The sequence below is a fragment of the Streptomyces sp. NPDC048248 genome, from assembly GCF_043201875.1.
Lineage (GTDB): Bacteria > Actinomycetota > Actinomycetes > Streptomycetales > Streptomycetaceae > Streptomyces.
In genome coordinates, this window is record NZ_JBICZL010000032.1 from 1 (window position 1) to 52,385 (window position 52,385).

42 protein-coding genes and 5 CRISPR repeat arrays are annotated in these 52,385 nt (G+C 68.0%); of the genes, 24 read left to right on the forward strand and 18 right to left on the reverse strand.

Features of this window, described 5'->3' with window-relative positions:
- Positions 1-229: 229 nt before the first annotated feature.
- The 4 genes from ACGFZW_RS36875 to ACGFZW_RS36890 all read left to right on the forward strand — a co-directional run bounded on the left by ACGFZW_RS36875 (position 230) and on the right by ACGFZW_RS36890 (position 4,140).
- A complete protein-coding gene (locus ACGFZW_RS36875; protein WP_393897699.1) occupies positions 230-1,012 on the forward strand; it encodes a hypothetical protein in 783 nt (260 codons plus the stop codon).
- 156 nt (positions 1,013-1,168) lie between these two features.
- On the forward strand, positions 1,169-1,519 hold the full coding sequence (locus tag ACGFZW_RS36880) for a hypothetical protein (protein WP_393897700.1): 351 nt from the start codon (positions 1,169-1,171) through the stop codon (positions 1,517-1,519).
- A gap of 108 nt (positions 1,520-1,627) precedes the next feature.
- A complete protein-coding gene (locus tag ACGFZW_RS36885) occupies positions 1,628-2,449 on the forward strand; it encodes an HNH endonuclease signature motif containing protein (protein ID WP_393897701.1) in 822 nt (273 codons plus the stop codon).
- Positions 2,450-3,387: 938 nt separating this feature from the next.
- The gene (locus ACGFZW_RS36890) at positions 3,388-4,140 is read left to right on the forward strand and encodes a tetratricopeptide repeat protein (RefSeq protein WP_393897702.1); all 753 of its coding nucleotides are present in this window, start codon (positions 3,388-3,390) and stop codon (positions 4,138-4,140) included.
- Positions 4,141-4,259: 119 nt separating this feature from the next.
- On the opposite strand, the gene ACGFZW_RS36895 is transcribed toward ACGFZW_RS36890, so the two are convergent.
- Together ACGFZW_RS36895 and ACGFZW_RS36900 are read right to left on the reverse strand one after the other, a co-directional pair.
- Entirely contained in the window at positions 4,260-4,922 is a 663-nt protein-coding gene (locus ACGFZW_RS36895) for a recombinase family protein (protein WP_393897703.1), read from the reverse strand.
- Complete coding sequence (locus ACGFZW_RS36900) at positions 4,919-5,383, reverse strand: hypothetical protein (RefSeq protein WP_393897704.1); 465 nt, start codon at positions 5,381-5,383, stop codon at positions 4,919-4,921. The genes ACGFZW_RS36895 and ACGFZW_RS36900 overlap by 4 nt, the downstream gene beginning before the upstream one ends.
- 923 nt (positions 5,384-6,306) lie before the next feature.
- Here ACGFZW_RS36900 and ACGFZW_RS36905 point away from each other — a divergent pair.
- The 5 genes from ACGFZW_RS36905 to ACGFZW_RS36925 all read left to right on the forward strand — a co-directional run bounded on the left by ACGFZW_RS36905 (position 6,307) and on the right by ACGFZW_RS36925 (position 10,829).
- Complete coding sequence (locus ACGFZW_RS36905) at positions 6,307-6,645, forward strand: PadR family transcriptional regulator (RefSeq protein WP_393897705.1); 339 nt, start codon at positions 6,307-6,309, stop codon at positions 6,643-6,645.
- A 3-nt stretch (positions 6,646-6,648) separates the two neighbouring features.
- On the forward strand, positions 6,649-7,266 hold the full coding sequence (locus tag ACGFZW_RS36910) for a hypothetical protein (protein ID WP_393897706.1): 618 nt from the start codon (positions 6,649-6,651) through the stop codon (positions 7,264-7,266).
- A gap of 389 nt (positions 7,267-7,655) precedes the next feature.
- Complete coding sequence (locus ACGFZW_RS36915; protein WP_393897707.1) at positions 7,656-8,201, forward strand: recombinase family protein; 546 nt, start codon at positions 7,656-7,658, stop codon at positions 8,199-8,201.
- A gap of 547 nt (positions 8,202-8,748) precedes the next feature.
- Complete coding sequence (locus ACGFZW_RS36920; protein WP_393897708.1) at positions 8,749-9,360, forward strand: hypothetical protein; 612 nt, start codon at positions 8,749-8,751, stop codon at positions 9,358-9,360.
- A 68-nt stretch (positions 9,361-9,428) separates the two neighbouring features.
- Positions 9,429-10,829 carry a pentapeptide repeat-containing protein gene (locus ACGFZW_RS36925; protein ID WP_393897709.1) on the forward strand — a complete coding sequence of 467 codons (1,401 nt, stop codon included), beginning with the start codon at positions 9,429-9,431 and terminating at the stop codon, positions 10,827-10,829.
- Positions 10,830-10,845: 16 nt separating this feature from the next.
- Here the strand turns inward: ACGFZW_RS36925 and ACGFZW_RS36930 are convergent, their stop codons facing one another.
- From ACGFZW_RS36930 to ACGFZW_RS36990, 13 genes are all read right to left on the reverse strand, one after another.
- Entirely contained in the window at positions 10,846-11,514 is a 669-nt protein-coding gene (locus ACGFZW_RS36930) for a hypothetical protein (protein WP_393897710.1), read from the reverse strand.
- 615 nt (positions 11,515-12,129) lie between these two features.
- Positions 12,130-14,463 carry a hypothetical protein gene (locus ACGFZW_RS36935; RefSeq protein ID WP_393897711.1) on the reverse strand — a complete coding sequence of 778 codons (2,334 nt, stop codon included), beginning with the start codon at positions 14,461-14,463 and terminating at the stop codon, positions 12,130-12,132.
- A gap of 100 nt (positions 14,464-14,563) precedes the next feature.
- Positions 14,564-14,944: a hypothetical protein gene (locus ACGFZW_RS36940; protein WP_393897712.1), complete on the reverse strand. Its 381-nt coding sequence runs from the start codon at positions 14,942-14,944 to the stop codon at positions 14,564-14,566.
- Positions 14,945-14,968: 24 nt separating this feature from the next.
- Positions 14,969-16,780 (reverse strand): hypothetical protein, encoded by a 1,812-nt coding sequence (locus ACGFZW_RS36945; RefSeq protein ID WP_393897713.1) that lies wholly within the window; start codon positions 16,778-16,780, stop codon positions 14,969-14,971.
- Between the two features lie 3 nt (positions 16,781-16,783).
- Positions 16,784-17,329, reverse strand: a complete 546-nt coding sequence (locus ACGFZW_RS36950) for a GIY-YIG nuclease family protein (RefSeq protein ID WP_393897714.1) — start codon at positions 17,327-17,329, stop codon at positions 16,784-16,786.
- A 147-nt stretch (positions 17,330-17,476) separates the two neighbouring features.
- Complete coding sequence (locus tag ACGFZW_RS36955) at positions 17,477-18,112, reverse strand: hypothetical protein (protein WP_393897715.1); 636 nt, start codon at positions 18,110-18,112, stop codon at positions 17,477-17,479.
- Between the two features lies 1 nt (position 18,113).
- A complete protein-coding gene (locus tag ACGFZW_RS36960) occupies positions 18,114-18,614 on the reverse strand; it encodes a hypothetical protein (protein ID WP_393897716.1) in 501 nt (166 codons plus the stop codon).
- Positions 18,615-18,758: 144 nt separating this feature from the next.
- Positions 18,759-20,015 (reverse strand): hypothetical protein, encoded by a 1,257-nt coding sequence (locus ACGFZW_RS36965; RefSeq protein WP_393897717.1) that lies wholly within the window; start codon positions 20,013-20,015, stop codon positions 18,759-18,761.
- Positions 20,016-20,128: 113 nt separating this feature from the next.
- Complete coding sequence (locus tag ACGFZW_RS36970; protein ID WP_393897718.1) at positions 20,129-20,278, reverse strand: hypothetical protein; 150 nt, start codon at positions 20,276-20,278, stop codon at positions 20,129-20,131.
- Between the two features lie 94 nt (positions 20,279-20,372).
- A complete protein-coding gene (locus ACGFZW_RS36975; protein ID WP_393897719.1) occupies positions 20,373-20,924 on the reverse strand; it encodes a hypothetical protein in 552 nt (183 codons plus the stop codon).
- 103 nt (positions 20,925-21,027) lie between these two features.
- The gene (locus ACGFZW_RS36980) at positions 21,028-21,567 is read right to left on the reverse strand and encodes a hypothetical protein (RefSeq protein ID WP_393897720.1); all 540 of its coding nucleotides are present in this window, start codon (positions 21,565-21,567) and stop codon (positions 21,028-21,030) included.
- Between the two features lie 281 nt (positions 21,568-21,848).
- A complete protein-coding gene (locus tag ACGFZW_RS36985) occupies positions 21,849-22,097 on the reverse strand; it encodes a hypothetical protein (RefSeq protein ID WP_393897721.1) in 249 nt (82 codons plus the stop codon).
- Between the two features lie 129 nt (positions 22,098-22,226).
- On the reverse strand, positions 22,227-22,907 hold the full coding sequence (locus ACGFZW_RS36990) for a hypothetical protein (RefSeq protein ID WP_393897722.1): 681 nt from the start codon (positions 22,905-22,907) through the stop codon (positions 22,227-22,229).
- Positions 22,908-23,623: 716 nt separating this feature from the next.
- On the opposite strand from ACGFZW_RS36990, the gene ACGFZW_RS36995 reads away from it, so the two are divergent.
- The 4 genes from ACGFZW_RS36995 to ACGFZW_RS37010 all read left to right on the forward strand — a co-directional run bounded on the left by ACGFZW_RS36995 (position 23,624) and on the right by ACGFZW_RS37010 (position 28,938).
- The gene (locus ACGFZW_RS36995) at positions 23,624-23,932 is read left to right on the forward strand and encodes a hypothetical protein (protein ID WP_393897723.1); all 309 of its coding nucleotides are present in this window, start codon (positions 23,624-23,626) and stop codon (positions 23,930-23,932) included.
- Between the two features lie 505 nt (positions 23,933-24,437).
- Positions 24,438-24,734: a hypothetical protein gene (locus tag ACGFZW_RS37000; protein ID WP_393897724.1), complete on the forward strand. Its 297-nt coding sequence runs from the start codon at positions 24,438-24,440 to the stop codon at positions 24,732-24,734.
- 525 nt (positions 24,735-25,259) lie between these two features.
- Positions 25,260-26,987, forward strand: coding sequence for a hypothetical protein (locus ACGFZW_RS37005; RefSeq protein ID WP_393897725.1), 1,728 nt, complete (start codon positions 25,260-25,262; stop codon positions 26,985-26,987).
- A 300-nt stretch (positions 26,988-27,287) separates the two neighbouring features.
- Positions 27,288-28,092: direct repeats of the CRISPR family, unit length 29 nt; unit sequence CGGTTCACCTCCGCCTGCGCGGAGAGGAC.
- Positions 28,093-28,410: 318 nt separating this feature from the next.
- The gene (locus tag ACGFZW_RS37010; RefSeq protein WP_393897726.1) at positions 28,411-28,938 is read left to right on the forward strand and encodes a GNAT family N-acetyltransferase; all 528 of its coding nucleotides are present in this window, start codon (positions 28,411-28,413) and stop codon (positions 28,936-28,938) included.
- Positions 28,939-29,811: 873 nt separating this feature from the next.
- Positions 29,812-30,898: a CRISPR direct-repeat array (repeat unit 25 nt; unit sequence CGGTTCACCTCCGCTCGCGCGGAGA).
- A 290-nt stretch (positions 30,899-31,188) separates the two neighbouring features.
- Here the strand turns inward: ACGFZW_RS37010 and ACGFZW_RS37015 are convergent.
- On the reverse strand, positions 31,189-31,734 hold the full coding sequence (locus tag ACGFZW_RS37015) for a hypothetical protein (protein ID WP_393897727.1): 546 nt from the start codon (positions 31,732-31,734) through the stop codon (positions 31,189-31,191).
- Positions 31,735-31,765: 31 nt separating this feature from the next.
- Positions 31,766-32,585: a CRISPR direct-repeat array (repeat unit 31 nt; unit sequence CGGTTCACCTCCGCCTGCGCGGAGAGACCGG).
- A 107-nt stretch (positions 32,586-32,692) separates the two neighbouring features.
- Positions 32,693-33,269: a CRISPR direct-repeat array (repeat unit 29 nt; unit sequence CGGCTCACCTCCGCCTGCGCGGAGAGCAC).
- Between the two features lie 70 nt (positions 33,270-33,339).
- On the opposite strand from ACGFZW_RS37015, the gene cas3 reads away from it, so the two are divergent.
- From cas3 to cas6e, 6 genes are all read left to right on the forward strand, one after another.
- Complete coding sequence (cas3, locus tag ACGFZW_RS37020) at positions 33,340-36,255, forward strand: CRISPR-associated helicase Cas3' (RefSeq protein ID WP_393897728.1); 2,916 nt, start codon at positions 33,340-33,342, stop codon at positions 36,253-36,255.
- A gap of 232 nt (positions 36,256-36,487) precedes the next feature.
- Positions 36,488-38,035, forward strand: a complete 1,548-nt coding sequence (casA, locus tag ACGFZW_RS37025; RefSeq protein ID WP_393897729.1) for a type I-E CRISPR-associated protein Cse1/CasA — start codon at positions 36,488-36,490, stop codon at positions 38,033-38,035.
- Positions 38,032-38,799: a type I-E CRISPR-associated protein Cse2/CasB gene (gene casB / locus ACGFZW_RS37030; RefSeq protein ID WP_393897730.1), complete on the forward strand. Its 768-nt coding sequence runs from the start codon at positions 38,032-38,034 to the stop codon at positions 38,797-38,799. The genes casA and casB overlap by 4 nt, the downstream gene beginning before the upstream one ends.
- A gap of 70 nt (positions 38,800-38,869) precedes the next feature.
- The gene (gene cas7e / locus ACGFZW_RS37035; RefSeq protein WP_393897731.1) at positions 38,870-40,036 is read left to right on the forward strand and encodes a type I-E CRISPR-associated protein Cas7/Cse4/CasC; all 1,167 of its coding nucleotides are present in this window, start codon (positions 38,870-38,872) and stop codon (positions 40,034-40,036) included.
- Complete coding sequence (gene cas5e, locus ACGFZW_RS37040; protein ID WP_393897732.1) at positions 40,033-40,851, forward strand: type I-E CRISPR-associated protein Cas5/CasD; 819 nt, start codon at positions 40,033-40,035, stop codon at positions 40,849-40,851. The genes cas7e and cas5e overlap by 4 nt, the downstream gene beginning before the upstream one ends.
- Positions 40,848-41,507 carry a type I-E CRISPR-associated protein Cas6/Cse3/CasE gene (cas6e, locus tag ACGFZW_RS37045; protein ID WP_393897733.1) on the forward strand — a complete coding sequence of 220 codons (660 nt, stop codon included), beginning with the start codon at positions 40,848-40,850 and terminating at the stop codon, positions 41,505-41,507. Before cas5e ends, cas6e begins: the two co-directional genes overlap by 4 nt.
- A gap of 78 nt (positions 41,508-41,585) precedes the next feature.
- A CRISPR array of direct repeats spans positions 41,586-42,407; the repeat unit is 28 nt; unit sequence GTGGTCTCCGCGCGAGCGGAGGTGAACC.
- Positions 42,408-43,486: 1,079 nt separating this feature from the next.
- On the opposite strand, the gene ACGFZW_RS37050 is transcribed toward cas6e, so the two are convergent.
- Positions 43,487-43,876 carry a hypothetical protein gene (locus tag ACGFZW_RS37050; RefSeq protein WP_393897734.1) on the reverse strand — a complete coding sequence of 130 codons (390 nt, stop codon included), beginning with the start codon at positions 43,874-43,876 and terminating at the stop codon, positions 43,487-43,489.
- Here ACGFZW_RS37050 and ACGFZW_RS37055 point away from each other — a divergent pair.
- From ACGFZW_RS37055 to ACGFZW_RS37075, 5 genes are all read left to right on the forward strand, one after another.
- Positions 43,760-44,821, forward strand: a complete 1,062-nt coding sequence (locus ACGFZW_RS37055; RefSeq protein WP_393897739.1) for a hypothetical protein — start codon at positions 43,760-43,762, stop codon at positions 44,819-44,821. The genes ACGFZW_RS37050 and ACGFZW_RS37055 overlap by 117 nt on opposite strands.
- 528 nt (positions 44,822-45,349) lie before the next feature.
- Positions 45,350-49,762: a hypothetical protein gene (locus tag ACGFZW_RS37060; RefSeq protein WP_393897735.1), complete on the forward strand. Its 4,413-nt coding sequence runs from the start codon at positions 45,350-45,352 to the stop codon at positions 49,760-49,762.
- Complete coding sequence (locus tag ACGFZW_RS37065) at positions 49,759-50,625, forward strand: serine peptidase (protein ID WP_393897736.1); 867 nt, start codon at positions 49,759-49,761, stop codon at positions 50,623-50,625. Before ACGFZW_RS37060 ends, ACGFZW_RS37065 begins: the two co-directional genes overlap by 4 nt.
- A gap of 55 nt (positions 50,626-50,680) precedes the next feature.
- Positions 50,681-50,938: a hypothetical protein gene (locus ACGFZW_RS37070; RefSeq protein ID WP_393897737.1), complete on the forward strand. Its 258-nt coding sequence runs from the start codon at positions 50,681-50,683 to the stop codon at positions 50,936-50,938.
- Between the two features lie 8 nt (positions 50,939-50,946).
- Positions 50,947-51,321: a hypothetical protein gene (locus ACGFZW_RS37075; protein ID WP_393897740.1), complete on the forward strand. Its 375-nt coding sequence runs from the start codon at positions 50,947-50,949 to the stop codon at positions 51,319-51,321.
- Positions 51,322-51,559: 238 nt separating this feature from the next.
- On the opposite strand, the gene ACGFZW_RS37080 is transcribed toward ACGFZW_RS37075, so the two are convergent.
- Positions 51,560-52,075 (reverse strand): DUF1877 family protein, encoded by a 516-nt coding sequence (locus tag ACGFZW_RS37080; RefSeq protein ID WP_393897738.1) that lies wholly within the window; start codon positions 52,073-52,075, stop codon positions 51,560-51,562.
- Positions 52,076-52,385: the final 310 nt, after the last annotated feature.

Below are 52,385 nucleotides of genomic sequence, written 5' to 3' on the forward strand. Positions count from 1 at the left end.
CGATCAGGAAGTAACGGCTCAATTCGCGCCCACTGCGCGTCAGTCAACGGCACACCCGGACCAACGATCCGATGATCCGAACGAAACGCCCTAGCCGTCGCGTTCGGCCTAGCGCTGGGGAGCTGCCGTAGGCAAGAATTCTTACGTCCGCGAGGGGGCGTGGGCTGCAGCATTCCTGCGGCGCCGGTAGCCCGATCCGGCTCCCGAGTGGGTCGCCAACCGTAAGGGGATGCACATCGAACTGTGGGTCAGTCTCATCTCTGCGACGGTGGCGCTGGTCAGCGTCGCGGTAAGTTCCCGCAGCGCCGCCCGCACCGCGCGCCTCCAGCATGGCCTGGAGATGCAGCGCTACGACAGGGGCAGAGAGGATGAAGTCGCGGAGATCGCTAGCCGCTACCGCGAGCCTCTGCTGCACGCAGCCTTCGACCTGCAGTCCCGCCTGTACAACATCGTCGCCCTCGGCTTCTTCGACAGGCACAGTGAGAGTGGTGACCCGGATGAGTGGCAGTACGCACAAAACAGCACACTGTTCAGGCTGGGGCAGTTTTTCGGTTGGGCAGAGATCCTTCGCCGCGACATCCAGTACCTAGATCTCGGCAGCGGTGAGCGCACCCGGCAACTGAGCACGCGGTTGGACACCGTCAGCCACGCCTTCGCCAACACCGACTGGTACGCGCGTACGAGCATCCTGCGCCTCTTCCGCGACGAGCAGCGCGCGATCGGGGAGTGTCTCGTGGACACGGCCGCCGCCGAGGACGCGCTTGGCCAACGATGCCTCGGCTACGTCCAGTTCGTGGAGCGCCTGGAGAATGACGCGTTATTCAGCCGCTGGTTCGCCCGCCTCGGCCGGGAAATCGACTCGCTGTCGTCCCCATCAGCACAGCGCCTCGACCGGCTCATACGCGTTCAGCACGAGCTGGTGGCCGTCATCGATTTTCTGGACCCGGACGCTACACGCTTCCCGGCAGCACACCGCGCGCGGATCCTGAAGCCAAATGCTCCGCCCTCATGACGCGACATCATCGGCCGCACCCAATCACAGCAGATCAGGGCACCTCCGCCTCTATCGGACGGAGGCGCCGCGCCCGTCGGAACAGTACGGGCTGTGGCCGTTCAACACACCAGGTAGAGAGCTCATGTTGTAGGCCAGGGAGTCGGTGGAACCCGTTTGTTCGGCCCCACCATCGCCGCACCAGGCCCGCGGCTGCCGCGTCCCCCCGCCGGAACCCCCGCTCCTCGCCGGGTCGCCTCGACCGTCTCCCGACCTCAGTACGTGTCGGCGGAGTCGACGACGCACGTCCGCGGGCACTACCGCAACGGGCGCTATGTCCAACCCCATTCCCGGCGTCTCGGCGCTCCGGCCGTGGCGGCGGCAGCAGGCGGGGGCACGGGTCTGCTGCTGCTGATACTCGTCCTGGCCTCACTGGGCGGGGGCGGCACAGCCCCCAAGACCGCTCCCGGAAAGCACCCGACGCCCGGCACCTCTCACGCGGTCACCACCAGCTCCGAAAAGCGGTAGCCCCGGCGAGGCTTGGTGCACCTGGTGGCCTCGATCGAGAGGCCACCAGCCCTTGTCAGTGCTCGCCGCTACCGTCCACGCGAGTATCCGTCGCCCAAGGAGAGCCCAGTGGACAAGAAATCACGCCGCTACTACAGCAACGCCACGATCGCCGCACTGATGACTCTGGCCCGCGGCGGGTGTTACTGGCCAGACTGCAACGTCCCCACCATCCGCATGATCAATGGCGCGCCCCGGCTCAACCTGGAGATCGCCCACATCCGGGCCTTCGAGGAAGGAGGCAAGCGATTCGACGCGGCGTGGTCGGTGAAAGAGCGCAACAGCTTCGACAACCTCCTTCTGCTATGCGGTCCCCATCACGAGGAAGTCGACGGACCCGGCAGTGACCAGTACCCCGTGAAGGTACTGCTGGCCTGGAAGCACGCCCGTGAGGCCGATGGTTTAGACGCCCTCGCGGGACTGGGCGAGCTCACCCGGAACGAGCTCAGCGAAATGATCACTAGCGCTCAGAGCGAGATCGTCGACCGTCTCGGTCCGGCGCTGGATGAGTTCGCCAAGACAGCCCCGGAACTGGCGGACCTGCTCAGGGTGGCCACCAAGGAACTGGCGGACCCAAGGGTCCACGGTTTCGGGATCTCCGAGGACGGGATCAGGAAGCTGCACAGATCGGCAGACGTCTTCGCCAACCTGGAGGACAGCGCCTACATGCTGGCCCGGGCCGCCGACAGCCTGAAGAACCTGGAGGACAACGCCAGCACGCTGGCCAGGGCGGCCAGCACCCTCAGGAACCTGGAAGACAACGCCGCGGTCCTCGCCGATGCTGCCGACTCCCTCATCAACCTCCCGGACAACGCGAGGATCCTTTCGAAAGCCGCGGACAAGGCGATGAGGGCCGCCGACGCAGTGAGTCACACGCGCTTTGCCCGATAGCACCTCCGGGTGCACGCCGGGCCGTGGTGGGCGTGAGATCAACGCTCCTCTGTCGTCGTGGACAGCCGACCTCGGGGGGCCCGGCCATCAGGCCGGGCCCTTCGCCTTTCTGTTGGGCCCGCCACCCGTACGGCGGGGCGCCGTAGGCGTGTCTGCCGGGTCCTGAGGCGAGACTCCCAGTGGCCGCCCCGGTGCGTGCAAACGCCACCGTGCGGTCAAAGACTTTCCTGCCACAACGCCCCCTGCTGCATCGCGCAGCGGGCTACTCGACTAGGGCGAGGGGAGTCGACAGCGCGCAGATCAGCCTCAGTCCATGCCGGCGTCAATCAGCAGGGCACGGCGCGTTCTCGGTTTCTCCACCAGGCTCTGGCCGCTGCGCCCCGTGGGCGCCAACCTCTGGCTTCCGCCAACGACGAGTCACCCGCACGCCAAGAGCAGTGGCAAGGGCTGTAATCACGCTGGCAGGCAACTGGGTTAACAGGCCCTCGGCCAGCAGGTCCAAGGCTGTGTCGAGCATCTGTCCTCCTGGGTTCTGTCTTCGTTCTCAACCCATGCTCGGACAGCAGAAGTGGCTGTTTACGTGCGCTGACGGGTCCATCACTAATCCACACGTAAAGCGCACTGCAGCGGACGCTGTACTTTGTCGGCTGGACAGCGTTGGACAGTTCTGGACAGCTACTTCGGGGACGCTCATGGCCAAACTCACCGCACCGTTATTCGCCCCAGGCCCGCGCAAGCGGCTGAGCGACGAATTGCACACTTTGCATCGACGCGCCCGCGGGTGGCCTTCGGTCCGCGAGATGTCCAGCGCGCTCGGTCAAGGAGTGGCCAGCCCTAGCGGTATCCACGACGTTTTCACGAAGCCGCGCCTGCCCGGGTGGGGGCTGTTGGAGCTGCTCGTGCGTGAGCTGGCCAGCCGTGTACCAGGTGGTCCGCCGGTGGAGCACGAAGTCAAGCGATTCTACGTACTGTGGGACGCGGCGGCGGCTGCTGAAGACTGCCCCGAGCCCGCCTCCGACCTGGACGCGGCCATCAGAGCCACGATTGACGGCAGCGAGCACCCGGAAGCCATCGAGCTGGGCAGCCAGTTGCCGGCTGCCTCCCCCTTGGCCAATGACTACCCCCAGAACCTCGAACGCCGACGCTCGATCGCCGATCGGAGCGGGGAGGGGGACGAAGATGAGGCTACAACCGCCGCACTCACGCACCGCGCCGCAGAACTGGCCCGCGTCCACGGCCCCGACCACCCCAAGACCCTCGACGCCCGAGAGGATCTCGCGCACTGGCTCGGGGATGGTGACGACATGGCAGAAGCCGCAGCCGCCGCCGACGTCGTCGTACGAGACCGGATACGCGTCCACGGCCCCGACCACCCCAAGACCCTCGACGCCCGAGAGAATCTCGCGCACCGGCTCGGGGATGCTGGTGACGCCGCACAGGCCGCAGCCACCTTCGCCGACATCGTGCGAGCCCGGACACGCACCGACGGCCCGGACCGCCCCAAGACCCTGTTCGCCCGACACCAGGCTGCCGACTATCTCGGGGATGCTGGTGATGCAGAAGGGGCTGCAGCCGGCCTCGCCGACCTCGTGCGAGACCTAGACCGACTCTACGGCCCCGACTCCCCCAAATCCGAGGACGCCCGGAAGGATCTCGCCAAATGGCGCGGGAGGGCCGCCGGCGACCCCTGACCGCGATGTCCTCCTAGCCATGCCCAAGGTATGAAGGGGATCGGGGCAGTCCGCTCTGACTGTTACCGGGTCTCAGCTGCGAGAGTTTCAAGGATCGGGTTGCAGATGAGGGCCGCGCATCAGTGGGTTGCGGGCTCGATCTGGCGCGGGGCGCGGCTGGTCCGCAGTTCCTGAAGGTCCGGGATGTGGTTGTAGAGGGTGCCGACGGAGACGCCGAGGATGCGGGCGATGCTGGCGACGCTGTTCTCGGGGTTGGGGAGCATGTCGCGGGCGGCGCGGATCAGCTCGGCGTTGACTACGGTCGGGCGGCCGCCGGTCTTGCCGCGGGCCCGTGCGGCGGCCAGGCCCTCGTGGGTGCCGGCGACGATGAGTTCGCGGATGAACTCCGCTAGGGCGGCGAATACGTGGAAGATCAGGCGGCCGCCGGGGGTGGTGGTGTCGAGGGCCTCGTGCAGGCTCTGGAAGCCGATGCCGCGGGCACGGAGCTCGGCGACCATGTTCACCAGGTCCTGCAGGGACCGGCCGTAGCGGTTGAGGTACGGCACGACGAGCGTGTCACCCTCCGCGAGGAAATCGTGGCAGGCTTTGAGTTCGGGGCGCTCGGCGTTCTTCCCCGACTTCTTGTCGGCGAAGATCCGGCGGCACCCGGCGGCGCTAAGACTGTCGATCTGGCGGTCGAGCAGCTGACCCTTGGTCGAGACGCGGGCGTACCCGATCCGGATGTTCGTCGGGACGGCGGGCGCGGCCGCGAGCAGATCGTCGATTTCGTGGGTCGTCGTCACCCGTCGATCGTCTCAGAAAAGGGTCTTCGAGAGGTTGTTGAAGCCTCGGGTTTTTGAAGGGGTTTTTGACGGCGCGTCGGGGTGGTTCGGGTCCTCGACCGGCAACCGTCAACAAACGATTCGATCCCGCGGGCCAGATCAGCGAGGTGCGTCGGCCCTTCGAGGCGGACGGCTGCGGCGGCGAAGACAAGAGCTTCATTGTCCTCGCCGGCGAGAGTGCCGCTCCGATGGCGCTGCCTGGGGTCGATGGTGCCGAGGTACACCCGGAACATGTGGCTCTCGAACTTGGCGGTCTCAGCGACGAGGGCGGCGTATGCCTCGCGCTGGTGTTGCCGGCGGACGGCGTCCACGGGGCCGCGATGGGCTGCTCGCGCTTGTGCGCGGCCGGCGGCGTAGGCGGCCGCGGCGGCGAGGACAGCCGTAGGCGTGGTGATGAGCGCGGCTATGACGGCGGAGTCCATGGCGAAGATCCTGCCGCAAGGACGGGCCGGCGGTTCACCGCGCTCTCGGCGGGGGAGGGAGCAAGGGCGCCGGAGGGACCGGCGGGGATCGTCCAGCCCCTTCTCCGCGCGCAGAACCGGCCGGCCACCAGTCAGGCAGCTTGTCCCGGCTTCTGCCGTTTCTGGCGGACGTCTGCCAGACACAGGACGCACAGCGGGTTTCCACCAAATCCGTATCTATGGCACGGCTGCTGACACCGCGCACACCTGCCGACCTGCTCAAAGGGGCAAGTCAAGGGGGCGGAGCGTGGCGCGGGTGTCGCTGAGCAGGGCGGGGTGCGACTTCGAAACTGCCGACGATGCACGGTGGTCCACTTCGTCCGCGACCGACAGCACCCCGGGTAGGTGACCCGAGCGTACGACCGGCTTCGGGCACACCTCCAGCGCTTCGGCGCATCCGGCCTGCGGCCGCCCGAGCGATGCGCAACGCTCCTCGGCTATGTCCAGCGCGGACAGCGCAGCAGGCAGACTTCTCCCGTTCGGCACCTGTTAGCCCGGTGAGTCCTGAGTTACACAGGTAAAGCCAGATTGTCCGTTGCGATCGATATGGGAGGACTCGATGCCGATCTTGACAAAGGTCGCTATGACCTCGCGGGCGCTTGCCACCCTCCACCCCTCGCCGCCATCGACCTGGGCCGACCCGGGAGCCGCGAGAAGTTCCGGCCGGTCCACCTACTGCGCTCGACCCCTGCGCTGGCCGCCGGCGGATGTCGAACTTGCCGCATTCAGGCCGCACGAATGCCTGAACGGCGACAAGCCCGGCGGATGGCCGAGGAGGCCGCACACTACCCCTATGCCGGCAAGCAACCATGCCTATGCCGAATCACGACTATGCAGCTCAGACCCTATGTCGCGATGCGATAGAGGTCTGGTATACTGGAGGTATGACTATGCAGGTGACACCCACCGTTGCCCGGCTGCTGCGGGTCTTTCTCGAAGACCCGCAGGCGGAGCACTACGGCATGCAACTGATGAAGCAGGCCAGCCTGTCGAGTGGATCTCTCTACCCGATCCTGGCGCGCTTGGAGAAGGCCGAATGGATCGCCGGCAAGACCGAGGACATCGACCCGCAGAAGGAAGGCCGACCGGCTCGTCGCTACTACACGATCACGGGCGAAGGCGTCCGTGCGGCCCGCCAGGAACTCGCTGAGCTCAGCGAACAGTTCCGCCTACCCAAAGCCACCCCTGGCCCTATGCCAGGGGTGCAACCGAAAGGAACCTAAGAAATGAGTACCAACGACACAACCGAAGTCTTGTCCGCCATGACTGGAGCGATGGACTCGGGGTCACATCTTCTCGGTGTGACCCCGCCCGAATGGGTGGCCGCCGTGGTGGCGGCCATCGTCATTGCGATTGTGTGGGACCTGTTCATGGCGGCGACCCGTCGCATCACCAAAAGGGTCCCGTTCCTGGTGCTGCGGCTGGCTCGGCTCGGTATGTCCCGCGACGAGTGGAAGCAGCTGTACGAGGGAGAGTGGAAGCCGGAGCTGCACGCCTGTCTCACGGACCCGGGATGCGGCCCCGCGAGCCGCTTCCTGCAAGCCATGGCCTTCGCCATTCCCCTGGCCGTCGGTGGCGCACGGATGACCGCCGTTGCCAAGCGGCAGCCCCGGAGGCGCTTCAGGGACTGGGTGAAAAGTATTCAATCCTGGACCCTCCTCCGTATCACCGCATACATGATGACCATCGCGGCGACCTTCGAAGCGGCAGCAGCCAGTCTTGGCCTCTCCGAAACAACTCGTCTTATCACTTTTGCAGTTGCTTTCCTTGTCCTCCCTTTGCTGTTGCGTGTCATCTACCTCGTTCGGGCCGAGCGGCGCAGGAGGGCCGCTAGCAAGAAGTAAGTAGAGCCCCCCTGGCATATCACTCGGCGGTGTCGAAGAAGCTTTCGGCGCCGCCTCGTTTCGTGCGCTGTGGCCGTGCTGGCGTGGCCGCTGCTTATGGCGGACCGGCCGTAAGCAGCGACGAGCCACCCGTCGGTCAGGCGGCTTGTCCCGGCTTCTGCTCCTTCTGGCGGACGTCTGCCAGGCACAGGACGCACAGCGGGTTCCCACCAAATCCGTACCTGTGACACGGCTGCTGGCACCGCGCACACCTGCCGACCTGCTCAGAGGGGCAAGTCAAGGGGACGGAGCGTGGCGCGGGCGGGGCGGTGGTCATGGGGCGATCCTCTCGTCAGCACTGTGCAATCCCGGTGAGGCGAGTCATTCCTCCGTACGGAAGGGGCCCCACGGTGGCGAACCTGGTCTACAAGCGGGTCTCGACCGACCAGCAGTCGACCGCCCGGCAGAATTTCGTCCTGGACGAGGCCGGGATCGACGACCCGGTCGTCTTCGAGGAGGACCCGGGTACCTCCAGCCGCCTCCATCCCCTTCAGCGGCCGAAGTTCCGCGCGCTCCTCGACTGCGCGCGGCCGGGCGACACCGTGCACATCTCCGAGATGTTCCGCCTCGTGCGCGGCACCGGGCACATCCTGGACATGCTCGACGTCCTGCACCGCGACCGCCTCGCCCTGCGCATCCACGACGGCGCCTTTTCCGCGATGGACCTCACCGCCCGCCACCCGCGCACCGGCGAGTTGCTGTCCACCGTGAAGTTCATGGTGCAGACCCTCGCCGCCGCCGGCGAACTCCAGCGCGACCTTCAGCGCGAGCCGGCGTATGCGAGGCACGACGATGGCCATCCAACCGGAAGCGGAACGCTCTCTACCGTTACTAGCTGTACCGAGCGAGCAAGCCAACACAGTCATGCAGTCCGAACCGTGACGCACAAGTGCTGAGGCACGCGAAGCACGAGGGGCGTCGACCGTAGTCGGCGCCCCTCTCAGTCAGTGCTATCTCCCCCTGCAGACGCGCGTCCAGTCGACGAGCTTCTGCAGCACCTCGATCAGAACCCGCTGTTTCGCCTCACTCACGAACAACCAGCACAACCAAGCCGGTGTCGAGAGCAAAACGAACAGGCACAACGGGAGGATCAGGAGAAACGAGAGCAGAGACCGCAGGTTGGGTGGCAACACGTTGATCGTTTCCTTCGTGTTTGAGGAGGAAACGAGGGGTTGTTGTTGCCGACAAAACCCCCCGCCCCGGAGACCCCATGCCCACACAATCCCGCCTCGCAGGGTACGGGCGAGCGGATACCCGGCGCCATGGCCCGTACGGCCTAGAAATCCGGATATGGGGAGCTTATCCGGGGTCCATGACTATGGGAGCGCGGTTTCGTCGACCGGCCACCACTCCGGCGCGGATCCGGGCATTACGTAAAGGATCCTTGACACAGGGGGCCGTGCGTAAAGGACTCTTGACGCATCGACGTAAAGGGGGCTTGACATGGGTTGGGTTCACGACGAGCCGGATGACGACCTGTACGACCACGAGGGCTACCCGGTGGCGGTCCTCGCCGACGGGAGCGAACCGGAGCCGGTCCAGCAGACGTTCTCTCTGCCCGGCGGTGGCACCGGCTCAAGCCCGAACAGCGCCTGGTGGCTCTACAACGGACAGGATGACCGGCCTCTCGCGGTCGCGGTGCGGGCTGCGTGCGCGTGCGGCTGGCGCTCTGCTGACACCTTCCCCGTGGACTTCGCCGACCATGAGGGAACGGACGGGTGGGAGGCCGACACCGGCCCGTTCGCGGCGTGGCGGTACGAGCACATCGACGCCCTGCGCGGGGTGGCGATGCCGCGCGCGCTGCACGAGGCGCTCCGCAACGTGGAACAGCTCCTGCAGGAGCTGTCGGCTGAGCGCCCGATGGCAGTGCTCGCCGCGGTCGGACGCCTGGAGAAGCTCGTCGGCGACGTGGCGCCCTCGGCCGGCGCGGCCGCACGCCTGGACAGCCAGACCTGGAAGGCGATCGGGCGGGCCCTGGGTACGACCCGTCAGGCCGCATATCAACGCTTCGCCCGCTTCCTCGACCCCGAGCTGGTGTCGAACTCCAAGGACTGAAGTCCCGCTCAGCCCCTCCTGCAACCAGCAGGAGGGGCTGAGCGGTCTCGGTGGGTGTGAATCTTCATTTGCCCCGGTCCGGTGCCGACCAGCGCAGCCTGCGCCTGTGGCACGTCTGGATCGTCCTGCCCGCGGCCTTCGCCACGGCGATCGCCGTGGCCGTCGGCGCGTTCTTCGCCGGCTGGGACCTGCTCGGCGCTCAAAGCCTGAAGCCCGAGCACCAGCTCACCTCCAGCACGCTGTTCGAGCTGGTGAAGCTGTCCCTCGGGGTGGTCGCCGGAGCGGGCGCTCTGGTGGCTCTGGTCGTGGCCTACCGGCGCCAGCGGGTCGACGAGGACGGCGCCCTGCGGGAAGCCACCCGGCTGCACACCGAGCGGTTCACCACCTCCGTCTCCCAGCTCGGCGAGGAGTCCGCCGCGGTCCGCCTCGGTGGCGTGCACGCCCTGGCCGGCCTCGCCGACGACGCCCCCACCCGCGCCCTGCGACAGACCTGTATCGACGTCCTGTGCGCCTACCTCCGCCTGCCCTACACCGCTCAGGACGACCTACCCACAGACGACGCGGCCGCCCGGCACGCGTACTTGGCCCTGCGGGAGGTCCGGCACACAGTCATCCGCCTCCTCCGTGACCACCTCCGCCTCCCCGCCGGCCACCCACACTCCTGGCAAGGACACGACCTGGACTTCACCAACGTGGTCTTCGACGGTGGCGACTTCTCGCGTGCCATGTTCTCCGGCGGCTCGGTCACCTTCGACGGGGCGGAGTTCTCCGGCGGCTGGGTCGCCTTCAACCACGCGGTGTTCTCCGACGGCACCGTCACCTTCAACCACGCGGTGTTCTCCGACGGCACGGTCACCTTCGACAACGCCGAGTTCTGCGGCGGCACGGTCAGCTTCGGCGACGCAGAAGTCTCCGACGGCACGGTCACCTTCTGCGATGCGAAGTTTTCCGGCGGCGCGGTCGCTTTTTTCGGCGCGGGGTTCTTAGGCGGAACGGTCGCCTTCGCCCGCTCGGTGTTCTCCGGCGGCACGGTCACCTTTGTGGCCACGAGGTTCTTCGGCGGAGCGGTCTCCTTCGCCGACACCGAGTTCTCCGGCAGCAGGGTCTCCTTCGCCCACGCCGAGTTCTCCGGCGGCACGGTCAGCTTCGACAACGCCGAGTTCTCCGGCGGCAGGGTCAGTTTCGACGACGCGGAGGTCTGTGACGGCATGGTCAGCTTTTTCTCTGCGAGGTTCTCGGGCGGCAGGGTCACCTTCGCCCAGGCCTTGTTCCGCGGCGGCACGGTCAGCTTCGACGACGCGGACGTCTCGCAGGGCACGGTCACCTTCAACCACCCGGGGTTCTCCGGCGGCACCGTGCGCTTCTCCGATGCGCACGGTGCGGCTCCTTCCGGCCTTGTGCCGCCCCCGGGACAGGCCCCGCCACCGGGACTGAGCCTGCCTGCGGCGTGGCTCCCGAACACCCCCTGACACAAACATCTGGGGGCTATACGGGCTGCCCGTCGCAGTCGACGTACTCGCCCTTGCTGTCGCGGTGAGGCTCGGTGCAGTCGCCATGGGTGGCGCTGGGGTCGTAGGCGTGCCGCTGGAGGAAGGCGCCGGCGTGGGCGGCGGCTTCGGCGATGCTGCCGTACGGTTCCTGGCCGTGCTCTGTGACGCCGTTCTCGGCGGTGGCCTCCCACACGTATCCGTCGTCGTCGGAGAGCTGGGTGACGGTGGCGCGGCCGCCGGCGATGTCCAGCTCTACGGGGCGGGCGCCGGGCTTCCGCGCGGCGTCCGGCCACTTCAGGCGGGCGGACTGGCGGGTGATGCCCCAGGCTGCGCCGAGCTTGGTGTAGCTGGCGCCGGTGTGTCCGGCGTTCTTCGCCGAGGTGGCTGCGAAGGTCTCGATGACGCCCTCGGCCTGGCGCAGGGCGTGCAGCGTGGCGAGCTGGTAGTCGGGGGAGGCGACCACGGCGGCGGGAGCGGGGCGAACCCCGGCGGCGCGGTAGTCCTGGTCGCGCAGGGAGATCGCGGAAGCCATGCGTTGCACGGCCTCGAAGATGTCGTCCTGCAGGGCGAGCACGTCGTCCTCGGTGGGCTCGCTGTAGGCGGGCTCCCGAAGGGTCATGATCTGGGTCCAGAAGTCGGGGTCGTTCTCCATCGGCAGCGTCATACGACAAGTTTCCCTGTCGCATGACGCTTTGACAAGTGTTGCTGTCAGTACGGCATATGACAGTTAATGCTGTCGCCTGCGCTGGTCGGGCGCCGGGTTGCGCGGCCAACCCCCGGGTCCTGCAGGGCGCGCGAGGAGGGGAATTGCGCGGCTAACCCCAGGCGGGTGCACCCCTCGCATGAGGGGCCGTTCGCCATCCTGGGCGTCGTCGTCAGCGGTGGGCTCTACCGCTGTGGCACGGCGCTAGGCAGGTCAGGCAACCGGCGCTGGTGGTGGGGGCGCGGGTGCTGCGAGCGGGACCGGCCGATCCGGCGGCACGGGCGGGGGATGAGCACGAGCGGTTCCTCCTGGTGTCGGTGGACAGCAAGCGCCGCGCCCCACCGACGTCGTGCTGGTGTCGGCGGGGCGCGGCACGAGGTGGCCGGTCGGCCTGTCCGGTCCGGAGCGACCGAGGTCAGTCCCGGAACGGGCAAGCCGCTGTGCGGTGACGGTCGCTACAGCGCGTGGGTATAGGCCATGGTCGGCGCGGTGGTGGCCGCCGAGTCTGGGGCGGGGTTCAGTGCGAACTGGAACGGCGCGCCCCCGTATGGGAAGCGCGCCGTTGTGTGGCAGCGGCTATGCGGCCTCGTCGATGGCATTCTCCGTGCGGCCGCCCAGGGCCACCTTCGAGACTTTCCCTTCCTTGATCCGGTGGATCTTTCCTGCCTTCTCCAGCTTGTTCAGCACGTTCGCGAAGGTCGACTCCGCCACTCCGCAGGCGGCCAGCAGCTGGCCCCGCTCCACGTAATCGATGTCGTCGGGGTCGATCTCGTCGCCCTCGTCGACCATGTCCACGTACATGGGGTCGGACTCGTCGCGGAGGGCGGCCAGGACCTTCTCCTCCGACGTCAACTCCTTGGCCTTCGGGAGGTCGACGCCGGCGAACGAGGTCCCAGCCTCATCGGTCCCGCCCTCGTCGTCCTTTTCCTCGAAGCCGGGGATGGGGGTCAGGGCCAGCTCCTCCATGTGCGCCTGGTCGCCCCACCAGGGGACGTCGACCGGAGCCATGATGTTCTCCGGCCGGATGTGCTCGGTGGCATCCTCCAGGGTGTCGATCCGCATCATGCCGGCACGCCCGCCCGGTGCCGCGACGTAGCCCAGACCGAAGGTGCGGCGCGGGTCCGACTCTTCCATGGTCGGGTCGTAGACCAGCGCGTCGTCCTCCTCCACCCATACCGGCGGGATCAGGGAAGGGTCCAGGCCCTCGAAGCCGGGGGGAAGGTCGCCCAGGTTCACCTGGTCGCTGTCAGTACGGAGGATAATCCAGGTTCCGCCCGCCAGAAGGTTGGCGCGGATCGCTTGCTCTCCGCCCAACTGGTCCAGGTTCACCGTCTGGTTGATCAGGACCCAGGGCATGCCCAGGGAGCGGGTCAGGGAAGCACCGTCCTTGACGATCTTGATGGCCTCTTTGCGGTTCGGTGCGCCCGGGGCCAGCATCTGGGCAGCTTCGTCCAGCAGGGTGGCGCAGTACGGCCGCATCGGGGAAGGCTCGAAGTTCTTCAGGTCCAGGCGGGCCGCCTCTTCGATCCGGTGCTGAAGGACCCACCAGGACAGCCGCATGGCGCCCAGCGCGCCGTACTTCGTCAGGCCGCTGTAGGCGGCCATCTTCGGGATCGCGGGGTTGCTGGCGCCCTTCGGGTCGCCGTAGATCTGGGCCATCTTGTTGGCGTGGTAGGCCAGGCTGATCATCTGTCCCGTACCTCCCTTGCCGGAGCCGGTGGTACCGGCGATCACGACGTGGAGGGCGCCCAGCTTCGGGTCGAACAGCTGGATCTTCGCGGGGAATCCGGAGACGATCTTCCCGATGTTGACCCACCCGCCCGGGGTGGCCACCAGGGAGTCCAGGCCCTGGAAGCCGTGGCCGGCCTCCAGCGGGTTGTGGTCCATGACGCGGATGATCGCGCGCCTGGGATCGCGCCGTCCCGGCTCGTAGGAGACGAGGTCGATGGAGCGGCGGAGCGCGCCGGCCAGCTCCCCGACGTTGACGACGCGGGGGAGCGCGTCCAGGTCGTCGTCGGCCACGACACGCGCCACCTGGCCCCCGGTGTTCTCGTCCTTGCCGACCTCTTCCAGGTGGGTCTTGGGGAGGACCCGCGCCCGGACTCGCTTCCAGGCGCCCTGGAGGGTGGAGGGGTCCAGCTCCGCGCGCTGGGTGTACCAGACGGTGATGAACGCCTCTCCGGAGTGCGCGCCGTACTTCATGGTGATGTCGTCGACCGAGCGGCCGAAGAGGGAGGAGACGGCCTCCTTCGACACGTTCACGGAGTCGCCCAGAGCCGCGGTGATCCGGCCCTCCCAGCGGTCCGCGTAGATCACGACGTCGGACAGGACCTGGTGGCGGTGGCGTCCCGTCTTCGGGTCGCTGATCACGCGCCCCCAGGCCGCAATCATCTTGTCGGCCAGGGATACCGGAGCGGGGTCGCCGGCATTGGTCGGGCCGGCCTGAGCCGTCGGCTGCGCCTGCTCCAGCTCGATCTTCTGCCTGCCGAAGATACGGCGAAGGCGCCAGCCGGTGAAGACGACCGCGGCCCACCAGCCCAGCGACAGGATTCCAGGAACGGTGGTCGGCTCGAAGACACCGGCCATCAGCGCCTCGGACGTCTCGACTCCGCCCAACTGGCCAACAGCCAGGCCCATCCCGGTTGTGATCGTGGAGACCCCGATGGTGTCGCGGTGGGCCCGCGCGATGTCGATCCCGGGGAGCTGGTTCGCCCAGCGGCCCAGGCGGTTCATGTAGTTGGCGCCGGCGAACGTCGCACCGGCCAGGAAGATGGCCCCGACGTAGGCCGCCGCGTTCGGGTCCAGGTAGGGGGCCAGGATGCCCACCCCGACGGGGAGGGCGATCTGGAGCGCCGCGGCGGCGCGCTCCGCCGGCTCCGCGTTCGGCACGGTCTTGGTGATGGTGGACATCGGGGGCTACTCCTGTCTGGATCCTGGGCGATCCGCAAAGGGCGCGGCCGGCCCGGAGGGATGGGATCCCCGAGCCGGCCGCGCCGGTGGTGTGGTGGTGCTATTCCTGCTCGAACCAGTCGCGCGACACCTTTTCCAGGCCGTCCACGCTTGAGCGGTCGAAAGCTTCCTGGAAGCCGGCGTGAGTGGTGCGTGCCTGGTCGCCGGCCGCCTTCGCGGCCTTCGCGGTGTCGGCCGTCTTCGCCGCATAGTCGATCGCGCCCTGAGACACCCCGCGGATGACCTTCGCCAGCTCCTGGCATTCGGCCAGGGAGTCGCGGTCGACGGACTTCGCGCCCAGCGCGTCCGCGTCGGAGGCGGTGTCGTCGGCCAGGGCTTTGATGTTCTCCGCGGCCGTCTTGACGCCCTCCGCGTTGCGGGCCAGGGCCTTCTCCTTGGCCTCCGTCTTGCGTACGAGGGCCTTGTACGTCAGCTCCGCCATGATCGATCGGTCTCCCGTCTGGTCCTACGCGGCAGGCGCGTAGGAGCCCTTGTCGTTGTAGAAGCGGAGCTCGGCCGGCTTCGTCTCGTCGCTGTCCACCACGGCCTTGTACAACGGCGCGTACCGGGTGCCGATGTTGGTCAGCACGACCTTGCACATCTCCGCGGCGCGCGTCGCCCGCTTGGCCAGTTCGGCGGCCTCCGTCGCCTGGGCCTTCGCCTTGTCGGCCAGCTGAGTCAGCTTGCCGGCCAGCTTCTCCCCGCCCTTGACGGACTTCGCCTGTTCGGCCAGCTGCTGGCAGTCCTTCGCCTCGTCCTGCGCGGCGGCCTCAAGTTGCCTGCACGCCTCGGCCACCCTGATCAGGCGGGTCTCCTTAGCCTCCAACTTCCTTTCGTACTGCTTGAAGTTGCGCAGTTCCTTCCGGCTGATCGAGCCGGCCGCGCCGGCGGTACCCAGAGTCAGGGCGTTGGGGTCGATCAGCTTGACCCGGAGGGGCTTCACGTCCGTACTCACTCCGTCGTCTCCTTCGTCCGGCGGGGCGATGACGAGCGTCCGGCTGGTGGTGCCGGTAACCGTCGCCCCCCGCTTCTTCGTCTCGCTCTTCTTCGGCTCCTGCTGCTTCGCCTTGTGGTCGGCGTGCGCCTTGTCGAGCCGTGCGTGTTCCATGCCGTTCACTCCCTTCTTGTCCTGGTATCCGTCCTTCGCGCCCTTCGCGTACGCCTTCACGTGGTCGACCACGTCTCGGACCGCCGAGCCGTCGCCGTGACCGGTCTCCCTCGACAGCTGGAGCGAACTCCGGTTGTGCCCCCCATCGGTCCCGTTCGAGCCGCCGGCGACGCCGTCCTTGCCGCTGTTGCCGTTCTTAGCGGCGCCGCCGCCCGAACCGGATCCGCCGCCCCCGGAGGAACCGCCCGAGCCCCGGCCGCTGCCGCCGCCCTTCTCCAGGTCGGCCTTCGCACCCTTGCCCTTGTCAGCCTTGCCCTTCGAGCCGCCGGCGTTACTGCCGGACGACGAACCACCGCTATTACCGGAGGCACCGGACTTTCCGTCCTTGCCAGCCTTTCCGCCAGCTCCCGCATCCCCCGAGGAGCCACCCTTCCCCTTGCTCCCCGAATCGGTCGCCCCCTTGGAGCCGGTGTCCTTCGACGAGGCCCTGCCACCGCTTCCGCTGGTACCGCGCCCGCCGCCGGATCCACCGCTTCCAGTCGAGCCAGATGAGCCGCGCCCGCCACCTCCGGTGGCGCCGCCGCTCCCGCCGCGGCCGGTACCCGTGGAGCCGCTTCCGGTGGAATGACGGCCTGAATTCCCGCCGCCATTGCCGCCGGAGTTCTGGCCCCCTCCACCGGCCCCTCCGGAGCCATTTCGGGTGGGAAGTCCAGGCGATTTCATGACCGTGGTGTTCCGGGCCTCTTTCACCTGGTGTGCGCCAGCCCTGGCCTTCTCCAGGTCCAACCGCTTGTTCGCTGTCCCGCCGCCCTTTGCCCAGCGGGTCGCACCGGCCCGGATCAGCGTTTTGATCACACCCTCCTTGTACCGGGCGCCGGCCGCGTCGGAGTCGGCACCAGTCAGGTCCTCCGGTGCCTTGACCGACCCGCTGGTGACGCCCGGGGAGGAGCGGCCTACCACTCCGTCGGGGTCCGCCTTCGCGGCCGGATCGTCACCGGCCGGCCTGGCACCGGCACCGGTCGCGCTGACGGGTCGGGCCGGCTCCACCGCAGCCATCAGAGCGGCCATGATGCCGGTGTCTCCGGTCGGCGCCGACGCGGTGCTGGCGGCCGGTGAAGCGGGCGGATCGGGTGGTCCCTCGGGGACCGGGGGCGCCGTATCGGTCGCCATTGCTTATTCCTCCTTCGACTTCTTCGTCAGTCGCCAGTGACGATTCGAATGGGTGATATGACCGGACCTCTTGAATTCCGTCAACTTCGGAGAGAGGCGGCCGGCGACTACGCCCAATTCACGAACCAGTTGATCCAGCGTCAGGCCCTTTTCGTGGGAGGCCAGGGCCTCCAGTACGCGCTCCCTCACCGTGGCTGGCGGAGGGCTGTTGCGGAGCTCTTCCAGTCCTTCCGCATCTGGGAACAGGCCCTGGGCACGGAGGTGAGCCACCGCGTCTTCGATCATGCGCACGGGGTTCGCTTCCCCGAAGTCGAACCACTCGCCGCTGGACCTGAAGCGGGCCAGGAGATCGTGGAGAAGCCCTTCCAGGAACTGACCTCCGTCGACCGTGACGAGGAGCTGGAGGGGGCTCGGGTTCCCGCACTGTAGCTCCGCCAGGCGCCCGTGCGGGTTGGCGGACGTGCCGATCTTCACGCGTCGATCAGCGACCGAGCCGACCACGTACACCAGGCCGTCAACGCTGCGCCGGCCGCTCTTTCGGTACTTCATCCACCCTCTTCAGTGGTCACTCACCGTTACTTACTTACTCCCTCCCTCTCAACTCGAGGTCGGCGGGAGGGGTCGCATGGACCCCCTGACCGCGTTCTTTCGGTAGAGAGGGAAGGAGTAAGTAACCAGAATGAATACGTTCGGTGACTACGCGTCGGCCTTCTTGCCCTTGCGCGCGAACACCGCGATGGCCAGGCCGCCACCGGCAACGAGACCCAGCAGGGCGGGGGAGTTGATCCCGCCGCCCCCTCCGCTACCAGCGTCCTGGGCGTTGCCGGCGGCCTCCATGCCGGACCCGTCGGTGGCTTCGTACTGCTGCTTGCAGCCCGCCACGACATCGCCCTTGGAGGGCGCTCCGTACCCCTTGCCAATCAGGTCGGAGGAGTCCTTCACGCACTTGTCGACGGATGCCTGGATCTTGCCGGCGGAGGCGATCTCGGCCTTCTTGTCGGCGGTTGCCTTCTCGTTCCGCATCTTCATTTCCTGCAGTTCTAGCTTCTTCATCTGGATCTGGAGGGCGGCGGCTTCTTTCTCGTCCTTTGCGACGGCCGCCGAATGAACCTGGAACCAGATGGTTCCGCCTCCGGCGATCGCGACTCCCGCCACCGCGATGGCGACCTTTCCACGACGGGTCAGACCGGCCTTCTTGTGCTTTGTCACCGAGGGTCCGTACGACCCTTCGTCGGCATACGGAGAAGGGTCCGGCGTGCTATTTCCGAAGGTCATTCCTGCCGTCATTCCGGCCTGAATTACTTCGAAAGCCCTCTCTTCTTCCGGTGTCATTTCAGTCTCCGTTCTTACGCGCCAATCCGGAGGCCGCATAGATCGTGGCCTCCACACCCCGGAAGGTGTTGCGGGAAAGGTCGTTCCACTCCCAGAACCGCATGTTCACGCCCTGACGGGCCAGCTGGGTCTGGAGGTAATTCACGGCCTTTCCCCGGTCGATTGCGGTCACATGCCCGGTGGATTCCAGAAAGGTCTGGGCACCCCTGATGCACATGCGACCGGTGGGGGAGAAGTCGAAGGACTGGCACCAGCCGTAGCGGGTCAAGACTTCGATCACTTGGATCAGGTGGTACGAGGGCTTCAAGGGGCGCGGCTCCTGCCAAAGCCCCAGGTCAGCCATCGCGGACCGGAGCCCCTTGGGGATCATGCGCTGGCCCCAGGTCGGGGGGTCGGGCGCCCAGATCTCCAGGGCCGGCGGAATTACCGCGGGGGGTGCCAAGCCCGGCTTCGCGAGAGTGGTTCGTGGCGTGTTCTGCGCGGATCCCACCGTCGTGGCCATCCCGTCTCCTTCCTTCGCTCGTCGAGGGGAAAGCCGACGGTCCCCGCTGATCTCGTGTCAGCGGGGACCGTCGTGGTGCCTGAACCGTTCAGGCGACACCGTTCCCGGAGGGGAGCCGGGGACGATGTCGCTTGAGCGCTTCGGTTACTCCTTGTTGTCGTTCACGGCCCGGTCGAAGATCGCAACCATGTCCTTGAAGAGGACCGTCACGTCCTTGTCGGACAGGCCCAGCTTCTGGCCGTCGGCGGTCCGGAAGGAACGCCAGGCGTCCAGGAACTTCCGTCCGGAGGGGTCGTCCAGGTCCGCGAAGATCCGAAACGCGGCCTCCTTCCGCTCCGTGTCGGTCACCACGCGGCCCTCCTGTGGCCTGGCCGCGGCCTCCTGCGGCTCCGGTGCGGCCTGGCTGCGGCCGGAGGGTGCGGCCGGTGAAGCCGCGCTGGTCAGAGCACTGGCGTCATCCGGAAGAACCGCGTCCGGTCCGTCGGGCGAACTGTTCGACCGCAGTCCCCGCATGAGCATGGGCTGGACGTGGCCGGCACCAGACTTCATGCCCTTCTCCCGCGCGATCCGGTCGGTCAGTCGGCCCTCTTCGTACATCTCCTCCATGCCCTCCAGGCCCTTCAGGGCGGCGCGCCCTGACTTGACCATGGCGGCCTTGTAGTGGCCTGGCGTCTCCCACCACCGCCGACTACCGCGCGTGTTCAGAGCCACGTACTTGTCGGCCGCGTTCTGTCGCGCGATGGCCTCGGCGTCAGCGCCGCGGCCACCGATACCCAGCCGCGCCTCCAGGCGGTTCTTCTGGTCCTGGACGATCTTCGAGACCAGGCCGCCCTTCAGGTTGATCTTCCCCAGGCGCGCCTCGAGCTTCAGGAGCTTGTGGAGCGCGTACGCGAGGATGAGCGGGCCGACCAGCCGGTACACGAACACGCCGGCGTCCGCCTTCTCGAGGGAGGCGACCTCCCACGCGCCGACGGCCTGGGCCAGGACGAGGACGTACCCGACGCGGGCGGCGCCGGCGTCGTTGAAGGCCCAGGACCAGATGGCCAGGCCCACGACGATCATTTCCAAGCCGATTCCCAGGGTCCAAAGAGTCTCTTCCTGAAGGTGGAGCCGCTTTTCCCCGAAGCGAAGCGACGTGTTCAGGGAGAGGTACAAACCGAATGTGCCGGCCACTCCCATGGACATGAATCCCAGGACGGTTCGCCGGTGCTTCTTCCGCTCCTCTTCGGTGCGGATCTTGCGCCTATCCGGGCGGGGGCGCGGGGCCATCTGGATCGCGACCTGAGAACGAGCCTTCCGCTTGTTCCAGATGGCCAAAACGACGGCCACCAAGAACGCGGAAACAAGGCTCCAGGACCACTCCGGGAGGGATTGGAACACGCCCTCAACCTGTGCTTTCATGGCTATATCTCCAGTGCGAGTAATGCCCCGGGTCGGTCACCTCCGCCCGGGGCACTTGCGGTTGGGGGACATTGCGCCCCTGGGTCAGTCGCGGCGCCGGCTGCGTATCCGGATCACCGCTGGGCGGGCAGCGCGGCGGCGTCCCGCGCGAGGTGCTGGCGCAGCCAGACGACGGCGGCCGGGGTCATCGCCCCGCTATCCGGCTCGCTCAGCGGCGCGGTGTCGATATCGCGCATCGCGTCGGCCGGCGGCAGCAGCCGCATGTAGCCAGGGTTGATTCCGGCAATATGGCGGTTGCCGCTGAGTTCGTACAGGTCGTAAGCGTGCGTGCGTGCGGCCTCCGTGGGGAGGACCAGCTCAGCGCCGGGCCTGCGACGGGATGTCCTGCGGCTCCTCCGCCATGAGGTGGATCCGCGTGATCTCCCAGCCATCGGTGCGGGGACCGTCCGACGGCTCCCAGCCCTCGGCCGGCACGCCGAAGATACCCGCCGCATTGATTGCGCCCTGCCTGCTGCGGGCGGCACTGATCGGAGCACTCCGGCTCTGCAGGACGTAGACCTCGGACTCGCCGTGCCGGGCGTCAGCCAGCTCGGCCTGGAGCCGCGTGATCGTCTCGTCCCAGAGCTCCAGCCGGTGACTCAGCCCATCCGCTTTGTCGGCACTGGTGTCCGCCTCCTCCTGCAGACGCTCGAACTCGTCCTGGGCGTTGCGGAGTGCCTGCCTCAAGTCTTGGACAGTGATCTGCAACTCCGCGCGCTGCTTCAGCAGTTGGTCCCTGTCCTCGCGGATAACCTCAAGCTCGGCGGCCAGCTCCGCCGCTTCTGCGTTGTCGACCTCACCGGTGGCGGCCGCCGCAAGCAGCTCATCGAGGCTGGCGCGGCGCAGCATCTTCCAGGGCCACAGCTTCATGTGGGTGCTACCTCTCCGCCCCTGCGGGCGTGTGATGCGGGTGAACGTCATGGAGTCCGGTCAGTCGCGCCCGGTGGCGGATCAGACGACCGTCAGCGCGGTGTCACGCGGCGCGCATCCAGCCCGCGCGTTGGCGGCGGGCGGTCCTCAGGCACTGCAGTTCGTCGGCAGCTTCAGCTGCGCGGCGTCGGGCGAGGCTGGGCCGGTCGGCCCGGGGGTCAGAGAGGGAGCCGCGGGCCACAAGGGTGGTCAGCTGGCGGATGCGGCGGCGCTCCTCGTCCTCGCCCTCCCGAAACTGGGCGTCAGCCTGAATGGCGCGGCGGATGCTGTCCCTGTGGCGCCGAGTGCGACGCATGGCGCTCAACTGGTCCCCGCTCATGCCGCCACGCACCATGTCGCCGTCCGCGGCGGGCGTGTCAAGGCGGAGGCCGATCTCACGGCACTGGGCCAGGACCGGGCAGCTGGCGCAGTAGTCGATCAGGGCTGCGCGGCGCAAAGCCCAGACCGTTCCGTTCTCACCATCCCGGCGGAACCACTGGTCGGCGGCGGGCGCTTCGGGCCGGCTGCATCGAGCCCCGGCGCGAACGTCGTCGGCGAGCTGGGGGAGACGCGTAGCGCGGGCGCGGGCAGGCGACATGCTCATCGTGAGGGTCCCTTTCGGGTAGGCGGCGAGGCCGCGAGTGGATGTCTGTGACGCGGTGGCCGGCTTCCCACGCCGCGACGGCGGCCAGGACGGCCGCGGCCAGCACGTGGAGCCAGCAGGTGTGCGAGCCCATGGCGGGCTAAAGCCCGCGCCGCCTGATCCTGAGCGGCGCGGGCACGACGTGTAGGGGTCAGGTCAGCCGTTCTTTCCGCAGTTGCCGCCAACCGAACGCGCGTTGGCCTCAGCGACCCTGCGCTCCAACTCCGAGCGCTCAGCGTCCGTCATGCCGCACCCCGCATCCCAGCCGCAGCGCGAGCGGCGATCCGCGCGTCACCCTCATCAACCAAACGGCGCACGTAATCGCCGAGACGACGTTGCGCGGCCGAGGTCTCGGCGCGGCGGGCGCGCCAGGAGTCGAGGCGCCGGACGGCGTCCTCGGCCTCGAAGCCGTCGCGGTCGTCGTCGCGCTCGATGTCGTCGATGACGCCGCCAGTTAACGGAGTGAAGGCGTGTGTGATGCTGTTCGACATCAGGTCCTCCCTAAAGGTCCTGGTACTGACAGCCCCAGGGCCGCAATCCCTGGGGCTGTCGCCATTGACTGCCGTACGAGCAGCCACGGCCACCACCACCCCGGGTGGTGGCGACTGTGGTGGTTCGTCTCAGACGGAGCGCATCACCAGGCTGGTACGCCGCAGATGCTCCTGGGCGATGCTGGTCATCCGCGCGGCGAGCTGGCGGCCGACCGCGCAGGAAGAGCCGCTCGTGCACGAGGTACAGGTGCCACGGTGATCCCGGAGGGCAGTGCGCAGCTGGCCGTAAATCGGGGCCGCGGGGGCAGCGGCGATCTGCGCGGTGCAACGAATCTGCTTCCGCAGCTCGACTACCCAGGCGCAGCGACCGGCGCGACACCGGGCGCAGTCGCTCTGCAGGTGCTCGCCGAGTTGCTCGCGCAGAGGTCGGGTGACGGCCGGCATCTGGACCGGTGCCGGCGCCGACTGTGGACGGGGCCTACGAATTGTGCGGGCGGTGCGGCTCGCAGCCGCAGTGGACTCCGCGGCGAGCAGACACTCCTCCCACTGCTCGGAGGTGATGTCGATGTGGATGCGCTGCGCGCTGCCGTCGCAGCGACGGCCGCCGACAGGCTTATCGCCGTAATAGCGGCGGGTGTCGGCCTCCTGGACAGGGACTCCGTCGCGGTGCGGCCTGATCATCGAGCGGGTGAGACGGCGCCAGGTTCCACAGTCGGGGCAGACCGCCAGGCGGGGTTCGCCGTCGCGGAGGCTGAGATGCTCGGGCCGCATGGCGCTGGCCTTGAGGGGGGTACGTCCGTTGTGACGCATCGGTTCTCCTACTCCCTTGCTGTTGCGTTCTCCGCCGGTCAGGAGCTGGAAACGGACCTGCTCCTGACCGACAGGCAGCGCAACGGCTGCGGGTAGCTCAGCTGGGCTGCGCTCCGAGGGACCTCGTCGTACTCGTCACCCCGGCCGGCGTGTAAGCGCGGCAGCCAGACGTATGGAGTTAGACGGGAGAAGGCCCCGGGCCCGGCAAGACAGTCAAGTTGCGAAGCCACGTCGAGGAGATCGCCATGAGCAGAGGTGGGCCGGACCGCAGCCTTGTGATGGCCCGCCGTGAGGGTGCAGACGACGTGGGTGGGGACTGCCCGCCACCAATCACATCGCCGTTGTCCGGCGAGGCGATGGTGCGGCCAGCGCCCCGGGCGCCGAGCGGCCCGGCGGGCGCGGTGGCGTACCCGGCCTGGACGAAGCGGGTGAACGCGAAGGCGTGCTCACGGAGCAATTCGTCGGCCTACGGGCAGATCGGTGCCACTGTGTCTGTGTTGCGCGGGGCGATGGCGCCGCTTGACGCAGCGCAAGTAACATCGAGCATGGTTGACCTCCTGGTAGAGCAGGGGTTTGACCTATCCGTTCCGGTGTTGGACCACCGTGCGGGACACGGCCCCGTTCCGGCGTTTGCTGGTGCGGGGCCGTGCTGTTGTGCTGAGACGACATTAGCGCACTTCCTTGTTCAAATACAAGGAAGTGTGGAAGGGTGGGCCATGACCGACTCCCAAGCGGGAGACAGAGACGAGAAGAAGGAAGCCCCGGACTTGGTGTCGTTCGCTGACATGCCTGCGCGGCTGGAAGAGAGCGGCCTGAAGAGGATCAGCCCCCAACGAATCCGGCAGCTCGCCGAGACCGACCCAGACTGGCCCATCCCCATGGAGACAGCCAAGAAGGTTGGTCGCATCAGAGTCTTCGACTGGAAGCTCCTTGAGCCGTACTTCACCAACCGCAAGTCCCGCCAAGGGCAGCGGACCGACCGCCTTCGTGCCAGAGGCGAAGGGGGTGACCCGCAGGGCACCTAAGGCCAGCGAGAGAGCGTCAGCATTCATGGCCTCCATGCCAACAACACCACGGGCCGCCGTCACATAAGGGCGTGCAGCCGACCTGGGGAGCGGAGGCCGCTCGGAATGTCGGCTGCACGATGCATCGCTGCTTCGCAGGCATCTCGGCGACTCGGTCCTACGACCAGATCACCAGTTTCGACACGAGACAGCAGAGGGTGGAGGCATGGCGAGCAGAACCGGTAGGCTCAATTGCACGCCAGACGACCAATCAGGTTTGCTGGCCTGCAAATTACAAAGGAAACGGCCCCGCTCTCCTGGCTGGTAACCAGGGTCATGGCGGGGCCGGTGCCGGAGAAGCCGTGGCTGGCAACTCCGGTCATCGACAACCGTTTCTAGGATTGGTCATCGACATGGAAGAGAGTACCCGGATCTCCGGGCTATCAGACAGTGGGCCCTCCGCCCCGGCCGTGCAGATCACACAAGCGGACGTGAGCAGGTCTGTGCCTTCTGCTCACGGTGTGCAGTGACCGCCGCCAGGGAGGGCTACTCCTTCGCCGAATTCATCACCAGCCGCAGTCGGCTCAGCTACGCGGCGTTGGATCTTGGCCTTGGCGTGGCTGCCGTCGATCTGCACGTTGCCCAGTGGCTGCATGAGCTGGGCGACTACCTCGACAGTTTCCCTTCTTTGCATGCTTTGAAGAGCCCCATCCGGCAGACACACAGCACCCCACCGCAGCGACGTATGCGCGTCGCTCCGGTGGGGTGCTCGCGTTTCGCCCTTGCTCAGGGCGCACCTCTGGCGCTGAGGAGCTCAGGATGACCTAGTCGACGGGGCGGCGCCTGCCGCCCGGGGCGCTTGGTCCAGCGGCGATAGCAGTCGCCGCCGTCCAGCGCCCCCTGTCTCCGCTCCGGCCTAGCAGGGCCTCGCGGAGGAGCTGATCGCCCCGGTAGCAGCCGGTAGCAATCCGTTCAATTTTCAGGTTCTGCGGAGAACCAGCCCTTTGAGGGGCCTTGTCGTGCCCACTCTCCAGAGCGAGGACGTCCCCATAATGCAGCACAGTGCTGCCACTTGTCAGCTCACCCATGCCCGAATGATGCGGATTGGGCATTTTATTTCGTCGCGCCGGTCGGTTATAGCCGTCGTCGGCGGCACCTCTCAGCCGGCAGGCACGGCCGCCCCCCGGCGGCGTCCTTTGTCCTCAGGTCCTCCGCCGCAGCGCCGCCCGAGGATGAACTTCGGGTTGCCTGTCACATCTGCCTCTCAAGCAACCCCTTCTCTGCACGTGCGCCCTTCGAACATCTCGCCTGCTGCCCTGACCGCCCCCACCGCCACGGGGGTGCCCCGATGACGGGCGCAAAGGTCCCGTTTCGTCGGCAGCGGGTCCGCGTGCCGATGCGGCTGGTGGGGTCGTCGGCTCCCGACGTCGCGCTGTCGGTCTACATGAAGATCAAGGCCCTCGCGTCGCGGCCGGAGGGCTGTCAGGCACGAGCGGAGACGATCGCTTCCTACCTGGGGCTGTCGACGTCGTCTGTCGAGCGCGGTTTGAAAGCCCTGTCGCTCCCGGCGTCGGACGGCGTGGTGGAGCTGCGCTCAACGCGGCGGACGCTGCGGGGCGGACGGGGTACATCGGCGGTGCGCTCGGTGCGGCCGATGCGGCGATCGGAGGCGTTCGTTTGGCTGCCGGTGGCGGCCGCGGAAGACCTGACGACGCGGCAGCTGAGGGCGTACGCGGTCATCGCGTACGCGGAGCAGATGGGCATCGCGCTGACCGAGGCCGGCCTGGCCGGGCACCTGCTGCACCACTCGGGTAAGCGGGCCGGCCAGCCGATCACCGCAGCGGCGGCTGGTGAGGTCGTCGACGGCCTGGAGGCCGCAGGATGGGTGACGGTGCAGCGGCGCGCGGGCGCGCAGGGCCGTCACCGGTTCGTCGCCCGTGACATCGCCCCGACGGCCTCTGAGGAGGTCGACGAGCAGCCGGTCGCGGACGCGTCGCAGACCGCCCAGGAGTGCCCGCAGGAGCCTGTCGACGACACTTCGCAGGACTCGGGCGGTTCGTTGATTGGTGAGGGATCGGGTTCGCTGGTTGGTGAGGGATCCCTCGCGAATAGGGAATCACCTACGACTGACTCACCTGATGACGAGCGCGCGCGTTTCTCATCCGCCGTAGGCGAGGTACCGGTAGTAGATGTGGAAAACCCGGATGATGGGCAGGCGCGCAGAGACGTGCTGAGTGGTCTCGCGCTGCGCGCGGATGAGAACAGCCAGCCCTTCTTCTCGAAGCCGAACGACGAAAAGCGCGGCAGCGCCGGGAGGTCGGTGCGGCCGTCGTACACCGGACCGCAGTTGTCCATGAGCCCGCAGATCTACGCGGTGCTGGAGCCGGTGCACGTGCTGCTGAAGCAGGTGAACAGTCCGTTCGTGCAGCGACAGATCGCCCGGGAGGTGGGTCGCCAGCTAGCGCGCGGGATCACGGCTGAGCGCCTGCGCCACCGGCTGACCGCACGATTTGCCAAGGTGCTGGCCGCGGAGATCCGCGACCCGGGCCGGTGGCTGCTCGGGGTGGCGCTGCCGCGCTGGGGCTGCGGGCACCTGGACTGCGAGACCGGCGTGCTGTGGTCCAGCGGCCGGTCCTGCCCGGTGTGCGAGGACATCGTCGCCGACCGCCGTGCCGAGCGGGAGCGCCTGCGCCGTGAGCAGCGGCTGGCCGCCGGCCTGTGCCCGGATCACGGCAGCCGGCCCGGACCGTCCGGCGCCTGCGGCGAATGCGAGCCCGAGCGTACGGCGCCTGTGGTCCCGGCACAGCGCGAGGTGGAAGGCCCAACGCGCGGCTGCTGCGGCGAGTGCGGTTGCCGGATCTTCCTGGTCGGTCCTGCCCTCACGGACGGCCTGTGCAAGCTCTGCCGCACCGAGGCAACCCTCCTAGCGGCCGCGGAGCGTCCTGCACCAGCCGAAGCGGTCAGCTGCTCCGGCGTTGGTGGAGTGCCATGCGGCCGTGACGCGCTGCCGACCCGCAGCGTCTGCGCCCGGCATAGGGCACAGGAACTCGCCCTGGCCGAGGCCGAAGCGTCCTGACGCACGTGATGCCGCTGCGGAGCGCACTCCGCCTGAATGCCCGCATGGCGGCCGAGCGTGCTGGGGCAACGCTGCCGAAGGCTGAGCGGAAGCAGCTCTCTGCTACGGCGCCCGGGTGGACAGCGTCGACGGCCTGGCTGCCGCCCGTGCCGCACTGGGTCCGCTGAGGACGGTTACCGGCCGACATCGTCTCCGCCCGCCAGCGGTGAGCGGGGCGGAGATCACGTCGTGTGGTGGTCCGTGGCGCCCCGCCGCTGTCGGAGACCGCCCGCTTCAGAAGCAGCCGGTGTCGCGTCTCAACGGCTCACCTCCGCCTGCGCGGAGAGGCCCCCTCAACTTCATGCGTCTGGCTGCCGTGCGGCTCACCTCCGCCTGCGCGGAGACCACTCCCGTATGCACACGGCCCGCTCGATGGCCGACGGTTCACCTCCGCTCGCGCGCGGCCCGTGCCGCGTGGTTGTCGCGCCCGGTTCACCTCCGTCGCGCGGAGAGGACAGGGCGTGCGACAGCCACCCGGTGTCGGTGGTCGGTTCACCTCCGCCTGCGCGGAGAGGACTTGGTGTGGCAGGGGCGTATCCGGATCAGGGCCGGTTCACCTCCGCCTGCGCGGAGAGGACGTGACCGCCTGCATCACCATCGCGGCCGACGTCGGTTCACCTCCGCCTGCGCGGAGAGGACTGTTTCAGCTGTCCAGTGACCCCAAGTTGGCGCGGTTCACCTCCGCCTGCGCGGAGAGGACTATCCGCTCCGGCTCCCCGGCAATCTGCTCAGCGGTTCACCTCCGCCTGCGCGGAGAGGACGCCAGGCGGGTGTCGTACGCCAGGCTGCCGGCCGGTTCACCTCCGCCTGCGCGGAGAGGACTCGGTACTGCGACCACCGAACCGGAGACGTTGCGGTTCACCTCCGCCTGCGCGGAGAGGACGCGTCAGTGCAGGCGGTGACGTACTCCGCCAGCGGTTCACCTCCGCCTGCGCGGAGAGGACGCCCGGATGCGGCAGCCAAACAGCATTGGCAGCGGTTCACCTCCGCCTGCGCGGAGAGGACCGCCCGGCCATCGAATCCCTCGGGATGCTCGCCGGTTCACCTCCGCCTGCGCGGAGAGGACCCTTCGCGACCTGCGGCGTTGGGGGTGGTTTGCGTATTCTTGACTCAAGGAACAGAGGCTGCGCACCTGTGTGAATCTACGCGGGCAAGCTCGCTGCCGAGCGGATTCGGCTCACCTCCGCCTGCGCGGAGAGCACGCCTGGTTCAAGTCGTCCATCGTCCCGGCCCACGACTCACCTCTGCTCGCGCGGAGAGCACCTCACGATCGATCGGCGCCCCTGTGGCGATCCCATCCGGACGGCTCGACTGTCATGTGCTGTGGTGCGCCGGCTGATCGTGCCAGGTACCCGGCGGGGGCTACCGCTGACACAATGCCTGCATGTCGCTGCGCGTTCCGGACACCTTGGAGACCGATCGCCTCATCCTTCGGCATCGCAGGGTGGGCGAGGCCGCCATCTATCGCCGGTTGTGGACTGAGCGGGATCTGCGGGTGCCGCTGCATCGGCGGATAGACCCCGAGGGCCGACCGACCGTGGAGGACATCGCTGCGCAGATACGCGAAGAGCGTGAGGAGTCGGGGGCAGGGATTCTGGCGGTGGAGCGGAAGGGCACGGCCGACGTCATCGGGTATTGCGGGCTGACCTTGCATGGGAACGGATCGCCTGACGAGCCCGAGTTGGCCTATGAGTTGCTGCGTGCGGCTCACGGCTGCGGTTACGCAACTGAGGCAGCTCGGGCCGTGATCACGTGGGCCAGCGAGGCTGGCTACCGGCGGTTGTGGGCGGGGGTCTGGGACTGGAATGTCGCGTCGCGGCGGGTCCTGGAGAAGCTCGGTTTCCGGGAAACGGGCCGGGTGGAGCCCGACTCTGTCTACGGCCACAGCCTGCTAACCGTACGAGAGTCTTGATCGGTGCCGGGTGATGGAGCCGCATGCGCACTCGGGGTGAGCGTGACCGTAGAAGCCAACGGGTCGTCCGGTTCACCTCCGCTCGCGCGAAGACCACAAGGCCCTGCTGGCCACCGCCCCCGAACGGGACCGGTTCACCTCCGCCTGCGCGGAGAGGACGGGCGGGTTGCCTGCGCCGCCCCACTGATAGGGTGGTTCACCTCGCTCACGCGGAGAGCACGAGTTCGACGCGGTCCTCTGGAGCAGCAGCCACGGTTCACCTCCGCTCGCGCGGAGAGCGCGGGCACGACCACCTGGGAGGGGCCCGGAGCGTCGGCTCATCTCCGCTCGCGGAGAGCATGCGTACATCTTCACACCGGACAGGCCGAGGACCGGTTCACCTCTGCTCGCGCGGAGAACACCCATGGAGTCCGGCGCGACCGCGACGAAGTGCGGCTCACCTCCGCTCGCGCGGAGAGGACTGGCGGTGGAGCGGGACATCTACGAGATGGACCGGCTCACCTCCGCTCACGCGGAGAGCACGCGCCCTTCGTCCACACCTGCACCGGGCCGCCCGGTTCACCTCCGCCTGCGCGGAGAGGACGTCGCCACCCGGCGCAGCTCACGGCGGGCCGCCGGTTCACCTCCGCCTGCGCGGAGAGGACGCGTCCCGGCAACGTACCGATGGCTCCACGGCCGGTTCACCTCCGCCTGCGCGGAGAGCACCTGGGAATCGCCCCCAGCACCGTCCGCGTCCACGGCTCACCTCCGCCTGCGCGGAGACCACCATTCGCGACCTGCGGCGTCAGGAGCGTTTTGCGTATTCTTGACTCAAGGAACCGAGGCTGCGCACCTGTGTGAATCTACCCGGGCAAGCTCGCTGCCGAGCCGGTTCGGTCCGCCTCCGCCTGCGCGGAGAGCACGATGCCCTGCGTAGTTGCTGGATTGCGGCGAGCGGCTCACCTCCGCTCGCGCGGAGAGGACCGTGCGGGGATCCCCGTGTTTGTCGTCCGGGCGGCTCACCTCCGCCTGCGCGGAGAGGACAACCAGAGCAGGGCGGCGCCGAGGACGGCATGGGCGACCCCAGCCAGTTCGCCTCCGGCGGTTCACCTCCGCCTGCGCGGAGAGGACTTCGAGTCGCGGATAGCAACGCTCGCGTGAGTCGGTTCACCTCCGCCTGCGCGGAGAGGACGCTCCTGGCCGTTGATGCGGATGGAGGCATGGCGGTTCACCTCCGCTCGCGCGGAGAGGACCGCCTCGTCGGGGCCGGCCTCGGCCACGCATATGGTTTACCTCCACTCGCGCGGAGAGGACGCGGTGACGGAGCCCGTCGTGACTTCCACGGCCGGCTCACCTCCGCTCGCGCGGAGAGGACCACCTCACCCAGTGGTCGGAGGCCGCCGGCGGCGGTTCACCTCCGCTCGCGCGGAGAGGGCGTCCACCTCCACGGCCCGGGATCCCACAGCACCGGTTCACCTCCGCTCGCGCGGAGACCACGCCTTCGCCTGCGGAACCACGTCGGTGGCGGCCGGTTCACCTCCGCTCGCGCGGAGACCACCGCCAAGCTGATCTGAATGTCCGACTGACGCTCGGTTCACCTCCGCTCGCGCGGAGACCACCGCCAAGCTGATCTGAATGTCCGACTGACGCTCGGTTCACCTCCGCTCGCGCGGAGACCACGATGAGCTGCACCACGGCCCAGCCGGCGGTGTCGGTTCACCTCCGCTCGCGCGGAGACCACGGATCGCTCGGGAGCCACCGTCTGCTGGGGGGCGGTTCACCTCCGCTCGCGCGGAGACCACTTGAGGAGCGGCGCCGGGGGTCGTCTTCGTTCCGGTTCACCTCCGCTCGCGCGGAGACCACGGGCGGGAATCCCGGACCGGCACCACCGAGAACGGTTCACCTCCGCTCGCGCTGAGACCACTAGTCAGCAGGCCAGGTACGGGCGAGGGTGGACGGTTCACCTCCGCTCGCGCGGAGACCACCCTTCGCGAACTGCGGTGTTAGGAGCGGTTTGCATGTTCTTGACTCAAGGAACTGAGGCTACGCACCTGTGTGAATCTACCCGGGCAAGCTCGTTGCCGAGCGAGTTCCGTAGGCAAGGACAACGGGGGCGGCCATCAGAGTTCCGGCCGCCGGCGGGTTAGATGCCAGTGGCGCCACGCGCAGAGCCCCGTCAGTGCCTGGCGGTACCTCGATACACCTCCGCTGCACGTAAAGCGTCCTCGCGATCCCGGAGTGCCCCAGCCGTGGCCGATGGTCGAGGTCGTACTACGCCCTCGGCTTGCGAGGCTTTGCCCACTTGCCGTGTGGCCGGTTTCGCTCCTGGGCCAACATTGCCGCGTCGAACTCTGCCCTGCTCGTCACCGCTCGCGATTGAGGTTCGAGCACCGCCACAGGCGATCGCCACGGAACAGCCGAGGCCCAACCGACCAAAGGCATGGTCTCGTCATAGTGAGAGGCGAACTCAGCACTGATAAGGGCCGGCATCTGATAACTGAGACCCCGCACGTGTCCCATGAACGCCGTCGGGACCAGAACGTGGTGCGCTTCCACGTAGTGCGGGAAGTCCCGACGCCAGAGCCAAACGCCGTCCGTGACCAGCGATGAGCATCCCAGGGAGTGCCGGTGCGCGCTCCCGCTGACGACGTCGCGGCCCCCTTCCATGACGTCGATGAGGACGTGACCGGCATCCAGGTAGGCCACCAGATCCGCCTCATCCGGCTCGCCTGCAGGCCGAAGAGCATCGTGGATGGATCCGTTCGGCCTGCTGGGAAGACTCTCGAGTTCGTCATAAAACCCCAGCAAACCCAGCACCGTTCCTCCTTAACCAAGGGACCAGCCCACCCCGCCACCAGCGTCGCGGCAACCACCGAGATCATCGGCATGTACGTAGGTGTTTGTCGAGCGGGCCACCTCCGCTCGCGCGGAGACCACGGCATTTGGCTGACGCGTACGCGGTCGCCCGTCGGTTCACCTCCGCTCGCGCGGAGACCAGGTCATGAGCTCGGCCGCGTTGCGGGCCGGCCGCGGTTTCACCTCCGCTCGCGGGGAGACCACTCCACTGCTGCGGTGATCCGTTCGGCGAGCGCCGGCTCACCTCCGCTCGCGCGGAGACCCCACCCTCGATCAGGTCACCTGATCGTCTAGCGGTTCACCTCCGCCTGCGCGGAGAGCACGTCGACGAGCTGACCCTGCTGCCGGAAGCGTTCGGTTCACCTCCGCCTGCGCGGAGAGCACTCCACGCCGCCGCGTCGGGCGTCATCGCCGTGCGGCTCACCTCCGCCAGCGCGAAGCGCACTCGTGAGCGCGTTTCACACGTTCGACAGAAGACGGCTCAACTCCGCCCTGCGCGGGGAGCACTTGAGGACCACGACCTTGGACGTGGCGCCGTCCGGCTCACCTCCGCCTGCGCGGAGAGGACGGACTCGCCCACCTGGCGCGCCTCGCTGGCGACGGTTCACCTCCGCCTGCGCGGAGAGACCCCGGCAAACATCGCGCCGACGACCAGGGCGGACGGTTCACCTCCGCCTGCGCGGAGAGACCGGCCCGCCGGTGCTCCTGCGCCACGCGCTCCGCGGTTCACCTCCGCCTGCGCGGAGAGACCGGTCTCGGACCTGCTCAGCCTCCGTCTGCGTGTGGCTCACCTCCGCCTGCGCGGAGAGACCCCTTCGCGACCTGCGACGTCAGGGCCGGTTTGCGTATTCTTGACTCAAGGAACGGAGGCTGCGCACCTGTGTGAATCTACCCGGGCCAGCTCACTGCCGAGCTGATTCGGTCCACCTTCGCTTGCGCGAGGGGACGCAGCCACGCCCTCACGCGCTTGTTACCTGGCCGGCTCACCTCCGCCTGCGCGGAGAGCACCACGACAGCCTCACGCCGCAGGTCACCGTCCACGGCTCACCTCCGCCTGCGCGGAGAGCACGAAGGCGTTTCAGCGATGAAGCCCCTGGTCGTCGGCTCACCTCCGCCTGCGCGGAGAGCACACCGAGGCGCGGACTCGCCCGCTGATGAGGACCGGCTCACCTCCGCTTGCGCGGAGAGCACGACCCCGAGACCAACGACCTGACCACCACCTACGGCTCACCTCCGCCTGCGCGGAGAGCACCCGGCATGTTTGGCCTGCCCGGTGATCGCCATCGGCTCACCTCCGCCTGCGCGGAGAGCACAGTCGGCTGCGGCCGAGCAACTCATCCCGCTCCGGCTCACCTCCGCCTGTGCGGAGAGCACGTAACCATGTCCGACGACAGTTCCATCCCTGACGGCTCACCTCCGCCTGCGCGGAGAGCACGGTGAGGTCGGCGTTGAGTTCGGCGACCAGGTCGGCTCACCTCCGCCTGCGCGGAGAGCACCCTTCCCGACCTGGGGCATTAGAAGCGGTTTGCATTTTCTTGACTCAAGGAGCAGGTGTTGTGCACGCGTGTGAATCTACTCCTGCGGCTGGCAGCGCGGAGGCGTTGTCAGTGGCTGCTGCTATGCCTGTTGGTGTCACAGCGTCGTGATTTTGGGGTGGGCATGTCGGAGCGAGTGATCGATGCGAACGTGTGGGGTAAGGAGCGGGGGTTGGCGCGTCGGTATCCGTTGATCTGTCACTTGCTGGATGCCGCGGCGGCGGCGGGCGTGCTGTGGGATCGGGTATTGACGGGTTCGGCTCGGGCCCGCCTGGCAGAGGCGGCCGGCCTGCCGGAGGAGCGGTTGCGACGTTTGGTCGGTCTCTGGGCTGGCCTGCACGATGTTGGCAAGATCATTCCGGCGTTTCAGGCGCTGGTGCCGGAGGCGTACGCCGCCCTCAAGCATGAGGCGGGATACGCGCATGCGGCCGGAGCTGAGCAGGCGAAGTTTGGCCATGACGTGGCCACCCAGTGGGCGTTGACCTCCTTGTTTGAGGCGTGGGGCTATCCGGTGTCGCGGTCTGTGCGGCGGTCGGCGCATCACCAGGTGGCGCAGTTGCTCGGTGGTCATCACGGTTGTGTTCATCGCGCTGTGGAGTCTCGGCATCTGCGCAACCGTGAGGCGTACGTGCCGGAGCTTGGGGGGCCGGGCTGGGAGGCGCAGCGGGTTGCGCATGCTGAGGCGGTGCGCCGGTTGGTGGGTGTGGGTGCGGAGGATGTGGTGGTGGGGCCGTTGCCTGCGCACGTTGCGGTGGTGGTGTTGGGGCTTGTGGTGGTTGCGGACTGGCTGGCGAGTCAGGAGGGGGCGATCAGTCCGCGGTTGCCGGTTGAGGGTTGGGCTGCGGATGAGGTGGGGCTCGCGGCGCATTGGTGGACGGCTGTGGCGGAGGCCGGTGGGTGGGTGGCTGAGGCTGGGCTGGGGGTGGCTGAGTGGCCCGAGAAGCCCTTCGGCGAGCAGTTTGCGTTCGCGGGGGCCAATGAGTTGCAGGCGTCGGTCGCTGGGGGGCTGCCGGGGTTGGTGGATGGTCCGGGGTTGTTGCTGGTGACGGCGCCGACGGGGGAGGGGAAGACAGAGGCGGCGTTGCATGCGGCGTCGGTGATGGGGCGTGTGTCGGGGGCGTCGGGGTTGTTTTTCGCGTTGCCGACGATGGCGACGGCGGATGCGATGCATGGTCGGGTGGTGGAATTCGCTGAGCGGAATGTGGCGGGTGATCGTGCGTTGACGTTGCTGCACAGCATGGCGTGGCTGAGTGAGGCGTATGCGCAGCCTGGGGCTGTGGAGGGTGTCGCCGGGGCGGGGGGCTTGGTCAGTGATGCGCAGTCGGCGTTGGTTGCGGGGCGGTGGCTGAGGGGGGCGAAGCGGGGGCTGTTGGCGCCGTTGGCGACGGGGACTATTGATCAGGCGTTGGCTGGGGTGTTGCCGGTTCGGTACAACGTGCTGCGATTGCTGGGGCTGGCGAACAAGGTCCTGGTGGTGGATGAGGCGCATGCCTATGGGCCGTGGATGCACAGTCTGCTGGTGCGGCTGCTGGAGTGGCTGGGGGCTTGTGGCGCTCCGGTGGTTTTGCTGTCTGCGACGTTGTCGGGGCGTTCGGCGTCGTCGTTGGTGGATGCGTATCGGCGGGGCTGTGGTTTCGGTGAGCCGTCGGAGGTAGCGCCGGTGTATCCGGGGTGGCTGTATGTCAGCGGGCAGAGCGGGGTGGTGTCGGTTCCTCGTGCGGTGGGCAGTGCACGGGCTCGGGAGATCGAGGTCCGGACGGTGCCCATTGCGGGGGGTGCGCCTGCGGGTTCTGTGGCCGGTCGCGGGGCGGCGGTGGTGGAGGAGCTGCGGGAGTTGGTGGTTCGGGGTGGGTGTGCGCTGGTGTGCTGCACGACGGTGGCGGAGGCGCAGGCGACGTTCCGGTTGCTGCGGGAGGAGTTCCCGGAGTTGGCGGTGGCTGAGGACGGGCTGCTGCTGTTGCATTCGCGCTTTCCGGCTGCGAGGCGGCTGGAGATCACGCAGGCGTGTGAGCGGGCGTTCGGCAAGCCGGGGGAGGGGTGCCGGCGGCCGCCGGTTTCGGTGCTGGTGGCGACGCAGGTGGTGGAGCAGTCGCTGGATCTCGATTTCGATGTCGTGATCAGTGACCTGGCGCCGTTGGCGCAGTTGCTGCAGCGGGCCGGGCGTTGCATGCGGCACGATCGAGTGGGGCTGAGTCCGCAGGAGGGGGGCCGGCCCCAGTGGGTGGGTGAGGGGCCGCGGTTGACGGTGCTGGAGCCGGTTGATGCGCAGGGGCGGGTGAGGGCTCCGAAGCGGTGGGGTGCGGTGTATCCGGAGGCGTTGCTGACGCGGACCAGTCATCTGCTACGGGAGCGTGGCGGGAAGTCGATCGCTGTTCCGGGGGACGTGCAGGAGTTGGTCGATGCGGTCTACGCCGAGGATTTCGCTGACCGGCTGGAGAGCGCAGTCGATGTTGAGCGGTTGGAGCGGCAGGACGCCGAGCGCGTGGGCGCTGTGCTGGCGGAGGAGACGCTGGCGCAGATGACGCTGGTCAGTCCGCCGATGGGCATGGTCGACCTGTCGGAGTTGAGCTGTGACGGGGCGCTGGTGGATGAGGCACTGCTGACGACGCGTCTGGGAGCGGATTCGGAGCGGGCGGTGTGTGTCTTCGTTCAGCCGGAGGGGGACGTGACGCTCGATCCCGAGGGGGTGTTGCCGGTGCCGGGCTGGGGGCGAGGGGGGCGGGTTTCTGTGGCGGAGGCGCGTGTGGTGATGCGTCAGACGGTGCCACTTCCGGGGCGGTGGCTGCGGGGGAGGGGCGCTGACCAGGAGGTACCGGCCTCGTGGAGGCGGCAGGCCGCCCTGCGGGAGTTGTGCGTGTTGCTGATGCGGCCCTCGCGAGATGGGTGGGCGTGCTCGGTAGGAGCCCGAGCAATTTCGTTCACAAGAGAAGGAATTGAGTCTTCCTAGCAGTACATCTCCTCAGCACTTCTATTGTGTGAAAACCCTCTGGAAGGGACGCTGCAGCGCCCTGAGAGGGGTGCCCGCCCTGCCAGCAAGGAGGGCGTGGCGCAATCACTTCCCCCGCCTTCGCGGGGAGCCGACCTGTGCAGGCGTTACGACGTCTCCGCAGCACGGGTCCCCCCCGCTCTCGGGGGGAGTTCGCCGTTGAGCCTACTGAAAGCTCTCGCAGAGAGGTGTCATGTCTGCTGACCTCTACGATCTGCTCACGGAGCGGGCCTTTCCCGTCCGGTGGGTGGATCCGACACCCGCCGATGAACGGCCGGATGCTGTCTCGTTGCGCGAGCTGTTTCTGCGTGCGCATGAGATCAGTGCGCTGGCGGTTTCGCTGCCGCCGGCGTTGTCCGGCCTCTACCGGGTGCTGTACGCGCTGACCGCCCGTGTCACCGGTCTCGATGCGCCGACGGGGGACTGGCACGAGGCACGTTTCGGCGTCCTCGATGCGGGGTCCTTCGACGCCGATGGTGTCCATCGATATTTCGCCGGTGTCGCGGACCGTTTCCGTCTCTACGATCCGGTCCATCCGTTCCTGCAGGACCCGCGGCTGACGACGCAGTGCGACAAGCCCGCCGGGATCAACAAACTCGTCACAACCAGGCCATCGGGCTCCAACCACGCCTGGTTCGAGCACACCGCCGACGCCCGGCCGATTGCCGTCGCCTCGGCCCAGGCGTTGGAGCACCTTCTGGTGTGGCGGTACTACGGGCCGTCCGGCCGCTGCGCGACCCGCACCGTCGGAGGCATGAAGGAAGCCAATTGCGTGGCGGGCCCGCTGCGGACCGCGGTGTCCTACCACCCGCTGGGCGGCACGTTGTTCGAGACGTTGCTGGCCGGCCTGCCAGAGCCCGACCGGGTCGGCCGCTACGTCCGGGAAGCGGACCCGTGCCCGTGGGAGCGCGATGAGCCGACGGATCCCCTGACGCTCAAGGGGGTGGTGACCGGTCCGATGTCGAAGCTGGTGGGCCACAATCAGCACGCGCTGCTCCTGGTCCCCGACGAGGCGGGCGCCCATGCGGTGGATGCCTACATCACCTGGGCCTACCGCGAGCGCATCGCGCGCGACGACGATTACCTGATCTGGCAGACGAGCCAGGCCGGCAACGCCTACGCCCGCTACGCGGACTCGCGGCGCGGTCTGTGGCGTGACCTCGACGCCCTGCTCCTGAGCGATCCGCCCGGCGTAGAAAGCCGCAGGCCGAAGGTGTTCCCCACCGCCGTCGACCTCTTCGAACAGGAGGGGCTGCGGATCCAGGCTCTGGGCATCGACCAGGAAGGCCAGGCCAAAGACACCCAGGTCGTCTCCGCCACCACCGCGCCGGTGCTGCACCTGATGGAGGAACGCGACCCTGAGCAGGCACGGCTGGTGGGGCAGCTGCGGCTGGCGGGGGAGCGGTGCGGACAGCGCCTGGAGCGCGCCGCGAAGATGGCCTGGGCCCAGTACAGCAACTCCGAGGTCCGCGACTGCGCGTGGTCGGCGGCCGCGGCCGCGCGCTACTGGCCCGAGGCGGAACGAGAGTTCTGGAAGCGCCTGAACGAACGCTGTTTCGACGGCGCCGCGCAGGCGTTCCGTGCCCGTGCGGAACGCATCTACGACCACCTCACAGACTCGGCGGCGCGGACCGCGCGAGGGGCCCGTGCACGGGAGTCGGCACGTATCGAGCTCTACGGCGGACGCCCGAAGAAGAAGGCCTCCGCATCAAAGTCCCTGCCTGATGGAGGAGAGCGATGAGCAGTCCACCCGTCCCCCCTGCCGAGCGGCAGCTCTCTGCGCCCGAGCGGCGGGCGCAGATCGAGCCCTCGTCGTGGCTGGCCGACGCCCGTGCTTTTGTCAGCACGATCAACAGCGTCACAGCGAAAGATGCCGGCGTACGGGCCGCTTTGCGCAGCGGCGTCGGCAAGCAGCTCGACGATGTCCCGCGGATGCACCGCATCGTCGCGCCGCTCCTTCCCGGCGCTGTGCTCCATGACACCGACGCCCAGCGCGCTTTCTATACCGTCGCCGCGCTGATCGCCGCCTACCACCGCGGGGACCCGGCGGATGGTGGCGGCAGGGAAACCGCAGCCTCGGAGGAGACAGCGTCGGGCGAGGAAGGCACGGGGGGCGAGGGCGGAATTCCTGCGCAGCGGGCCGCTCGCAGGGTCCAGGCCGAGCGGCAGCGAAAGGAGCGGTTCGGGGACAGCCTGGGACTGGCCTATGCCGCGGCGGTTGCCCACGGTGGGCGGAAGGGCATCCGCGAGAGCGCCGCCGAGACCCGCCTGAATCTGCTGTGCAAGCAGAGCACTGCCGGGCTCCACCGGCATCTGCCGGCCGCGGTACGGCAGCTGTGCGACCGCAGCGGCCCGCCGGACTGGGCCCGGCTGCTGGTGGACCTGCGCAACTGGCCGCAGCAGCGGCGGCGGGTTGCCCGCTGGTGGCTGCAGGACTACTACCGGGCCCGGGCCGCAGCCGACCTGGCCGCAGCCCGCGAAGCCGACGACGCCCGCAGCCTGTAGCGCCTGCCGGCTCTGCCGCCTGAACTGCCCTTTTCCCCACGTGCGATCACCCTTACGCAAGGAGAACGACATGACCAGCACTCCGCAGCTTTCCATCGCCGGCAGGTTCATCGACTTCCACGTCCTGCAGAGCGTCCCCTACTCCAACCTCAACCGGGACGACACCAACTCCGTCAAGACCGTGCTCTACGGCGACCGGGAACGCACCCGGGTCAGCAGCCAGTGCTGGAAGCGCGCGGTCCGCCGATACTTCCAGCGCAGCATCGGGGAGAAGGCACTGCGCACCCGACGCATCGGTGAGGCCGTGGAGCGTGAGCTGCGCGAGGGACGCGGCTGGGAGACGGACCTGGCCCGCCGTGCCGGACAGCACATCGCAGCCGGCAGCAGCATCAAGGCCGACCCGCCCTCGCAAGAGGAGCCGGCCTGGAGCACCAACGCCATGGTCTACGTCCCCGAGGCAGCGATCACCGAACTCTCCGACCTGGCCGAATCGCACCGCACCGCGATCGAGAACGCCAAGGACATGAAGAAGGGCGTCAAGAGCGTCCTGCCGCAAGCCGACATCGACACAGTGCTGCGCAGCCGCAACGGCATCATCAATCTGTTCGGTCGGATGCTCGCCGAGATCGACGGTGCCGGCGTGGACGGCGCGGTGCAGGTCGCGCACGCGGTGACCACACACGCCACCGACGTCGAGGTCGACTACTTCGCGGCGGTCGACGACATCACCGATGCCTGGCGTGACACCACCGGCAGCGCCCACATGGGCAGCGGCGAATTCAGCGCGGGCACGTTCTACCGGTACGCCACGCTCGATCTGGCAGATCTTCTGCGCAACATCGGCGGTGACCTGGAAGCCGCCAAGACGCTGGCGACTGCATTCGGCGAGGCGTTCTTGCTGTCCCTGCCTGAGGCGAAGAAGACCTCCACCGCGCCCCACACCATCCCTGACCTGGTGCACATCAGCGTGCGCTCCGACCGGCCCCTGTCCTACGCCGCTGCGTTCGAACAGCCCGTCCACGCCGACCGCACCGGAGGGTTCGCCCAGCCCTCACGCCAGGCACTCGACGAGTACGCCCAGGCCGCAGGCCGGCTGATGGGCCCCCGCGGCCTGCGTCACGCGGGCTGGGCAAGCCTCGAGGACAAGGACCTGACAGGACTGGGGGGCCGCGTCGACTCGTTCGATGAGCTGATCACCAGCGCCGTCACCGCTGCGCTGAGCGAGGCGACCGCGTGAGCGCCACTGACACGGCGGCACCCGGACTCCTGCTGCACCTGGCCGGGCCCCTGCAGTCGTGGGGCACGCGCAGCCACTACAACGAACGCGATACCGCCACTCACCCCACCCGCTCCGGCATCATCGGCCTGCTCGCGGCCTGCCTGGGACGCCGGCGCGGCGACAGCACCGAGGACCTGGCGCGCCTGTCGCTGACCACCCGTACCGACCGGCCCGGAGTTCTCCTGCGCGACCTGCACACCGTCGGTGGCGGACTGCCCGCGAAAGGCACCGTCACCACTGCAGAAGGAAAGAAGCGTCCGCCGGAGAAAGGCACCCTGCTCTCCCACCGCTCCTACCTGGCCGACGCCGCTTTCACCGCCTGCCTCACCGGAGACAACGACACGCTGCGCACCTGCGAGCAAGCCCTCAGCGCCCCGCACTGGCCGCCCTACCTCGGGCGCCGCTCGTGCCCGCCCGAAGGCCCCCTCCTCATTGGTCTGCTGCCCGACCCCTTGCGCCACCTGGTGCAACTACCGCTGGCGCGCAAGGCCTCCCGAGGCGACATCCACATCCCCTTCCACTCCGACTCCCCCCTCCACCGTCTGGCAGCAGTCCGGCACGAACGAGAGCAGCACGATGACGAGTTGGAAGGCGCCACTCCCGTCAGCGACATCAACGACGACCCGCACAGCGACCGCACCTACCGGGCACGCGCCCTCTACCACCGCACCCTCACCCGCCCCGCCGGTCAGTGCGCAGGCCTGGGCACCGCCTACCTCAACGCCCTGACCACCTACCTCGACGCCCTGCCAGGCAAAGGAGCTGCACGATGACGGCTCTGTGGCTCACCCGCATCCAGCCCAACCTCCGCCACCGCGACGCGCGCCGAGACCTCAGCAGCGCCGTCGCCATGCACCACCGCATCATGCAGTTGTTCCCGGACGGCCTGGGCGCCCAGGCCCGCCGCCAAGCCGGCGCCCTCTTCCGCACCGAGGACACCGGACCCACCCCCGTCGTCCTCCTGCAAAGCCAACTGCGCCCAGACCTCGACCAGCTTCCCACCGACTACGCCAGCGCAGTCACCAAAGACCTCAGCCCCCTGCTCGACGCCCTGCGCCCCGGACTCACGGTCAGATATCGCATCATCGCCAACGCCGTCCGCAAGCCCGGACACACCACCCGTGCCACCACCGGCGCCCCCGCCGTCATACCGCTGACGGGAGCCGAAGCCGACGAATGGTGGCAGCGCCAGGCAGAGGAACACAGCGGCCTGCACCTGAGCACAGCGCACTCCACCCCCCTCGACAGCGCACGCGGACAACGCGCCCAGGATCAACGCCGCATCACCCACGCACGCACCCAGTTCGACGGCGCCGCAACCATCAAAGACCCCGACCTGCTGCGCCAGCGGCTCCTCGACGGCATCGGCCGCGGGAAGGCCTACGGCTGCGGCCTGCTCACACTCGCACCCACCCGGCAAGCCTCATGAGCACCCACGCCTCCGCACGCCGAAAACTCGCCGCCCCCACCGTCGCCATGCTCCCCCGCACCGCCGACTCCCTGTCGTGTGGTCTCCGCGCGAGCGGAGGTGAACCGCTGACCGGCGACCGGCTGAGGCCCCTGCTGCTGTGGTCTCCGCGCGAGCGGAGGTGAACCGGGCCTACTCCACAGCGCCCTCGAACTCACCGAGTGGTCTCCGCGCGAGCGGAGGTGAACCGGGTGGACCGAACCGGCTCGGCAGCGAGTTTGCGTGGTCTCCGCGCGAGCGGAGGTGAACCCGTGCCAGAGGTGTGCGCACACGACCGGCTCCCCGTGGTCTCCGCGCGAGCGGAGGTGAACCGCGGGAGTACTGACCATGAAGCTGTTCAAGAAGGTGGTCTCCGCGCGAGCGGAGGTGAACCGGACGTTGAGGCCCTTGAGGCTCAGCGGGCCCGGTGGTCTCCGCGCGAGCGGAGGTGAACCGCTCCTCGCTCACCTCGAGGACGACTACGACGCGTGGTCTCCGCGCGAGCGGAGGTGAACCGCCTGAGGTCATCGCCAACGCGGCCGTTGGCATGTGGTCTCCGCGCGAGCGGAGGTGAACCGGGCGGTCACGTAGTAGATCACCCGCACCCCGTGTGGTCTCCGCGCGAACGGAGGTGAACCGGCATCGCGGGCCTCAGGGGTGACGCTCATACCGTGGTCTCCGCGCGAGCGGAGGTGAACCGCCACTAGCCACACCAAGGCCCCCGACGCCGGCGTGGTCTCCGCGCGAGCGGAGGTGAACCAGGGGAATCACCATGGGACTGATAGCTGATGCGTGCTCTCCGTGCGAGCGGAGGTGAACCGGGCCTCGTTAACGCGGCAACCTACCTCCTGACGTGCTCTCCGTGCGAGCGGAGGTGAACCGCTCCGGAGCCACGGCCGTCACCGGCCAGGGCGCGAACCTGCGACGAGCGGCAGCGTGGGCATTCGGTGTGGGGTCGCGCTGGCTGGTAGTCGTGCACGACCGTGCGGGAGCAGCGGGAGGTACGCCGAGTGCGGGGCACCGCTTCACCTCCGCGTCGCCCGCCAGAAGCGTCCGGACAGCTCACGCCGGGCTGAACTCAGGAATCTACCGTCCAGGCTCGTACGGTTCTGGGTCGTAGTCTCTTCGTTGGAGGGGAGCGATGCCCGGAAACTCCTCCTGTAGCTCCAGACAGACCGTGATCATGGCCTTCTCGGTCAGTTCATCGGGGCCTGGCGATGGATAGCGCCCCTCCGCGATGGCTGCCTTCGCCTCCCGCCACGCCCACTCGCCAGCCGCTGGCCATCGCGGGTGTTGTCGGGCCTGAGCCCAACGCCATCGGTCGTCGACAACGTGCAAGGGCGGGCCCGTGGGCGGACTGTGGGCGGAGAACCCCGTAAGGCTGTAGGAGAAGGGACCGGGGAGCGGAATCCATGCGTGCAATCCCATGAGGTGGCCCCCTTCTCAAAAGGTGCGCTGCCTCCAGTCTGCGCCTTCGCGCTTTCGGAAGATAGAGGATGGTCCACGCGTCGAGCGAAGGCTTGGGTTCAGGGGGGCTCTGGCTTGCGTTGTGTTCGGCGGCGACCCCTACGCCAGTCACTTGCTAGGCAACGGGCCACGCTGGTTTTTTGGGGCGAAGATGCGGTGGACAGCACTGTGGTCGAGCTCCCGCAGGTGACGGAGATGAACGCCGCCGGTGGATGCGGTCGGTGCGGCGGGCAAGGGCCCTTGTGCGCACCTACCATCTGACGATCAGCAGCCACTGTCCGGCCGCTGCTGGGGGCACGTTCTCAGTTGGGCGCGCGAAAGCCATGCGGTCAGCGGCTGCCGACACAGCTTTGCGGCTGAAACCGGCAACCCTCACGATCGTCACCAAAGGCTCGGCGACGTGGAGCCGAGCCTCAGTGCGGCGAGAGCGTCCTACAGCCTCGCCGCAACTTGAGTAGCGGACCATCACGATCCGCACGTGCGCTAAGACCGTCTTATGGGGCATCGCGAACCCTGGCTGGCTCGGCGAGGCATGGACCACCCGCGGCGGACTCAAGCCCCTGCACCTGACCGAAGACGAGAAGGCCGGCCGGATCGGCCGCATCAAATCCCGACGCCTCCTGCGCACCCCGGCCTGGAGTCTCTTCCTCCGGGGCATCGAGCCCTACCAGGCGCTCCTGACCACCGTCGGCCATAGCGTCGCGCACGAAGACGCGATCCTGGCCTTCCCCTACGACTGGCGCCTGCCCGTCGCCACCAACGCGGACCTGCTGGCCGACGCCGCCCGCGAGCACCTCGAGCAGTGGCGCCGCCACCCCGCACACACCGCCGCTCGCAAACACCGCGTCGACGAATGCGAAGGCCGCCTCGTGTTCATCGCCCACTCCATGGGCGGTCTGATCACCCAGGCCGCCCTCGACCTGGGACCGGACCGAGACCTGCAAGCCGACACCCGCGGCGTGATGCCCCTTGGCACGCCCTTCCACGGCGCGGTGATGGCCGCCTCGATCCTCAACACCGGCCAGGGAGCGCCGCTGCCCCTGCCGCACGGCAAGCTCAAGACGCTGGCTTCCACGATGCCCGGTGTCCACGACCTGCTGCCCCGCTTCCCCTGCCTTGACGAAGGCCTCACCGTGCGACGGCTGGATCCCACCGACGTCGTGGCCCTGGGCGGAGACAAGGACCTGGCCGTGCAGCCACAGGCCTTCTACGACAAACTGCGCGGCCAAGCACTGCCACGCCACCGCGCCGTGGTCGGCGTCAGCCAGCGCACGTTGCAGTCCATGAGCCTGCAGGACGGCGTCGTGGTGGGCTTCGAGCACACCTTCCGCGAGCACAACGACGGTGAGTTGATGCGCGATGCCGAGGGGGCCCCGCGCCGGTTCCCCGTCGCCGGCGACGGCACCGTGCACAAGGAATCCGCCGCACGCACCCGGACCGTCATCCCCTACTCACTCCAGCACGGCGCGCTCGCCACCGACGACGCGGCCATGGAGGCAGTCACCGCCTTCCTTGAGGGGGACGAGCATCTCGGGCCCGACCAGGCCACCTCCGGCCTGGGGCTGACCGTCCCCGACTTCGTCACCCCCAACACCAACTGGGAAATCCAAGTCACCGGCACCGACGCCCCAGCCGGCATCGTCTGCACCGTCGAAAGCACCGACCACCACTACAGCAGGCCCGCCCGCCTGTACGCCGACGATGACGACGCCCTCACTGCACGTGTTCAGGTCCCTGACATCGGCTTGTACCCGGTTACCGTCCAAGCAGATGTTTCCACGCCCCTGACCCAGCTCGTTCTGGCAGGCACCGACCACGACGCAGACTGAACCCTGCGCCCGCGGGGCCCCCAGCCATCGCCGAGGCGCTCGATATACGCGATAGGCCAGTCCAATGCTGCTCCCTCACGAATGCCTCACCGGGCGGTCTCTCCGGCCTAGGTCAGGACGGTAGAAGCTGCCGCAGCGACAACTTCAAACCCGGAGGCCTGGCTCACGCGTCAGCTCTGCGACCGTGTGGACGACGCCCACGGTCGGCGCGGACGGAGTCCGGTGCTGTCAAAACTCGTGAACAATGCGCTCCGCCCCTGGCCGCCCGGTGCCTCCCGCACTGTCCTTTGTCATCCAATCGAAAGCGTTTGACAGCGAACCCAGCCGTTTCGGCTTTTCTGACAGTGAATCCAGTCGTGATCGGTGACCAGCCTCGACCCCTATAGCCTGGAGACTGAATCGAACGGCCACGGGGGGATGATGGTTCGAGCACTCATGTTCGGAGTTGGGGCCTTTGAGAACGCGGTCGTAGGCGAGTGGAGCCCCACGTCGGAGGGGTTGACTCCGTTGCCGTCGGCCGGACCGCAAGTGCGCGAACTCGCCGCGGTGCTCTCGCGTTTCGACGGACTGAACGTCAGTGAACCGATGATCGACGCGGACCGGGTCAGTATCGAGGAGAGCTGGCGGCGCCTGCGGCGCGATTCGTCGGGCGGACCCCGCATCGTCCACTTTGCCGGTCACGGGGTCCGTCGCGGGAGGGTCTTGTACCTACCTGTACATGACAGCCGTCCGACCGACCTCCCGGAGTCGGCGATCGATGTTGGCCGATGGCTGAACGAGGTTGAGCACAGCTCTGACCAGTCTCCCGTCTTGTTCCTGCTCGATGTTTGCGGTGCAGGGGCAGCGATGGACTACCAGCTCTTCCAGGACGTTCCCGAGGGCGACCGAAGGACCTGGGTAATCGCGGCCTGCACGGCGGACGAGAGTGCGTACGAGGCGCGGTTCACCAAGGCCACGGCCCTGGCGTTGGAGCGGCTCCGCCTAGGTCAGTGGGACATCTCTCCTGCGCTGTCCCACGTACCGGTGGAGGCTGTCGCCGACGAGATCGCGCGGGAGCTGGTCCGCCTCGGCGATGGCTACCCGCAAACCGTGCTCCACTCGCCACGCCTAGCCGCCTCATTGCCGGTGCCGGAGTTCTTCGCCAACCCGGCGTTCAGCACTGACGGCTGGCAGCGGCTTCGGAGCCGACTCCGGTTAGCGGTTCGAGAACTGGCGGCGGAGTTCGACCCCGGTCTGGACCCGGTACATTTCCTCACCCGTGCGTCCGGTCGCCTGGACGACGCCGCCGCGATGACCGGCTGCCTATTCACTGGGCGGACCCGTGAACTGACCCAGATTCGCTCCTGGTTGGCAAGCTACGACCCCCTGTTGCTGGTCACCGGAAGCCCTGGGGTCGGAAAGTCGGCGCTGCTGGGTGTGACGGTCTTCCTGTCACACAACCAGCTCGCCGAGCTGAGCACCGGGTTGGTTAGCCGCATCCCTGCTCAGTACCGCCCCGAGCGTCGGTACCCGACCCTTGTCGCAGTCCATGCCCGGCACCGGAGCACGGACGAGGTGATCGCTTCGATCGTGGTTCAACTAGTACCCGGGGACGCGGAGCCGGCCGCTCCTCGCAGCGAGGATCCTTTGGACGAACTCATTTGCATCGCCAAGGAATTGCCGGAACCGGTGATCCTCATCCTCGATGCCATTGACGAAGCCCTGGAGAGCGACCGTATTGTCCAGGATCTGCTCCCGAAGCTGCTGCACACTTCCCGTGCTGACGGCCGCCCTGCCTTCCGGGCGCTCGTGGGGATGCGCCCACCGCAGGCGGATGGCCACTGGCTGTGCGACGTGTCAGGTTTTCACGGGATGGTGCTCGACCTGGACACCTCCACTGGTGTCGAGGATCTCGCTGACGACCTCACGACCTACATCGCCGACATCCTGTCCAGTGCACCCGGCTACAGCGACCAGGCCCTCCGTGAGTCCGTGGCTCGGGCGGTCGCTACCGCGATCGCCCAGAGCCCCGACCGCAGCGCCTTCCTCATCGCAGCGCTCTTCGCCGATTTCCTGCGGGCAGGCCAACCTCTGAATCCGGCCGAGGCGGTCGCCCGACTGCCGCAGAGCCTGCCGCACCTGCTCGAACTGCATCTGCGGACCACACTGGACAGCGACCCGTGGATGGGGCACTTCATGGTGGGGCTGGCACAAGCGCGGGGTCAGGGCATGCCCCTGGAGCTTGTGGCCGCAGCAGCCACCGCTGCCGCCCAGGCCGCGGGTCAGGAGCTCCGCCCGCTGACCCCGGGCGAGGCCCGCGAGAAGTTGGCTGCCGCCCGCTTCTATCTGCGGACGAATATCGACGCGGACGGACGTCAGCTCTACCGGTACTTCCACGAGACGATCACCGAGCACTTCCGTGACGCCGCGGCTGAACTCGACGAGCTCGCTGACACGCTTTTCCACGAGCTGCTGTCGGCCGTCCCGGGGCAGCGGACCGCTCAAGGGCCTCGTTGGGATCTCGCCGCACCGTATCTGCTGCGACATCTCATGGAGCATGCCGTCGCTGTACCAGGCGGATCCGCGGTGGATCAGTTGTTCCTGGACCCGGAGTATCTACTCCGCGCCGACCGCAACAGCATCCGGGAGGCCCTCCACAGGACGAAGACCCCCACGGCGCGGCGCGCCGGAGCCGCGTACCGGAAGACATTCGGTCGTGGCAGCCGGTTCGGCCAGCAGAGACCGCTGGAGACACGCCGTGCCGGGCTTCAGCAGAACCTCGTGGCCTACCGGGCGGCCGGACTCGCACGCCGCCTCCACGACGAACGGACCGCGCTCCGCACGCACTGGAGCACAGGCATGCCTGAGGAGTCTCTGCTGTGCGTCATCAGCGAGGACGAGCTGGGCGCCACCGTGTCAGCCCTCGCCCTGGGCGCCGTCGGCCGACGGCTCCTCGCCGTGTTCGGCGGTACCGATGGCTCCCTTCAGGCGTGGGACATCACACCGAGCCGTGTCGGCGCGGTCCGGTATTTCTCGGCTCCTCGGACAGACCAGGACGCCATCACCCAGATAGCGATCGTGGATCTGGACGAGCGGGCGGTCATTGCCTCGGTGACTGACCAGAACGCTCTCCAGTTGTACGACCTCGCCACGGGTGCAATCGTCGCCGACGCGCACCTCGACGGCGCGAGGGTGTCAGCCCTAGCGGTCGTCGGCACAGGGGATAAGACCGTCCTTGCAGTCGGTCGGGTCAGTGGCGACATCAGCCTGATCGGCCTGATAGGCGAGTCGTTCGGCAAGACCCTCAACACGGTCGACGCGGGCGACACCGCAATCGATTCGCTGCTCGGCGTGGAGTCCGCGGACGGTCCCCTCGCATTCCACTACGTCTACGCCGAACCCCAAGACGATGGGCCGAGGGTGCTGCGCAAACTGGACGAGCGGCCGGTCACCCTCTCATCGGACGGCGAGCTCCAAGCGGTGCGCATCCAGCACACCAACGCGCCCGCCTCGCTGTTTTCCCTCTTCGCCTACACCCACGGCATGCATGCGGTCCCAGTGAACGGCGATACTGTCCAGGTCATCACTGGCCCAAAGGACCGGGGGCTGACGCTCGGAGACATCCGCCAGGTCGACCGCTATCGACTCGCGCTCACCTCCCATCGCGACGGCAACCTGCGGGTGTGGGACCTCGACGTCTGCCCGCGATTTGGGCACGGCCAGAACCACCGCTACTGCGTCACGGTCCTTGGCACCATCCGGCTCGCCGACTCGGAGCTCGCCCTCAGCGCCGAACTCGCGACTGGCGAGATCAAGGCTTGGGACCTGAGCACCGGCGCCGAGCAGCGCGAACTGACCAACCTGGGCGGGCTAACCCACGCCGTGACCGTGACCACTGGCGCCACACCCTATGTCGTCACGACGACCACGGAGAATGAGCTCGACACCTGGAATATCGGTGAAGACGCCCTGGAATCGACGGTCCGCCTTTCCGCCCCAGGCACTGCGCTGACCGCCGTCCCTCACGGCGATTCAGTCTGGGCCGTGGTCGGCCATGCCGACGGCAGTATCCACGTGTGGGACATGCATAAGGAATCACTTTCCCACGTCCTCACGGGAGCGGAAAGGCCGGTCACGAAGCTGGTCGTGGGAGATGTCGACGGTGATTCCCTCCTGATCAGCGTCCACGACGAGCGGAAAGTCTGTCTCTGGTCCCTGACAGACGGCACCCTGCGGCAGTCGATCACGTTGGACCGGGTCAGTGCGATCGCGATTCAGTGTGGGCGCCTGGTCGCGGCCGAGCTAGCGCCGGACGATGACCAGGTGCGGATCTGGGACCTCCTGACCACCTCGCTCCTGGGCTCAGTCCTTGTGCCCGGCCTTCAGGTGACGACGATCAGCCAAGTCAATGGCAGGCTGGCACTCGTGGCCGCCGTCGGAGAGGCAGAGCTCCAGGCGTGGGACGTCGAATCCGGCGAGCCGCTCGGATCCCCGGCACTTGTGCCAGGCCCAGTGCACACCATCGCTCCCTACCACGACGGCGTGCTGGTGGGCAGCGAGGACGGCCACGTCGCAGCCCTCGGCTGGACCCATTCCTCGGCCGCGTCGGTTCTCCGCCCGACGTGTCCAAGCATCGACGTCACGCATGTCCTCGCCTGGTTGCCGGGCGAACTGCTTTGTGGCGATGCCCGCGCGGACGGATGGGAGTTGTACACCCTCGACGAATGGGAGGGGGGACGGCCGCCCTCCTTCGACCTCGTCTACGCCTGCCCCATCACTGCGACGACGGCCGAACTCCAGGATGCGCTCGTCGCCGTACTGGAACCCAGAGGACTTGAGGTCGTACGGCTGGAGGCACACTCGTACGAGATCAGCAAGGTCGACGGCGTGACCACCGCCAGCCCGTGGCGATTCCCGGCGTACTCCGTGCATTGTTACTTGGAGGAAGGAACCAAGCAGTGACGATCCTCGCAGTGCACGGCATCGGCAACCACCTGAGCGGCCGCACGCCGGAACAGGCAATCGCTGAACTAGCAGGGCAGTGGCAGCTCAAACTTCAGCAGGGGTTCACGGCCATGGGACTGGGCGATCATCCACTCCCTGCCCTGCACGTCGCGTACTACGCTCACCACACCCACGCTGCGGAGCGGCAGGCTGTCGTGCCGGATGTACGTTCCATCGACGAACGAGAACAGTCCGTCATCATCGCCTGGGCGCTGGCCCTGGGTTCACCTACCTTCCAGGAACGACAGGGACTGCTTACTGCACCACTGCGGCAGGTCCTGTCCTGGGTTTCCCGACGCCGCAACATCCCCATAGGGATGGTCATTCGCCTCGCCGTCCAACTGGCGGGCGAGGTCCATCGCTACCTCCACGTTCCGCACGTACGGGCTGGCGCCCGATCTGCCGTGGCCGAGACAATCCGACGGGTGCGCCCCCGCGTGGTGCTGGCGCACTCCCTCGGCTCCGTCGTCGCGTACGAGGCTCTCCATGCCCACCCAGAACTGACCGTGGACTGCTTCGTGACCTTGGGCTCTCCCCTTGGCCTGTCGGGCGGGATTTTTGATCATCTGGTGCCCGCGCCAATCGCCAATCGGGGTGCCCGGCCGGCCGGGGTCCGCTACTGGGTGAACCTCGCCGACACAGGGGACCTTGTGGCGATTCCTCCTCGGCTCGGCGACCGATTCCCCGTTGACCAGCACGCCGACACTCCGATAGGCCGTATCGACTTCCACACCTTCGGTGCGTACTTGTCCTCCCCGCTCACTGCTGCGGCGATCTCTCCCTTCGTCCGCAGCCCGACAATCCCGGACCAGATCGCCTGAGATTTCGGCAGTGCGCGTCTAAATGATCCATTGGGGGATGGGAAGGAGAACGACGATGCCTGATGCCAATGTCCGTATCCCCGAGGAGGCCAAGGACCGCCTCGCCGCGATCGCGGCCACCGAGGGCCTGTCGCTGCGGGCCTATCTGGCGCGCCTGGCCGAGACCCTGCTGACCCCGGCGGAGCGTGCCGAGAGTGCGGAGCAGGCCCGGGCGACGCTCAAGGAATGGAACGGCTACGCGCCGACACCGGCTGAGCAGCAGAATCTCGACAGTGAGCTGGACCGGCGCCTGGCTGCGGCGGAAGAGCGGTGAGCGAGGCGATGCACATCGTGCTGGACGAGACGGCGATGGCCGCGGCTGGCCAGGGCAATGTTCTCGCCTCCCGGCTCATCCACCGGGCCCACGCCGAGCTCGACTGGTTCCTCTACGCCCCGTCGTGTGCCCTGGTTGAAGCGGATCGTTCCCGGCCGGGAACGGCTGAGCATCTTGCGGCTTTGCCGGGCATCACTGTCTTGGACCTGGACCTGGACCTGCCCGCCGCCCTGGCCGCGGCCCAGCAGGAGACCTGGGCGGCGGCGCACAGTCAGTACGCGGCGCAGCCAACCCCTGACCGGCCGGATGGGGCGATCGTCGCCACGACCGCTGTGAAGCGGTGGGAGGGGGAGCCGGTCCGCGTCTTGGATCTCAACGCCTGACCGTCAGACGTAGTTGCCCCTACCCGCGGGCCCTGCGGTCGAAGTGGATCGTCCCGGCGATGTTGACGACGAGGGGGCGCGGACTTGGTCGGCTAGGGCGCGAACCGGCCGCGCCGCCCCGGCCACTCAGGGGGACTCATCGCCCACCGAAGGGGTATCCAGACGGCGGGTGGGACTGGCTGGCGAGCGGTCGTGGCGCTCTCGCCGCGCCTGATCGCGGTGCCGGGCACTGGGCGTGTCAGTCGATCCAGGTCAGGACTGCGAGTTCTCGCGTGCGGGCGGTGTTGTAGAAATTCCGCAGTGCATTGAATTGCTGTACCAGGTAGTCACGTGGGTGCCCAGTGAACGCTTCGAATCCGCAGGCCTGTGCCGCTTCCGCACTGTCCGCGGGAAGCTGGTTCAGGGCCCTGGCCAGGTCGATGGCGTTAAGGGCATGGGCGACTTCGCTGACAGCCGCTGGGGCGAGGAGTGCAGGAGGGGCGTCGAACCCGTCATAGGCAGCGGGATGGTCGAAAAACCCAACGTCACCGTCGTCGTCTCCGGCGATGCTCCGCTCGAGAGCGGCGAGGTGCCGCTCGTCGATGTGGGCCCGGCGGAAGAACGTGATCAGACCCCAGATTGCCCAGTCCAGGTCAAGGAGGTCGTCCTCTGGTGGATCCCAGCAGGGACCCTTGTCCGGCGAGGCCGCAGCGGTCTGCCAGCACTGTTCCACGTACTGAAGAGTCACTCGTGCGAGTTGCTGCGTTAACGCCATGCCGTGCAGTATCCCGAAGCCGGGCGAGGTAAGGCGGGGCGCTGAGCACCGGATTGCCGTCCACGCATACCCGGACCCCGCCGTCTCCCCACACTGCAGGAGGGGCCCTCCGGGCCACCGCCCTTTTGCGCCTCATCAGACGAAGGGAGCACAGCCCGGTTCGCAGGCCGCCTCGTTGAACGGCTCGGGACTATCTCCATGCCAGGTCGTCGAGTCCTTGGTGGCCCACGTTCGGCGCGCTCACGGCCAGCCACCCGTGGCCTCGAATCTCGGCTTCGGCGTCGATCGCGTCCGGGTGCACGGACAAGTA

Coding starts and splice junctions, on each gene's coding strand:
- ACGFZW_RS37080 (WP_393897738.1), bottom strand. CDS start 52,075: ATGGCGTTAACGCAGCAACTCGCACGAGTGACTCTTCAGTACGTGGAA.
- ACGFZW_RS36970 (WP_393897718.1), bottom strand. CDS start 20,278: ATGCGGCTGCTGCCGCCGGCCGACGCGATGCGCGATATCGACACCGCG.
- ACGFZW_RS36950 (WP_393897714.1), bottom strand. CDS start 17,329: ATGAAGTACCGAAAGAGCGGCCGGCGCAGCGTTGACGGCCTGGTGTAC.
- ACGFZW_RS36910 (WP_393897706.1), top strand. CDS start 6,649: ATGAGTACCAACGACACAACCGAAGTCTTGTCCGCCATGACTGGAGCG.
- ACGFZW_RS36935 (WP_393897711.1), bottom strand. CDS start 14,463: ATGTCCACCATCACCAAGACCGTGCCGAACGCGGAGCCGGCGGAGCGC.
- ACGFZW_RS36965 (WP_393897717.1), bottom strand. CDS start 20,015: ATGAAAGCACAGGTTGAGGGCGTGTTCCAATCCCTCCCGGAGTGGTCC.
- casA (WP_393897729.1), top strand. CDS start 36,488: ATGTCTGCTGACCTCTACGATCTGCTCACGGAGCGGGCCTTTCCCGTC.
- ACGFZW_RS37070 (WP_393897737.1), top strand. CDS start 50,681: ATGCCTGATGCCAATGTCCGTATCCCCGAGGAGGCCAAGGACCGCCTC.
- ACGFZW_RS37075 (WP_393897740.1), top strand. CDS start 50,947: ATGCACATCGTGCTGGACGAGACGGCGATGGCCGCGGCTGGCCAGGGC.
- ACGFZW_RS36995 (WP_393897723.1), top strand. CDS start 23,624: ATGACCGACTCCCAAGCGGGAGACAGAGACGAGAAGAAGGAAGCCCCG.
- ACGFZW_RS36985 (WP_393897721.1), bottom strand. CDS start 22,097: ATGTCGAACAGCATCACACACGCCTTCACTCCGTTAACTGGCGGCGTC.
- ACGFZW_RS36900 (WP_393897704.1), bottom strand. CDS start 5,383: ATGGACTCCGCCGTCATAGCCGCGCTCATCACCACGCCTACGGCTGTC.
- ACGFZW_RS36945 (WP_393897713.1), bottom strand. CDS start 16,780: ATGGCGACCGATACGGCGCCCCCGGTCCCCGAGGGACCACCCGATCCG.
- ACGFZW_RS37005 (WP_393897725.1), top strand. CDS start 25,260: ATGACGGGCGCAAAGGTCCCGTTTCGTCGGCAGCGGGTCCGCGTGCCG.
- ACGFZW_RS36990 (WP_393897722.1), bottom strand. CDS start 22,907: ATGCGTCACAACGGACGTACCCCCCTCAAGGCCAGCGCCATGCGGCCC.
- ACGFZW_RS37010 (WP_393897726.1), top strand. CDS start 28,411: ATGTCGCTGCGCGTTCCGGACACCTTGGAGACCGATCGCCTCATCCTT.
- cas6e (WP_393897733.1), top strand. CDS start 40,848: ATGACGGCTCTGTGGCTCACCCGCATCCAGCCCAACCTCCGCCACCGC.
- ACGFZW_RS36905 (WP_393897705.1), top strand. CDS start 6,307: ATGACTATGCAGGTGACACCCACCGTTGCCCGGCTGCTGCGGGTCTTT.
- ACGFZW_RS36940 (WP_393897712.1), bottom strand. CDS start 14,944: ATGGCGGAGCTGACGTACAAGGCCCTCGTACGCAAGACGGAGGCCAAG.
- ACGFZW_RS36980 (WP_393897720.1), bottom strand. CDS start 21,567: ATGAGCATGTCGCCTGCCCGCGCCCGCGCTACGCGTCTCCCCCAGCTC.
- ACGFZW_RS36875 (WP_393897699.1), top strand. CDS start 230: ATGCACATCGAACTGTGGGTCAGTCTCATCTCTGCGACGGTGGCGCTG.
- cas7e (WP_393897731.1), top strand. CDS start 38,870: ATGACCAGCACTCCGCAGCTTTCCATCGCCGGCAGGTTCATCGACTTC.
- ACGFZW_RS36930 (WP_393897710.1), bottom strand. CDS start 11,514: ATGACGCTGCCGATGGAGAACGACCCCGACTTCTGGACCCAGATCATG.
- ACGFZW_RS36960 (WP_393897716.1), bottom strand. CDS start 18,614: ATGGCCACGACGGTGGGATCCGCGCAGAACACGCCACGAACCACTCTC.
- ACGFZW_RS36975 (WP_393897719.1), bottom strand. CDS start 20,924: ATGAAGCTGTGGCCCTGGAAGATGCTGCGCCGCGCCAGCCTCGATGAG.
- casB (WP_393897730.1), top strand. CDS start 38,032: ATGAGCAGTCCACCCGTCCCCCCTGCCGAGCGGCAGCTCTCTGCGCCC.
- ACGFZW_RS36955 (WP_393897715.1), bottom strand. CDS start 18,112: ATGACACCGGAAGAAGAGAGGGCTTTCGAAGTAATTCAGGCCGGAATG.
- ACGFZW_RS36920 (WP_393897708.1), top strand. CDS start 8,749: ATGGGTTGGGTTCACGACGAGCCGGATGACGACCTGTACGACCACGAG.